Source organism: Mangrovicoccus sp. HB161399, from assembly GCF_013184745.1.
In the GTDB taxonomy this organism is placed as follows: domain Bacteria; phylum Pseudomonadota; class Alphaproteobacteria; order Rhodobacterales; family Rhodobacteraceae; genus Mangrovicoccus.
Genome location: NZ_JAATVU010000024.1, coordinates 1 through 55,730, shown reverse-complemented (window position 1 = coordinate 55,730; position 55,730 = coordinate 1). Strand labels below are relative to the sequence as shown.

Genomic DNA, 55,730 nt, shown 5'->3' with positions numbered 1-55,730 from the left:
GCCGAAGGAGCTGCACTATTTCCACGCGACCGCCCGCCTGAGCGACGGCATGACCGCAGGCAACATGCTGCGTCTGCTGCAGCCGTTCCGCGGCTGGAAGGGCACCTATCTGGACCGGGAGTTCCGGCGCGGGCGCGCCGAGATGTTCCGCGCCGCGCCGCGCCGGAGCCGTCGCCCGACGGCCTGCCGGAATGGCGCCGGGCCAACATTGCGCAGCGGATGAAGGACCGGGCGGAATGGTACGCGCTCTACGAGAGCGGCACGCCCTCGGATGCCTGGTACCGGGCGCTGTTTCCCAAGGCGGGGCCGGATGTCTGGGCGCTGGACTTCTCCAACACCTACGGCATGCTGCACCGGCGCGACATGCTCCGCATCCGCGGCATGGCCCGCGAGGCGCGGGCGATCTGCATCCTGCGCGATCCCTATGACCGGCTGTGGTCGCACCTGCGCTTCCAGGCGCAGGTCGACGGCACGCTCGACCGGCTCCCGGAGCTGCCGGCGGAAAAGCTGGTGCGGAAGGTGCGGGCCTGGCGGTTCGACGCGCACAGCCTCTATGCGCCGCGGCTGGAACGCGCGCTGGACGTGTTCGGGCCGGAGCGGCTGCTGGTGCTGTCCTATGACGGGATCAAGGCCGATCCGAACGGCGCGCTGGCCCGGGTCACGGAGTTCCTCGGGATACCGGCGGTGCCCAGCCGGAAGCGCACGGAGCGCCCGCGCAACGTCACCGCGAAGATCGCCGCGCCGCCGGGGCTGTTCGCGCCGTTCGAAGCGAAGTTCCGCGCCGATCTGGAACGGGTCGAAGCGCTTGGCTTTGACATGCCGGCCGCCTGGCGGACCCCGCCGGGCTGAGCCGCCTCCGGGCGCAGGAAGGCCCGGCCCGGCTGCCGGCAGGGACATGTTCCGCAGGCCGGCCGGATCGGGCCGGCACCCTGTCCCCGGCGTGGGTCCTTCGGCCAGCCTGCCACGGCCTTGTCCGCCCGGCGCGCCCTCCGGAAAACTCGGACCCTTCGGAGGCGCGCCGCGCGTGGCCCGCGCCCGCCGGTCCCGGCATGGCGGGCAAGCAACCGGGAATGCATCCGCACGCTTCGGCCGCCGGCCGGAGCGGCGAAGCCGTTCCCGCGGGCAGGCGCCGCATTCCGGGCTGGCTTGTTGGCAGGGGCGTGCCTTGCGTGGCGGGTCTGCGGGTCTTCCGGAAGAGCGGGGCAAGGCCGCGGCTCGGTGCGGAGGCGGTCGCCGTTCGCAGGTGCCCTGCGGCTCGGCCGCAGGACGGAAAAGGCGTCCCGCGCGGGCGGGACGCCGGGTTGATTGCCGGGGCAGGGCGCAAGCGGCGCCGCGCCCCGGCCCGGGCGGGCTCAGCGGGGCCCGGCCTTCCGGTCATGTTCGTCGGCCACCCGCGCATCTTCGCGCAGTTCCAGCCACATGGCGTTCAGCACCGCGAAGAGCGCGGCCAGGGGAAGGCCCAGGAGCCAGGCGAAATACCACATGATCGTCTCCTCAGTAGCTGTTGGCGTTTTCGTGCAGGTCGCTCTCGGTCACCTTGCCCCAGAGCACCTTGTAGACCCAGGCCGTGTAGGCGAGGATGATCGGCATGAAGATCGCTGCTGCCACCAGCATGACGAAGAGCGTCCGCTGCGACGAGGAGGCGTCCCAGACCGTCAGCGACGAGGCCGGATCGATCGAGGAGGGCAGGATGAACGGGAACATGGTCAGGCCAACGCTCGCGATCATGCCGAAGATGCCCATCTTCGAGGCCAGGATGGTGAAGCCCCAGCCCTTGCGCAGCCCCAGCACCGACAGGCCCATGCCCGCGAAGCCCATCAGCGGCGCGACGATGATCCAGGGCCGTTCCACATAGGCCGACAGCCAGGTGCCGCCCTTGGTGACCTCGCTCAGGAGCGGATTCGACGGCCCGTCCGGCACGGCATTGGCCAGCTGGTAGCCGTCGGTCAGCACCAGGAGCCAGAGCCCCGCCAGAGCATAGCCGCCCATGGCCACGAGCCCGGCCATGGAGCCGATCTTGCGCGCCCGCTCGGTGATCGGGCCGGCCTCGGATTTCAGCACCAGCCAGCCCGCGCCATGGGCCAGCAGCATCGCCACCGAGACCGCGCCGCAGACCAGAGCGAAGGGGTTCAGCAGGAAGAGGAGCTTCAGGAAGCCCACGCCCTCGTAGATCGGCATCAGCCGGTCATTCAGGTGGAAAGGCACGCCGCGCAGCACGTTGCCGACCGCCACGCCGAAGATCAGCGCAGGCACCGCGCCGCCCGCGAACAACGCCCAGTCCCAGCGCTCGCGCCAGGTCTTGCCGTCGCGCTTGGAGCGGTACTTGAAGGCCACCGGCCGCAGGATCAGCGCGGCGAGGATCAGCCACATCGCCAGGTAGAAGCCCGAGAAGCTGACGGCATAGAGCGGCGGCCAGGCCGCGAAGATCGCCCCGCCGCCGAGGATGAACCACACCTGGTTGCCTTCCCAGACCGGGCCGACCGTGTTGATCACCAGCCGCCTTTCGGTGTCGGTCTTGGCCACGAAGGGCAGGAGCGCGCCCACCCCCATGTCGAAGCCGTCGGTGAGGGCGAAGCCGATCAGCAGAACGCCGAGCAGCACCCACCAGATGACACGCAGGGTGCCGTAGTCGATCAGTTCGTAGAGGATCATCGCTCGTTACTCCGCCGGGGCTGCCGAGGGGCCGGCCAGGCGCGCCTCGTGGCGCTTCATCCAGATTTCGGTTTCCTCGACATCCTGCACCGGACCCTTGCGGATGTACTTGATCATCAGCCCCATCTCGATGACGAAGAGCGTCGAGTAGAAGATCACGAAGCCCGCGATGGTGAACAGCACCTCGCCGACGCCCAGGTGGCTGACCGACAGCGCGGTCGGCAGGATGCCGTCCACCGTCCAGGGCTGGCGCCCGTATTCGGCGACGATCCAGCCCATCTCGGCCGCGATCCAGGGGGCGGGGATCACCGCCACCGCGCCGTAGAGCGCCCAGCGGGGATAGGTCATGCCCTTGAACGAGCTGCGGACGAAGAAGTAGAGCATCACGCCGATGAAGGCGAAACCGAGCCCGACCATGATCCGGAAGGCCCAGAAGATCGGGAAGACATGGGGCACCGTGTCGTTGGCGGCCTGCTGGATCTGCTCGGGCGTCGCGTTGCGCGGGTCGTCGGTGTAGCGCAGCAGCAGGAAGGCATAGCCCAGATCCTCGGAATGCGCCTCGAAGCGGTCGGTCATGTCCTGCGTGGCATTGCCCTTGGCCCCGCGGATTTCCATCAGCGCGTCATAGGCGAGGATGCCGTTTTCGATCCGGCCGTGGGCTTCCTCGACCAGCTGCTCGATGCCCGGGATCTCGCGCGTCAGCGACCGGGTGCCGATCAGCCCCATCACATAGGGGATGTGGACGGCGTAATGCGTCTCGCGCGCCTCGCTGTCGGGGATGCCGAAGAGGGTGAAGGAGGCGGGGGCGGGCTCGGTTTCCCACATCGCCTCGATGGCGGCCATCTTCATCTTCTGGTTCAGCCCGGCATCGTAGCCCGACTCGTCGCCCAGGACGACGACCGACAGCGCCGAAGCGAGGCCGAAGGAGGCCGCGACTGTGATCGACCGGCGCGCCAGCTCGACATGGCGCCCCTTCAGCAGGTACCAGGCCGAGACGCCCAGCACGAAGACCGAGGCCGTGACATAGCCCGCCGACACGGTATGGACGAATTTCGCCTGCGCCACCGGGTTGAACAGGACTTCGGCGAAGCTGTCCATCTCCATCCGCATGGTCATCGGGTTGAAGCTTGCCCCGACCGGGTTCTGCATCCAGCCGTTGGCGATCAGGATCCACAGCGCCGAGAAGTTGGAGCCTATCGCGACCAGCCAGGCCACGATCAGGTGCGGCACCTTGCCCAGCTTGTTCCATCCGAAGAAGAACAGCCCGACGAAGGTGGCCTCTAGGAAGAAGGCCATGAGCCCCTCGATCGCCAGCGGCGCGCCGAACACGTCGCCGACATAGTGGCTGTAGTAGCTCCAGTTCATGCCGAACTGGAATTCCATGGTGATGCCGGTCGCCACGCCGAGGACGAAGTTGATCCCGAACAGGGTCCCCCAGAACTTGGTCATCTGCCGCCAGATCGGCCGTCCGGTCATCACGTAAACCGTCTCCATGGTCGCCACGAGGATCGAAAGACCCAGCGTCAGCGGCACGAAGAGGAAGTGATAGAGCGCCGTCATTGCAAACTGCAATCGCGACAACTCCACGATATCGAGGTCCATTGCACTCTCCTGCTGCGCTAAACATGCGCCGAAAATATACGTTACCGGCTATGCAACGAAGACCGAATTTCCGTTTTGATCTGAGTCAAAGGTAAGCGGTTCGTGATCCGCTCAGAGCGGAAAAACCTTGTCCGCCCAAAGACGTTCCGCTTCGCGGTGCGCCGCGCAGAGGATCGCGGCCTCCGGCAGGGCGGTGCGGATGCCGTGCAGCACACGCTCCGCGGTCGCCCGGTCGAGTCCTTCGGTGGGCTCGTCGAGCAGCAGAACGGCAGGGCGGCGCAGAAGCGCGCGCGCCAGCGACAGCCGCCGCGCTTCGCCGCCCGAAAGACCCGCGCCGCCTTCGCCGAGCCGCGCATCCGCGCCGCCCCGTTCCGCCAGCGGACCGTCCAGCGCGACGGCGGCCAGCACCGCGTCCGCCTCCCCGCGGGAGAGCCCGTCGCGCGCCAGCGCGAGGTTCTCCATCACCGTGCCCGCAAGCAGCATGGAGCGCTGCGGCAGGAAGGCGAGCCGCCCGCGCAGGGCGGGCTCCGGCCAGTCGGCGAGCGGCAGGCCGCAGAGCAGCACCTCGCCGCGATCCGCGGACAGGAGCCCCGCGGCGATCTGCAGGAGCGTCGATTTCCCCCGGCCGGATGGCCCGGTCAGCGCCACGGTCTCGCCCGGGCGGACCTCCAGCGACACGGCCTCCAGAACCGGCGCGGCGGCCCCGGGCCGGGCATGGCCGATGCCGTGCAGGACCAGCCCGGTTCCGGGCGGATCGGGCGCGGACGGGCCGGTGCCGCCTGAGGGTTCGGCCGCGCCGAAGACCCGACGTGCGGCATCGGCCATCGCGCCCATGCCGCTCATCCCGGGCCGCATCATCGCCAGCGCCTCGTGCAGCCCGAGCGCGGCAAAGACCGGAATGGCCGCCTGCGCGGCAGTCAGAGTCCCCGCCTGCACCAGCCAGCCGCCGAGGGCGACCAGCAGCGCGACGGCCAGCGTGGTCACGGCCGAGAGCCCGGCATCGGCCCGTTCCGCCATGCGGTCGAGCCGCGCAGCCGCGAGGTCGAGCTTCTCTGCGCGGCCGAGCAGCAGTCGAAGACGCCCGGCCAGCCCGCCATGCACCGCCAGGTCGATCTGGCCCCGCAGCGTCGACACCGTCCCGCGCAGCAGCGCCTGGCCGCGCCGCTCCGCCCGGATCGAGGCCGGGACAGAACGGCGGCCGAGCCGCCTGAGCAGCACCGCGCTGCCGCCGCCCTGCACCGCCACGATGGTCAGCGCGAGGCTCCAATGCGTCAGCCACCAGAGCCCGGCCCCGGCCAGGAGCACCGTGGAGGTTCCGGCGGCCAGCGGCAGCGCCAGTCGCAGCACCGTGCCGTCGAGCGCGTCGACATCGGCGGTCAGCCGGGTCAGCGCGGGTCCGGGACGCAGCCGCCCCAGCGCCTCCCAGCTGTCCTGCATGCGCCGGCGCAGCAGCGTCACCCGCAGCGCGGACAGCGCGCGCAGGGTGGCGTCATGGGTCAGCAGCCGTTCGCCATAGCGCGAGGCGGCCCGGCCGAGCGCCAGCAGCCGCACCCCGGCCGAGGGACGGAACACGTCGAAGGCGATGCCGATCCCCATCAGCCCGGCGACGCCGGTGGCGGTGATGAACCAGCCCGACAGGCCGAGCAGCGCGACCCCGGCCAGCAGGGTGGCCAGCGACAGCAGCGCCCCCTTGGCCATCGTGCCCGGCGCCGCGGCCCAGATCATGCGGATGACATCGAGAAGCGGCTTCACAGCGGCACCTCCCGGTCGGCGGCGGCGATCAGCGCGGAATCGTGGCTGGCGGCGATCACGGTGCGGCCCTCGGCAGCCAGGCTCTCCAGCGTGGCGATCACGGCGGCGGCTGTCCCGGCATCGAGATCGGCGGTCGGCTCGTCGGCGATCACCAGGTCTGCCTTCATGGCGACGGCGCGCGCCAGCAGCAGCCGCCGCGCCTCGCCGCCCGACAGTCCGGCGCCGCTTTCGCCCAGCCGGGCCGCCAGCCCGCCGGGCAGCCGAGCCACGACCTCCGCCGAGGCCGAGCGCGCCAATGCCTTGTCCACGCCGCCCTTGCCCTTCGGGTCGAGGAAGGCGGCAAGGCTCTGGTCGGGCACATGGATGGCCTGCGGCAGCCACGCGATCCGCGCCCGCCAGCCCGCCGCCGTGTCTTCGCCGAGCGGTCTGCCTGCCGCCTCGATCTCGCCGGAAGCGACAGGAATCAGACCCATCGCCGCCATCAGCGCCGAGGACTTGCCGCGTCCCGAGGGACCGCTGAGCACGACCAGCTCGCCGGGGGCCGCGGCGAAGTCGGGCACTGCCACCTCGTGCCCGCCGCGCATCAGCCGGACATCGCGGAACGCCAGGCTGGCCGGGCCGGGCAGCGGCGCGGCGCGGGCGATCCCGCCGGGGATCGGGGCGGCGGCGCCATCCATCAGCGCGTCGATCTCCTCCGCAACGGCCCTGGCCTCGGCCTGGTCGTGCCAGGCAGCGGCGAGATCGCGCAGCGGCTGGAAGAAGGACGGCGCGAGGAGCAGCACGAAGATGCCCTCCTGCAGGGTCAGCGGCGTCGCCCAGGCGCCGAAGCGCAGCTCGCCCAGCAGCGAGAAGCCGACATAGACCGCCACCATCGCCACGCCGATCGCCGAGAACAGCTCCAGCACTGTGGAGGAGAGGAAGGCGATGCGCAGCACCTCCATCGTCCGCTGCCGCAGCGCGTCCGCGCGGGTGCCGAAATCCCGCTCCGTGCGGCCGCCGGCATCGAGCAGCCGGATGTCCTGCAGCATCGCCAGCCGGTCGGTCAGCAGCGTGTTGAGGCTGCCGATCTCGGCCATCTGCTTCTGGCTGGCCTCCTTAGCGGCCATGCCCACAAGCGCCATGAAGACCGGGATCAGCGGCCCGGCGACGGCGAGGATCAGCGCCACCGCCCAGGAACACCACAGCGACAGCAGGAGCAGCACCGGTGCGACCGCCGCGACCCGCATCCGCGCGGGCCTGTAGCGCGCGAGATAGCGCTTGAGCGACGGCAGCTTCTGCACGGCCAGCGCGGCGAAGGCGCCGGAGGACAGCGCGCGGTCGAGCCGCGCGGTCTCGGCCGCCAGCAGGTCGCGGCGCAGACCGGCGACGGCCGCCTCGGCGGTCTCGCCGGCCAGCCGCGCGGCACGGGCCTCGAGGACGCTGCGCAGCAGCCCGGCCGCGAGGAAGCCCGCCGCAAGCGCCGCCGAGTGCAGCGGACCGGCGCCCGAGACCCAGCCGCCGATCGCCATGGCAAGGCAGGCGGCCTGCACCGGCCAGAGCAGCTCTCCGCCCAGCCGCCACAGCCCCGCGCGCCGCAATCCGCCCGCGGTGGCGCGGGTCAGGCGGGGCAGCAGGGGGTCGGCATTGCTCAAGGCAAGGCTCCGGTCGGTGGCGGCGGCTTGCCTGCAGATGGGCCGGAAGCCCGGGCAAATGCAACCCCGGCAGTCCGTTCGGGTTGCTGCATCCCTTGCGGCGGGGCGGCTTGCAAAGCGCAACCATCTTGCCCAAGATGCATGCCGGACAGAGGATCAGGAGCCGAAATGCGCCCAGCCGACCGCAAGCTCGACGATGCCGCCCGCGCGGCCTGGCTGGCCTATATCGGCGGGATGAAGCAGGACGAGATCGCGGCGGTCATGGGCATCTCGCGCCAGTCCGCGCAGCGGCTGGTGAGCCAGGCGATGAGCGCGGGGCTGGTGAAGGTGCGCATCGACCATCCGGTGGCGCGCTGCCTGGAACTGGGCGAGCGGCTGCGCGAGCGCTACGGGCTGGGACTGTGCGAGGTCGTGCCGTCGCTGGGACCGGGCGAGGGGGCGGGGCGCGGAGTCGCCCATGCCACCGCCGACATCCTGGAAGGCTGGCTCACGCGCGGGGAGCCGGTGGTGATCGGCCTCGGCACCGGGCGCACCCTGCGCTCCGCGATCGAGCAGCTGCCGCATGTCGACTGCGCGCAGCACAAGATCGTGTCCCTGACCGGCAACATCTCGCCCTCGGGCTCGACGGCCTACTACAACGTGCTCTTCACCATTTCCGACAAGGTCAGCGCGCCGACCTATCCGCTGCCGCTGCCGGTCATCGCCGCCACGCGGGAAGAGCGCGACCTGCTGCTGGGCCAGGCCACGCTGCGCACCAACCGGGAGCTGGTGCGCAAGACCGACGTGCGCTTCGTCGGCATCGGCCAGATCCTGGAAAACCCGCCGCTGGTGCTCGACGGCTTCATCACCGAGGCCGACCAGGCGCGCCTGGCCGGGCGCGGCGCCATCGGCGAGATCACCGGCTGGGTCTACGACCGCGACGGCCGGCTGGTCGAGGACGAGACCAACGGGCGGGTCAGTTCCGCCCCCCTGGCGACCGGAAGCAGCTCGCCGATCATCGCCTGCGCCTACGGGCCGGGCAAGGTCGAGGCGATCCGCGGCGCGCTGACCGGACGCTTCGTCAACGGGCTCGTCACCGACGAGGACACGGCCGAGTCGCTGCTCTGAGCCCGCCTCAGGGCATCTTCCGAGCTCCGTTAGCGAGATCTTAACAAACTGTTATCAAAAGATTTCCTGCGCGTTCGCGCAGGAATTGCCGCGCTGCGGAGAGTTTTCCCTGTTGACCAATCGTCATCTCGAGTGAATAAATGCTCACAAGCAAGGCAAAAGCTCATTCTTGGGAGGAGAGTAATGACTGCTTCGATTCGCACCCTTTTGGGTGCAACGGCGCTGTGCGCCACCGGCCTCGCGGCCGCCGCCGAGACCACCCTGACCATCGCCACCGTCAACAACGGCGACATGATCCGGATGCAGGGCCTGACGGAGGACTTCACGGCCAAGCACCCCGACATCAAGCTCGACTGGGTGACGCTCGAAGAGAACGTGCTGCGCCAGCGGGTGACCCAGGACATCGCCACCAAGGGCGGGCAGTTCGACGTCATGACCATCGGCACCTACGAGGTTCCGATCTGGGCCAAGCAGGGCTGGCTGGAGCCGCTGACCGGGCTTTCCGACGACTATGACGCCGGCGACATCCTGCCGGCCATCGCGGGCGGCCTCAGCATGGACGGCACGCTCTATGCCGCGCCCTTCTACGGCGAAAGCTCCATGGTCATGTACCGCAAGGACCTGATGGAGAAGGCGGGCATGGAAATGCCCGAGGCGCCGACCTGGGACGACATCGCCAAGGCCGCCGAGGCCATGACCGACAAGGACGCGGAAATCTACGGCATCTGCCTGCGCGGCAAGGCCGGCTGGGGCGAGAACATGGCCTTCCTGACGGCGGCCTCGAACTCCTTCGGCGCGCGCTGGTTCGACATGGACTGGAAGCCCCAGTTCGACACCGAGGCCTGGAAGACCACGCTGACCACCTATCTGGACCTGATGAACAAATACGGTCCCCCCGGCGCGTCCTCGAACGGCTTCAACGAGAATCTCGCGCTGTTCCAGTCGGGCAAATGCGGCATGTGGATCGACGCCACCGTGGCGGCCTCCTTCGTGACCAACCCCAACGACTCCAGCGTCGCCGACAAGGTCGGCTTCGCGCTGGCGCCCGATGCGGGACTGGGCAAGCGCGGCAACTGGCTCTGGGCCTGGACGCTGGGCATCCCGGCGGGCACTGACGCGCCGGAGGCGGCCAAGACCTTCATCGAATGGGCGACCTCCAAGGACTATCTCGCCCTGGTCGCCTCCAAGGAAGGCTGGGCCAACGTGCCTCCGGGTACCCGGACCTCGCTCTACGAGAACCCGGAATACCTCGAGGCGGCGCCCTTCGCCGAGATGACGCTGAAGTCGATGGAAGCGGCCGACCCGACCCAGCCGACGGTCGATCCGGTGCCCTATACCGGCGTGCAGTTCGTCGCGATCCCGGAATTCCAGGGCATCGGCACCGCGGTCGGGCAGCAGTTCTCCGCGGCGCTGGCCGGGCAGATCACCGCCGACCAGGCGCTGCAGAACGCCCAGGCCCTGACCGAGCGCGAAATGAAGCGCGGCGGCTACATCAAGTGACCTGACGCGGGGGGCGCGCGCGCTCCCCGTTCCGGGATACCCCGGCGGAACGTGCCTCCAACCGTTCCGTCCCTCCCCCAGAACCGGCCCGATCCCCGCGGCCGGGCCGGTTCCCCGCGCCACCGAAAGAGGCCTGCCCATGTCGACGAAAGCGTCCCGCGCCGCAGCGCGGCTCATGATATCGCCCTCGGTCATCCTGCTGCTGGGATGGATGCTGATCCCGCTGGGGCTGACCCTCTACTTCTCCGTCCTGCGCTACAACCTGCTGATGCCCGGGGACAATCCCTTCGTCGGCTTCGAGAACTACAGCTACTTCCTGACCGACCCGGGCTTCACCGCGGCGATCTGGAACACGCTGGCCCTCGTCCTCGGCGTGCTGGTCATCACCATCATCGGCGGCATCCTTCTGGCGCTTCTGCTCGACCAGCCGATGTGGGGGCAGGGGATCGTGCGCATCCTGGTGATCGCGCCGTTCTTCGTCATGCCGACCGTCTCCGCGCTGGTGTGGAAGAACATGTTCCTCAACCCGGTGAACGGCCTCTTCGCGCATCTCTTCAAGGCGCTGGGGCTGGAACCCTTCGACTTCCTCGCCCAGGCGCCGCTGCTGTCGATCATCGGCATCGTGTCCTGGCAGTGGCTGCCCTTCGCCACGCTGATCCTGCTGACCGCGCTGCAGTCGCTGGACAGCGAGCAGCTGGAAGCGGCCGAGATGGACGGCGCCAAGCCGCTGTCGCGCTTCTGGTACATCATGCTGCCGCACCTGGCGCGCGCCATCACCGTGGTCGTGCTGATCCAGACGATCTTCCTGCTGTCGGTCTTCGCCGAGATCCTCGTCACCACCAATGGCGGCCCGGGCTATGCCTCGACCAACCTGACCTACCTGATCTACGTCCAGTCGCTGCTGCAATACGACGTGGGCATGGGGTCCGCCGGGGGCGTCGTCGCCATCATCCTCGCCAATATCGTCGCGATCTTCCTGATGCGGATGATCGGCAAGAACCTGGAGGCCTGAGCCATGGCGCGTGCCGTCAAGACGCAGCGCAAGGCGCTGAACACCGCGATCGCCTGGGGCGTGGGCCTGCTGATCTTCTTCCCGATCCTCTGGACCATCCTCACCAGCTTCAAGACCGAGGCCGAGGCGATCGCCGATCCGCCGGTCTGGTTCAACTTCCACTGGACGCTGGAAAACTACGTCACCGTGCAGGAGCGCTCGAACTACTTCCGGCATTTCTGGAACTCGGTGGTCATCTCGGTGGGCTCCACGCTGATCGGCCTGATCATTGCCGTCCCCGCCGCCTGGGCCATGGCCTTCGTGCCCGGCAAGCGGACCAAGGACGTGCTGATGTGGATGCTGTCGACCAAGATGCTGCCGCCGGTGGGCGTGCTGGTGCCGCTCTACCTGATCTTCCGCAATCTCGGGCTGCTCGACACCCGCACCGGCCTGGTCTTCGTGCTGACGATGATCAACCTGCCGATCATCATCTGGATGCTCTACACCTATTTCCGCGAGATCCCGTCGGAAATCCTGGAGGCCGCGCGCATGGACGGCGCCAGCCTGAAGGAGGAGGTGATCCACGTGCTGATGCCGATGGCGGTGCCGGGCATGGCCTCGACCGTGCTGCTGAACATCATCCTGGCCTGGAACGAGGCGTTCTGGACGCTGAACCTGACCGCCGCCAAGGCCGCGCCGCTGACCGCCTTCATCGCCAGCTATTCCTCGCCCGAGGGGCTGTTCTACGCGAAGCTCTCGGCCGCCTCGACCATGGCCATCGCGCCGATCCTGATCATGGGCTGGTTCAGCCAGAAGCAATTGGTCCGGGGGCTCACCTTCGGCGCCGTGAAATAAGGGGGGAACTACCCGTGGGAAAAATCACGCTGTCTCAGGTCACGAAAAGCTTCGGCGACGTGCAGGTCATTCCGCCGCTCGACCTGGAAATCAACGACGGGGAATTCGTGGTCTTCGTCGGCCCCTCGGGCTGCGGCAAGTCCACCTTGCTGCGTCTGATCGCCGGGCTGGAGGACGTCTCCTCCGGCCGGATCGACATCGACGGCGCCGAGGCGACAGAGCTGCCGCCCGCCAAGCGCCGGCTGGCCATGGTGTTCCAGAGCTACGCGCTCTATCCGCACATGTCGGTCAGGAAGAACATCGCCTTCCCGATGAAGATGGCGAACGTCCCAGAGGACGAGCAGAAGCGGCGCATCGACTCTGCCGCCAAGGCGCTCAACCTCTCCGACTATCTCGACCGCAAGCCCGGGCAGCTTTCCGGCGGCCAGCGCCAGCGCGTCGCCATCGGCCGCGCCATCGTGCGCGAACCGGCCGCCTTCCTCTTCGACGAGCCGCTGTCGAACCTCGACGCCGCCCTGCGCGTGGGCATGCGGCTGGAGATCAGCGAGCTGCACGAGCGGCTGGCCACCACGATGATCTACGTCACCCATGACCAGGTCGAGGCGATGACCATGGCCGACAAGATTGTCGTGCTGCGTGCGGGACATATCGAGCAGGTCGGATCGCCGCTGGAGCTCTACCGCGCGCCGCGCAACCTCTTCGTCGCGGGATTCATCGGCTCGCCCAAGATGAACTTCATCGAGGGCCAGACCGCGGAAGCCCATGGCGCCCACACGATCGGCATCCGGCCCGAGCATATCGAGGTCTCCGCCACCGAAGGCATGTGGCAGGGCCGCGTCGCGGTGTCCGAGCATCTGGGCAGCGACAGCTTCTTCCATGTCCATGACACCGGGCTGGCGGATGTGATCACGGTCCGCGCCAGCGGCGAGATCGGCTTCCGCCACGGCGACACGATCTTCCTGACGCCGCGCGAGGACCAGCTGCACCGCTTCGGCGCCGACGGGCTGCGCATGTGATCGCGGGCGGAGGCTGCCTCCGCCGGAAATTCCAGGCGGCGCCCGCGGGGGCCGCGCAAATCCATAGGTGGGACCATGTCGCTCCGTCTCTCGAATTCCGCCCTGTCCTCTCTGCCTGCCAAGGTGGCCGCACCCGGCTATGACCGCGCGCAGCTCAGCTCCGGCATCCTGCATTTCGGCCTGGGCAACTTCCACCGTGCGCACCAGGCCGAATATCTCAACCGGCTCTTCGCCATGGGCGAGGGCATGGACTGGGCGCTGGTCGGGGCCGGGGTCTTCGAGGGCGAGAAGCGCGGCCGCGACATCCTCGCCGCGCAGGACTGGATGACCACCCTGGTCGAGCAGGAAGCGGACCGCAGCGAGGCCAAGGTGCTTGGCTCGATGATCGATTTCATCGAGCCCGCCAACGGCCCGGCGATCGTCGCGCGCATGGCGGAGCCGGACATCCGCATCGTCTCCATGACCATCACGGAAGGCGGCTATTTCCTCGACTCGAACGACCGTTTCGATCCAGAGCATCCGGCCATGGCCGTGGACGCCGCCGATCCGGAAGACCCGAAGACGGTCTTCGGCATGATCATCGCCGGGCTGAAGGCGCGCCGCGCCAAGGGGCTCGCCCCCTTCACCGTGATGTGCTGCGACAACATCCCCCATAACGGCGTGGTCACGAAGAACACGCTGACCGGACTGGCGCGGCTCTCCGATCCGGCCTTCGCCGACTGGATCGCGGAGAATGTCGCCTTCCCGAATTCCATGGTGGACCGGATCACTCCCGCCACCACCGACCGCGAACGCGGCATCCTGCGCGACGAGTTCGGGATCGAGGACGGCTGGCCGGTCTTCTGCGAGGGCTTCACCCAGTGGGTGATGGAGGACAACTTCCCGCTCGGCCGCCCGCCGCTGGAAAAGGCCGGCGTGCAGTTCGTGCCGGATGTCGCGCCCTACGAGCTCATGAAGCTGCGCATCCTCAATGGCGGCCACGCGGTCATCGCCTATCCGGGCGGGCTGATGGACATCCATTTCGTTCACGAGGCGATGGAGCATCCGCTGATCCGTGCCTTCCTGCGCAAGCTCGAGGAAACAGAGATCATCCCGAATGTCCCGCCGGTCCCGGATACCAGCCTGGGCGACTATTTCGACCTGATCGAACGGCGCTTTTCCAACCCCAAGATCGGCGACACGGTGCGCAGGCTCTGCCTCGACGGCTCGAACCGGCAGCCGAAATTCGTCCTGCCCACCCTGCGCGATGCGCTGAAGGCGGGCGGTTCCATCGACGGGCTGGCGCTGGAATGCGCGCTCTGGTGCCGCTACTGCGCCGGGGTGACCGACAGCGGGGCGGAAATCGCGCCCAACGATCCCAACTGGGACGGCCTGACCGCCGTGGCACAGCAGGCCAAGGCCCGCCCGCAGGCCTGGCTGGAGCAGAAGGCCATCTATGGCGATCTTGCCTCGGATGCCCGCTTTGCCGCGGCCTTCGCAAGGGCGCTGGACGCGCTCTGGGCCGAGGGAACGGCGGCGGTGCTTTCCCGCTACCTGGACAGCTGAGAGATGCGGCCCGCGCTGGTCATCTTCGACTGCGACGGCGTTCTGGTCGACAGCGAGCCGATCTCGCTCGACGTGCTGGTCGGCTATCTGGGCGAGCAGGGCTGCGATCTCGACCACGATACCGGCTATCGCGCGCTTCTGGGCCGTTCCATGGCCTCCGTTGCGGAGTGGCTGCGCCGCGAGCGCGGCTTCGAGCTGACCGAGGCCATGCTGGCCGAAACGCGTGCGCGGCTCTTCGCCCGCTTCGATGCCGAGCTGCAGCCGATCCCCGGAATCGCCGGTGCGGTCCGCGCCATTGGCGGGCCGGTCTGCGTCGCATCCTCCAGCCAGCCCGAGCGCATCCGCCGCTCGCTGACCCTGACCGGGCTGCTGCCGCTCTTCGAGCCCAACGTCTACAGCGCCACGATGGTCGCGCGCGGCAAGCCCGCGCCCGATCTGTTCCTCTTCGCCGCCTCCGGCATGGGCGCCGATCCGGCCGATTGCGTGGTGATCGAGGACAGCCCGGCAGGGCTGACCGCGGCGAAGGCCGCGGGCATGCGCGCGGTTGCCTTCACCGGCGGCAGCCATGCCGGACCCGCCAGACTGCGCGAGACGGTTGCAAATTGCGCGCCGGACGCCATCATCGACCGGATGGAGGACCTGACCGCGATCCTGCGGCAGCTCGGCTGACAGTCGGTGGAGGACATGGCCGCTTTTTTCTGCGCGGTGGACGTGGGCACGGGCTCTGCCCGGGCCGCGCTGTTCGATGCCGACGGCCGCATGGCCGGACGCTGCGAGGCCGCGCTGGAGCTGCACGAAGCCCCAGGGGGCATTGCCGAATACGCCTCCGCCAGGATCTGGCAGGCGGTCGCGGCCGCGGTGTCCGGCCTGATGGCGGAGACCGGGACGCCGCCCGCCGCCGTCGGGGGACTCGCATTCGGCGCCACCTGCTCGCTTGTTCTCTCCGACCGCAGCGGCGCCCCCCTGCTGCTGGATCCCGGCGGCCGGGACATCATCGCCTGGTGCGACCGCCGGGCCACGGAAGAGGCGGAGATCTGCACGGCGACCCGCCACCGGCTGATCGGGCTGCAGGGCGGCCGCATGTCGCCGGAAATGCAGACCGCCAAGCTCCTCTGGCTGAAGCGGCAGCGCCCGGACCTCTGGGACCGGCTCGGACGCGCCGAGGACCTGTCCGACCACCTGACCCGCCGCGCCACCGGACAGGCCGCAGTCTCGACCTGCGCGCTGGCGGTGAAATGGCCCTGGATCGCCGGGCATGGCGGCTGGCAGGAGGATTTCCTTGCTGCCATCGGGCTCGGCGGCCTGCCGGCCCGGCTGGGCCTGCCTGCCGCGGGCCTGCCGGCCGGGTCGAGGGCCGGGGGCCTGTCGCCGGCGGCGGCATCGCAGCTGGGCCTTGCCGCGGGCACGCCGGTGGCGGCGGGAATGATCGACGCCTTCTCGGGCGCGCTCGGGCTGCGGTCGTTGCAGCCCGCAGGCGACCAGCTCGCGCTGATCGCCGGCACCTCCATCTGCGTCATGGGACTGACCCGGGCGCCGGTCGACGATCCGCGTCTCTGGGGGCCGTTCCGCGATGCCGTTCTCGCGGATCATTGGATCTGCGAGGGCGGGCTGTCCGCGGGCGGCGGGCTGCTCGACCGGGTGCTGGCGGATCACGGTGCCGGACAGGGCCACGCGGAGGTGATGGCCCGGGCCGCGGCGCTGCGGCGCCTCCACGGTCCCGGATTCGGCGCCGAGCTTCAGGTCCTGCCGGATTTCGCCGGCGGCAGGGCGCCCTTTCCGGCGGCGGGCCGCGGCGGGCTGCGCGGCGGGCCGGTCCCGGAGGGCGATCCCGACGCGCTCTGCCGCATCTACTGGCGCGCGATGGTGACCCTGGCATTCGCGGTGCGCCATGTCGCGGACCGGATGGCAGCGGCAGGCATCGGCAGCGGCCGCATCCACGCCACCGGCGGCCTCGCCGCGGCCGGCGCCTTTGCCCAGCTGGTTGCCGATGCCACCGCGCTGCCGGTGCTGCGGGCGCGGGACAGCGACGCGGTGCTGCTGGGCAGCGCGGCCTCCGCCGCGGCGGCTGCCTCCGGCGGGGCCGGAGCGCTGCCGGGCGTGCTCGTGCAGATGGCTCCGGAGGCGGAGACGCTGCAGCCCGATCCCGGGGCGGCGGCGGCTCTGGAACGGGACTACCTTGCCTTCCGCCGGGCTTTCGGACCGCAGCAGGCGCCTGCCTGACGCATCGGCATGGCCGCCATGCTGCAGTTGCAAAAAATTTTCTGCAAATGCGAAATGCCGCTGGCGAAAGCGGGGCCCATTCTGCTATCGCAACGTCGCATGCGCGTGCGGCCGGAGAGCTGCGGTGCAATCCGGGATGTTCCCGGTGCGACGTTTCCTGATTTTCGGACGAAGCAGGCCCGGCCGGTTTTTTGGGCTGGGGGGCATGAAATCTTCGGATTTGGACCCTATCTGCGTTGTCGTCCGCTTTGTGACTACGGGGTGACCAGATGAGTGCGATCAGCGACGAAGGCGGCGAGTCCGCGAAATACCGGGCTCCGGCCCTGTCCAAGGGACTCGACATCCTGGAGCTGCTCTCGACGGTCGCCGACGGCCTGACCCAGGCGGAGATCGCCAAGACGCTGGGCCGGACCTCGTCCGAGATCTTCCGCATGCTCATGGTGCTTCGCGAGCGCGGCTATGTCGAGATCGACAACGACCGCTATCACCTGACCACCAAGATGTTCGTCATGGCGCACCGCCATCCGCCGGTGAAGCGGCTGGCCGCCTTTGCCGGTGACCCGATGCAGCGCCTCGCGGACCGGCTGAACCAGTCGATGCATCTGGGCATCCTGCACCGCGGCGAGATGCTGGTGATCGCCCAGGTGGACTGTCCCGACAACAACCTGACCTCGGTGCGGCTCGGCGCGCATGTCCCGCTCTACGACACCGCGTCCGGGCGGGTGCTGGCGGCCTGGCTCGACCGCGAGGCGCTCGGCCGGCTGATCGCCGAAGCCGGGCCGGACTCCCCCAAGCGCGCGGATTTCGAGGCTGACCTGCCCGCGGTGCGCCGCCAGGGCTTCTGCGTCAGCCCGTCCCAGACCATCGCCGGGGTGCTGAACCTGTCGGTGCCGATCTTCGATTTCACCGGCCAGGCGGTCGCCTCCGTGACCATCCCCTTCATCCAGCGGCTGTCCGGCACGTCGATCTTCCCGCCCGAATACTGCCGCGATGCGCTGGTGGAGATGTGCGCCGGGATCTCGCGGCGGCTGGGGGCGGACATGGACGCGCTGCACCGCCGCGAACCGGAACTGCAATAGATACAATTCGAACTGCTTCGGCCGTGCATCTTCCCCATTTGTAAAGCAAGAGCCCCTACGATCCGAGGAAGGGGCGAGATTGGGGACTGGGGCCATGCCGGAGTGGAGAAACATCGAACGGCCGCATGCGGCAGCGGCATGCTGCATCAGCTGCCTGCTGGTCGATGACGATGCGTTTTCCCGGATGATGGTGCTGCGCGCGATCGAGAAGACCCGGCTGGACATGACGCTGGAAACGGCGACCAGCCTGTCGGAAGCGCGGGAAAAGCTGATGTCGGGCTACTACGATCTCGTGCTGCTCGACCACCACCTGCCCGACGGTTTCGGCGCGGGCTTCCTGGTCGAGATGTCGGAAGGCGGCGTGCCGCGCTGGACGCGGGCCGCCATCCTCACCGGGCTGCGCGAGCATGCCGAGCAGGAACTCGGCGGCGCGCGGCCGGACCTTCAGGTCGTCGACAAGTCGGAGTTCGGTCCCGAATTCCTCGAGGACGTGGCACAGAGCTGCTGCGCCGCCTGAGCCGCCCAGCGGCGGAGATCACTCCGCCGCGGTCGCTTCGGGCATCCGCGCGCCGGCGGCGATGTCGCGCAGTGCCAGGGCCAGGCGGGCCATGCCGCGGTCGAGCTTCTCCGCATCGTTCAGCGTGAAATTCAGCCGCAGCGCCGGTCCCGACAGGCCCAGCGGGTCGAAGACATTGCCCGGACCGACGAGCACCCCGCGCTCCACCCCGGCATCGACCAGCCGGTCGACATCCAGCGACGGATCCTTGGCGCGCGCCCAGATGAACATGCCGCCCACCGGGATCTCCCAGTCGAACCAGTCGGAGATGTGCCGCTCCATCGCTTCGGCCAGCGCGGTGCGCCGCTCGCGGTAGAGGGCGATCGCCTTCGGGTGCATCTCCTCGATCATGCCTTCCTCCAGCGCGGCCAGCGTCAGCAGCTGCGACAGCGCGTTGGAGCACAGGTCGGTCGCCTGCTTGGCCGAGACCAGCTTGGCGATCAGGTCCGGCGCGGCAATGACCCAGCCGACGCGCAGGCCGGGCACCAGCTGCTTCGACAGGCTGCCCATGTGAATGACCGGCCCGTCATAGGGCGCATCGCAGCCCTCGGCGGACAGTTCCAGCAGGCCCGGCAGGGCAGGGCCGTCATAGTAGAGCGCGCCGTAGGGGTCGTCCTCGATCAGCCAGGTGTCGGTCTCATGCGCAGCCTCCACCAGCGCGCGGCGCGTCGGCAGGTCGACGAGCTTGCCGGTCGGGTTGGAGAAGTTCGGGATCATGTAGACCAGATCCGCCCGGGCCATCGCCCCGGCCAGCCGGTCGGGACGGGACAGGTCCATGTCCTGGTAGCGCGGCTCGCGCGGGCGGAAGGCATCCATCGCCCCGGCATAGGTCGGGAAATCGCAGGCGATGCGGCGGCCCGGCTCTATCAGCACCTTGCCGACGAGATCCAGCGCCTGCGTGCCGCTGGCGGTAACCAGCACGTTGGAGGCGCCGACATTCACCCCGCGCGCCCGGTAGCGCGCGGCGATGGCCTCGCGCAGTTCCGGCAGCCCGCCGGTGGGCGCGTAGCCGAGCGCGACCTCGGGGCGGTCGCGGATCGCCTGCGCGGCGATCTCGGCCAGGCGCTCCGAGGGAAACAGCGAGGCATCGGGCAGCCCGCCCGCGACATTGACGAGATCCGCGATGCCCGCCGAACCGACGAAGCGGCTCGTCAGATCATTGGTACCCTCCAGCCAGGAGGCGAATTCGGCTCGTCCGGTCATGTCTCTATCCTTGGTATCCTGCGGCCCGGCAATCGTGCGGGGTCTTCCGCGTGGCAGGGGTTGTAGCGCAGGAAGATGAAGATTATGCGCCAAAATCCGTTCCCGCCGGGTCAAATTTCGGGTGCTTGCGCCACGGATTCTGATATCCTTGGCGCAATGCACTCATCACCTGGCGGAAAGGCGCAGCGATGCTCGAGCTGGACGAGATCGACCGGAAGATTCTCCGCGCGCTGCAGAAGAACAGCAAGCGCACCAGCAGCGAGATCGCCGAAGAGGTCGGGCTGTCGCAGACGCCCTACCTGCGGCGGGTGCGGCGGCTGGAAGACACCGGCGCGATCGACCGCTATGTGGCGATCCTGAACCCGGCGGCGCTGGGGCTGGGCATGACGATCTTCACCCGGATCTGGCTGACGGGCCAGGACGCGCGCAGCGTCGACGCCTTCGGCGAGGCGGTGCGCAAGATGCCCGAGGTCGTCGAATGCCACCTGATGGCGGGGGACTGCGATTTCCTGCTGCGCGTCGTGGTGCATGACATCCAGAGCTACCGCCAGTTCCAGGCGCATCACCTGACCCGGCTGCCCGGGGTGCAGAGCGTGAAGACCGAGATCCCGATGCAGCAGATCAAGGCCTCCACCGAAATCCCGGTCTGACGCCGGCCGGGATTGCGCCCTTGTCCGGCAATCCCATATGTAGTAACGTTGCTACGTTATCCGGAGGGCCTGCCCGTGACCATCACCACCCTGACCAGCCGCGAGTTGAACCAGGATGTCGGCCGCGCCAAGCGCGCGGCGCAGGAGGGGCCGGTCTTCATCACCGACCGCGGCCGCCCGGCGCACGTGCTCTTGACCATCGAGGAGTACCAGCGGCTCTCCGGGGCAGGGCGCAAGCTGGGCGAGGCTCTGGCCATGCCCGGCCTGTCGGAGATCGAGTTCGACCCGCCCAAGACCCGGATCGAGAGCCGCCCCGCCGATCTTTCCTGATGTACCTGCTCGACACGAATGTCATCTCCGAGCTGCGCAAGCTCGGCGACGGCCGCGCCGACCCGAATGTTGCGGCATGGGTCGGGGCGGTCGAAGCGGCGCAATGCCATGTTTCGGCGCTGACGCTGATGGAGCTGGAGATCGGCGTCCTCAGGATGGAACGGCGCGACCCGGCGCAGGGCGGGCGGCTGCGCCAGTGGATGCAGAGCCATATCCTGCCGGAATTCGCCGCGCGTTGCCTTGCCGTCGATGCCGCCGTGGCGTTGCGCTGCGCGGGCCTGCACATCCCGGATCCGAAAACCGAACGCGACGCGTTGATCGCGGCGACGGCGCTGGTCCATGGTCTGACGGTCGTGACGCGCAACACAGGGGATTTCGCCGCCACCGGTGTGGCACTGTTCGATCCCTGGCAGGCGTGAGACGCGAAAAGGCGCCCCGCGGGGCGCCTTTCCAGTTCGGCAGGGCCGAATTCAGCCGATGACGTCGCCATCCTCGCGCCAGACCTGGATCACGGCGGAACGCGGCTTGCCCGCGCCGTCCGGCCAGGCGCCGCCCGGGTGCTGGATGCCGACGAAAGCCGTCTTGCCGTCCGGCGACCAGGTCAGGCCAGTGACTTCGGCGCCGTTCGGCGCGGTCAGGAAGCGGGCGATCTCGCCGGTCTCCGGGTTGCCGACCAGCATCTGGTTGTTGCCCATGCCGGCGAACTCGCCCTCGTTGCTGTCGTCGCCGTCGGTCTGGATCCACAGCATCCCGTCGGAGGAGAAGGCCATGCCGTCGGGCGAGTTGAACATGTTGCCCGCGGTGACGTTCTCCGAGCCCTTGTAGGCGCCTTCGCCGGCCTCCGGGTTGCCGGCCATGACGAACAGATCCCAGGCGAAGGTGTCCGCGCCGTGGTCGCCTCCCGCCGGCTGCCAGCGCACGATCTGGCCGTAGTTGTTGGCCTCGCGCGGGTTCGGGCCGCCCACCGGGGTCTCGTCGCCGCCCGCATTCGGCTTCAGGCCGCGGTTCTTGTTGTTGGTCAGCGCGCAATAGGCTTCCGGCTTCAGCGGGTTCGCGGCGATCCACTCAGGGCGGTCCATGGTGGTCGCGCCGACCTTGGAGCCTGCCATGCGCGAGAAGACCAGGATCTCCTCGAGAGCCATGCCGGTGGTCTCGGGCGTCAGCGCCAGCCATTCGCCGGTCTGGTCGTCGTTGAACTTCGCGACATAGAGCGTGCCGTCGGACAGCAGCCCGTCCGTCGGCTGGCCCTCGGCCCAGGTCCCGTTGGAGACGTAGCGGTACATGAACTCGCCGCGCTCGTCGTCGCCCATGTAGACGACGATCCGGCCGTCGGCGGCCTGCACCATCTCCGCGTTCTCGTGCTTGAAGCGGCCGAGGGCGGTGTGCTTGACCGGGGTGCTGTCGGGATCGGCGGGGTCGATCTCGGTCACGAAGCCGTGGCGGTGCGGCTCGTTCGGTTCCTTCGACAGGTCGTAGCGCGCGTCGAACTTCTCGTAGGCATAGCGGCCTTCCGCGCCGATGCCGTAGCGCTTGATGCCCTCGTTCTGGGGCATCTCGCCTGTGGTGCCGAAATAGCCGTTGAAGTTCTCTTCGCAGGTCAGGTACGTGCCCCAGAGCGTCTTGCCCGAACCGCAGTTGTTCATCGTGCCCTTGGGGTTCATGCCCTCGGGATCGGCATTGGTCCTGACCAGGTCCGAACCGGCCGCCGGGCCGTCCATGACCATCTGGGTCTCATGGGTGATGCGGCGGTTGTAGGGGCTGTCGATGACAACTTCCCAGGACTCGCCCTGCGGTGCGATCTCCAGGACGGTGACGCCCTGCATGTTCTTCAGCATCGCGACTTCGCCGGCATTTTTCGGCATGCCTTCGGAGTCGGCGGGCAGGTTGATCTTCGGGTTCACGTATTCCGAGTTGATCGCCAGCAGCACATGGCCGTCGGCCTCGAAGGTTTCCATGCCGTCGGTATTCTCGCCGAAGACCTTGTCGGACATCTCGACCGGAACGCCGGTCTCGGCGCTGTAGGCGCCCTCGGCCTCGGAGAACAGCGCCTGGCCCCACTTGACCAGCGGCTTCCATCGGTAGCCTTCCGGCACGTGGATCTCGTGGTCGGTGGCGATGCCGATCGGGGCGAACTTGAAGCTGCCGGCCTGCGCGCGGGCAGCAGTGGTCGAGGACATCAGGCCCGAGCCGAAGACGGCAGCGCCGGAACCGAAGGCAAGCACGGCGCCGAGGAAGCCGCGGCGGGACATGGCACGTTCGACGACGCGGTCGAAATCGTTCTCGGCGGGGCGGGGATCGCGGAGTTCGTCGAACTCATCCCAGGACAGGTCAACGGTGTCGCGGATATCCATGGCGTCGTTTCCTCTGGCAGACAGCTGGCATTGCCCGGCACGGGGGCCGGGATCGGGCCCTCCTGTCACGGCGATCCATCAGATTCATGTCAGCCAGATGAAGCTTTTGTGTCGGCCGGGATGACCTTGCGGCATCCGTGCGGTCCCGGCCGGAAGGGAGCGCGCCGGTCCCCCTTCCGCCTTGGCGCGCGCGGCGGCTCAGCGGGCGAAGAGCCCCTCGAAATCGGCGAAGCCCTTGATCTCGATCGGGTTGCCCGAGGGATCGAAGAAGAACATGGTGCGCTGCTCGCCCGGCTCGCCCTCGAAGCGGACCACCGGCGGGATGTCGAATTCGATGCCCTTCTCCTGCAGCCTGCCGGCCAGCGCCAGCCAGTCGGGCAGCGCCAGCACGGCGCCCATATGGGGCATCATCACCATGTGCTCGCCGACCTTGCCGGTGCGGGTGACCGGGAAGGGTTCGCCCAGGTGGAAGCTCAGCTGGTGGCCGAAGAAGTCGAAATCGACCCAGGTGTCGGTGGAGCGGCCTTCCTCGCAGCCCAGCACGTCGCCGTAGAAACGGCGCGTCTCGTCCAGGTCGGTCACGTGGATGGCGAGGTGGAAGAGGGATTTCATCTGAGTCTCCTGTTTTCGTTGCGCCCCTGCTAGCGGAAGCATAGGAAAAGGAAAAACGGGTTATTCCTGCGCTGAGAGAAAGAAAAGCCGATGGACCTGCGCTTCGTCGAAAGCCTGCTGGCCGTCATCGACGGCGGCTCGATCGTGGCGGCAGCCCGCGCGCAGGGCCGCACGCCCGCCGCGGTCAGCCAGCGCATCCAGGTGCTGGAGCGCGATCTGGGCGTGCCGCTGCTCGTCCGCCGCGCCAATGCGGCGGAGCCGACCCGGATCTGCCTCGACCTGATGGAGGACATGCGGGCGCTGGTCGCGGGCGGCCATGCGCTGAAGCAGCGGGCCGCGCCGGAGGTGGCGGAGGGCGTGCTGCGGCTCGGGGCGATCTCCACGATGCTGACCGGGCTGGTGCCGCCGCTTCTGGCGCGGCTGCGCGAAAGCGCGCCGGGCGTGACGCTGCGGATCGAGCCGGGCAGCTCGGCGCAGCTCCATGCCGCGGTGGCGGAGGGGCGGCTCGACGCGGCGCTGATCGTGGCGCCGCCGGAAGAGGACGCGGCGGGGCTCCGCCTGGTGCCGCTGCGCCACGAGCCGCTTGTCCTGCTGGCGCCGCCCGGGATGGAGACGCTGCCGCCGGAGGAGATCTTCGCCCGGCTGCCGCTGGTCGCCTATGATCCGCAGAGCTGGGGCGGGCGCATCGCGGAGCGCTATCTGTCCGATCGCGGTTTGGCACCGCAGCGGCTCTGCGCGCTCGACGGGCTGGAGGCGATCTCGGCGCTGGTCAAGAGCGGGGCCGGGGCCTCGGTCGTGCCGGACTGGCCGGGCCTGGACGGCGCTCGGCCGCTGGCCGATGGCGCGCTCTATGCCCGGCGCATCGTCGCCGCGATGCCGCCTCTTTCCGGACGTCCCGCCTGCCTTGCCGCGCTCGCCGCGGCGCTTCAGCCCGCGGGCTGAGCGCGGAACGGCGCGATGGCGACGCCTTCGGCCTCCAGCGCGGTGCGCAGGGTGCTGGCGATCTCCACCGCGCCCCTGGTGTCGCCATGGACGCAGAGCGTGTCGGCAGCGACGGGCAGGAAGCTGCCGTCGGTGCAGGGAATGCGGCCGCCGACGACCATTTCCAGCACCTGCCGCGCCGAGACCTGCGGATCGTGGATCACCGCGCCGGGCTGGCTCCTCGGCGTCAGCCGCCCCTCGGGCGTGTAGCTGCGGTCGGCGAAGATCTCGCAGGCCTGCGGCAGCCCGGCCCGGTCCGCGGCCACGGCCAGTTCCGAATAGGGCATGGTGACGAAGGTCATCGACGGATCCACCGCCCTGATCGCGCGGGCGCAGAGCGCGGCCAGATCGGCATCTTCGGAAGCCATGTTCGACAGCGCGCCGTGGAACTTCACATGGGTCATCGGATGGCCCTCGACCGCGCACATGCCCTGCATGGCCACGATCTGGTAGATCAGCTGCGCCTCCAGATCCTCGGGCCGTTCGCCGGAAATGCGCCGCCGCCCGAAACCGTAGAGATCGGCGAAACCGGGATGCGCGCCGACCCGCACGTCGGCCGCCTTCGCCGCGCGGACGGTGCGGCGCATCACCGACGGATCGCCGGCATGGAAGCCGCAGGCGACATTGGCGCTGGTGACGAGGCCCAGCATCGCCTCGTCCTCGCCCATCGTCCAGGCGGCGAAGCTTTCGCCCATGTCGCAGTTCAGATCGAGGGTCTTGGCCATGTCGGTCTCTCCGGGCTCAGTCGGTTCGGTCAAGATCGTCGCCGGCAGTGACGCCGCTGACGAGCGTGTAGGACAGCAGGTCCGCGATGTCCGCCGGGTCGCGCACCAGGTTGCGGCAGCGCGCCGCCGCCTCGCGCAGCTGGTCCGCCTCGCTGCGGCAGATCCGGTCGGCCTCGGCGAAGCTGACCCGCTGGAAATGCAGCGCCGTGCCCGGCACCGCCTGGGCGACGGTCGGCAGATCCGCCGGGATCACCGTGCCGATCCGGGGATAGCCGCCCATGGTCTGGCATTCGGCCATCAGCACGTAGGGCAGCCCCTCGCCGGTCATCTGCAGGTCGCCCGGCTGGATCACGTCCGAGGCCAGCCCTGCTGCATGCTCCGACGTGAAGTGACGCTCGGCGGCGAGCGCGACGCCCTGGCGGTTGCCGCGCGGCGCGCGGGTGAAGGCGGTGGCGTAGAAGGCCTCCAGCACCTCCGGCTCGAACAGCCCGGTCTGCGGCCCGTCGACGGTGCGGACCCGCCCGCCGCCAAAGCGCTGCTCAGGGGCGAGCGTGCGCGCCGGACGCCCGGGATCGGGGTCGGCGCCGCAGGGCAGGCTGTCGCCGCTCTCCAGCAGCCGACCGATTCCGATGGCCAGATGCGCCGCGCGGGATCCCATCCAGGGCTCTGCCGCGATGCCGCCCGCAGGCGCAAGATAGCCGTAGAGCCCGGCCTCCATCCCGCCGAGCCGCAGGGTCTGGCCCGGCTCGACCAGATGCGTGCAGTTCCAGCGCAGCTTCGCCCCGTCGAGCGTCGCCGCCATCGGGGCGCCGGCCAGGGCGACGCGCATCGGTTCGGTCACGGAGAAGCTGCCGCCTGCGCCCGCCATCTCGATTGCCGCCGGCAGTTCGCGCAGCCCCAGCAGCGCCGCCGCCTCGACCAGCGCCCGCCGGTCCATCGCGCCGCCGCGCGACACGCCCTGCGCCAGATGGCCCGCCCGGCCGGCATCCTGCACCGTCATCAGCCCGTCGGCGCGCAGGATCTTCAGCGCGCTCACGCCAGTATCTCCAGCCGCGCGCCGCCCAGCCCGTCGGCGGCAGCGGCCAGCCCGTCATATTCTGACGCGGAGACCGGCACGTAGCGGATCGCGTCGCCCGCGCGAAGCGCGACCGGCTCGCTGCGGTCGGCGACGAAATTGCGGAACCCCGCGCGCCCGACCTGCCGCCAGCCGGTGGTGCCGTCTGCGGTGAACATCACGATCTGGCGCACGGCCACGGTGATCGCGCCCTGCGGCACGGCCGGGTTCAGTGCCGACATGCGCGGGAATCCCCAGTTCTCCGGCAGGAGGCCGATATAGGGCTGGCCCGGGGCGAAGCCGATCGCCAGCACGCCCAGGTCGGCCGCGCAGATCTGGCGCACCGCCTCTTCCTCGCTGGTTCCGGCAAGTTCCGCCACCTCGGCAAGCTGCGGGCCATGCGCGCCGCCGAAGGCCGCCGGGATGTGCCAGCGCCGCGACGGGACGGGGGCGGCGGGCGGATCGTGCAGGACATGCCCCGCCCGGGCCTCCAGATCGGCGGCCAGCGCCTCGCGGCTGGTCCGCCTGCCGTCAAAGCGCAGGAAGACCGAGACCAGCGCCGGGCTGATTTCGGTGACGCCGGGCGGCGGGTCGGCTTCGAGCCCGGCGGCCAGCCGCTGCATCGCGGCCATGGCATCGGGATGCGGCCGCAGCGCGAAGCGCAGCAGCACGCCGTCAACGCCGGCAGGAAGGGCCTCTGGGGTCAGTGCGGGTTCGGAACTCATGTCGCCCCGGCTTACCAGACCGGGAAGGGGGCTGGAAACCGGCAGCGCGGGCCGCGGACGGCCGGCGATGTCGCAGGGGCGCGCAGGGGGTCCCGGTCCGGGGAGAGGCCGGAACGCGGAAAGCGCGGGAGGCCGGGTCCCCCTGCATTCCCCCGCATGCCTGCGCAGGCCGGAGTCTGCTCCGGCCTGCGCAAGCGGCGGTGGCGAGCCGGGCTGTCGGCCCGGCCCAGGATCATTCGATTCCGAGGATCTTCTTGACTTCGGCGGTCGCGCTGACGTCGTCGGTCGAGCCGGAATCCAGGCCGGTCAGGTAGGCCATGACGGCGGCCAGCTGTTCCTCGGTGGCGTCTGCCGGGATCTCGACCATGATGTTGTGGGTTTCCATGGCCGACTTGACCTGGTCGACCTCGGTCTGCGCGAAGGCAGAAGTTGCCATGAGGCCAGCCACGAGCACGGGGGCAAGGAGTTTCTTCATTTCCAGTCTCCATCATCGACGCGGGACGGCCTTGGCGGCCCGCGGGTTACGAAAGTGCACGGACGAAGCGGGCTTCGCCGGGTGCGGGCATGCCGGGGGAGGCGTCTCCGCCGGGCATCTCGGTCTGCGGCGGGCCTAGGCCCCCCGCGGAAGTCTGCGCTCCGATCGCCGCTGCGGGCGCCGGAGCCGGGGATCACGGCCCCGGGGGCCAGATGGCCTTCCAGTCGTTCTTCATGTCGGCCAGCGTCCAGCCGTACTGCGCGGCGGCATCCAGCCCCTTGTCGAGCGTCCCGACCGCCGACTGGCGGTCATAGGCCCATTCGCGCGCGGCATCGGTGTGGTGCACGAAGAGGCAGAAATTCGGCCCCGGCGGCAGGCAGGTGTATTCCAGCATCTCCAGGTCGCCGTCGGAATTGCCGAAGGCGGCGACGGGGCGGCGGCCGACATGCATCTGGATGCCCACCGGCTTGCCCGGCCCGTCATCGACGAAATCGAGCTCGGGCGTCTTCAGCAGGACTGGCTGGCCGTCGACGATGTCGAATTTCAGCTTGCCCGAGCTGCCGACCACCTGCTCGGGCGGGACGCCGTAGAGCTTCTCGGCGAAGACCCGCATGAAATCGATGCCGCCGCCGGAGACGATGAAGGTGCGGAACCCGTTGGCGCGCAGATGGGCGAGCAGCTCCAGCATCGGCTGGTAGGCCATCTCGGTATAGAGCTTCCCGGTCTCCGGGTGCCGCGCCGTCGCGATCCACTCCTCGACCACCTTGGCGAAGTCGCCGGTCGACAGGCCGGAATGGGTCGCGGCGACGATCTTGGCGATGCCGTTCTTGCCGCCTGCCATGGCCTTTTCCATGTCGCCCGCCAGGATCGAGGCGAAGGGCTCGGCCGTCTTCCACTCGGGATGCTCCGGCGCCAGCGCCTTGACCCGGTCGATGGCGAAGGCGAGCTGCACATAGGCGGGCTTCTCCGCCCAGAGCGTGCCGTCATTGTCGAAGACCGCGATCCGGTCCTGCGGGGCGATGTGGCCCGGGCCGCCGTCCTCTGCCGCTGCGGCGACGAAATCGAGGATCGCCTTGCGGGTGGCGCCCTCCGCCCAGGAGGGCAGGGGAGCGTCCTGTGCCATGGCCTGCGTGGCGATGGCCAGGGCCGCGGCGCAGGCGGCCAGCCGCAGCGCGCGGCGCGGGTCGAATGTCTTTGCCATCTGCTGGTCCCCCGGTCGTTCCTGTCCCGGCACGGCCCGTCCTGCGGCCCGTGCCTCTCCTTGCGGCCGCCTCAGTTACCGGTGGGCAGCCCGATGCTGACGCCGTCCTTCGCGAGAGAGTCGCGGATGTATTCGAAGCGCTGGTACTGGCTCAGGGTGATCGGGCCGGTATAGGTCTCGCTCTGCAGCTTGCGCGGCGGGTACTTCACGTAGGACTTCACCAGCTCGGTGACCTGGTCGTTGATGACGGGCAGGTACCAGGTGCGCTCGGTGAAGTTGTTCATGAAGAGGTCGTAGCGCTCCTGCGGATCGTCGAGCAGGTTGAAGACCTGCGGGACGGTCGCGACGTAGCTGGACGGACCCTTCCAGCCGAGGTTGCTGTCCACCGCCAGCCCGCCGGTCTGGGCGCCGTCGTCGCCGCGCAGGTTGAACACAGCCTTGTAGTTGCCGACCCGTGCCGCGCCGGGGCTCAGCTCGTCCTCGGTGAAGTAGAACCAGGCCTTGCGCGCGCTGTCGCCGGTGCCTTCCCAGACAGGGGTCATGTCGTAGCTGTCGAAGATGATCGGCTGGCCCTCGCGGTCCTTCTCGGGCAGGTCGACGCCCGCGACGGAGGCGAAGGTGGCCATCAGGTCGAGCCCGCCGACCACGGCCGCGCTCTTGCTGTCGGGCTTCACGTGGCCGGGCCAGCGCACCATCGCCGGCACCCGGTTGCCGCCTTCGCGCACGGTGCCCTTGGTGCCGCGGAACGGGGTGTAGCCGGCATCGGGATAGACGTCCTGCCAGGCGCCGTTGTCCGTCGTCCAGAACACGATCGTGTCGTCCTTAAGCCCCAGCTCGTCCAGCTTGGCGATCAGGCGGCCGATGCGGGTGTCCAGTTCGACGATCGAGTCGGCATATTTGGACTTCGAGATCGACTTGTGCTCGAATTCCGGCGCCGGCAGGTTCGGCTGGTGGACCTTCATGAAGTTCACGTTGATGAAGAAGGGCGTGTCCGGCGTCTCGGCCGCCTTCTCCAGGAACTCGATCCCCGCCTTCTCGACGTAGCTGTCGAAGAACGGGATGCCGACGACGCCCTTGTCGGGGGTGTCGACATACTGGCCGTTGATCTTGAAGTCCTCGGTCGGCTTCTCGCCCGCCTTGCCGGACAGCGCCCCCTTGGTCACCTTCTGGAACATGGCGCGCAAGTCGTCCGGCATGTCGGGGAACCAGGTCGGGTCGGCATAGGTATAGGCGTTCAGGTGGTAGAGCCCGACATATTTCATCTCGTCGTAGCCCTGGGCATTGGGCAGCGCGTAGTCGTCCTCGCCCAGGTGCCACTTGCCGGTGAAATAGGTCTCGTAGCCCGCTTGCTTGAGCACCGAGGCCAGCGTCCATTCCGCCGCCGGAAGGCCGCCGCCCTGGCCCTGGAAGGCCACGGTGGTCATGCCCGAACGGTTCGGGATGCGCCCGGTTTGCATCGCGGCGCGGCCGGGCGTGCAGGAGGGCTGGGCGTAGAAATGGGTGAACATCATGCCTTCGTCGGCCAGCTCGTCGAGACTGGGCGTCGGCATGCCGCGCGCCTCGCCGCCGAGATAGGCGCCGATGTCACCGTAGCCGGTATCGTCCGACACGATGAACAGGATGTTGGGCTTCGATCCGGCCGCCGGGGCGGTGCTGTCCTGCGCCGAGGCGGCGGTCCAGGGCAGCGCCCCGAAGCCGAGCACCGCCAGCATCGCAACTCTGGATGCCTGGCGCATCCGCAGGCTCCGTCCCCTGGTGTCCTGGGTCTGCATTCGCTCTCTCCGTTCGGGGGCGCCGCTCACTGCCGCAGCACCCGGTCCGCCATGCCCCGCGCCGGTCACCGGCTGCCCGGGCGGGCATCGAGAAGCGCGAGGATCTCGCGCTCCAGTTCTTCCAGCAGGGCGGCATAGTCCGCCGCCTGGCGGCATCCCGCCCCCGCAATGTCCTGCCACCGGCGCAGCGCCTGGGTGGCTTCCTCGTAGTCGCTGCAGATTCCGCGGAACCCCTGGTCGGTCGCGCAGCGCCGGCGGATGTCCAGCTCCCGGTCCGGAAAGCGCGCAAGGATCGAAACGATTCTGTCCACGGCTCCCGTCCAATGCCCTTTTCCGCTATCCCAGCCCCGGCCTGACCACGGCATGCGAACTGCAACTTCGGGCAAGTTGGCCGGCAAAACTGTCTTCCGGGAGGTACGAACAGGTTCGCACACTCCCGAAAACATGTGCAAAAACACGTTTCGCGGGGGCTTCGCGAAAGAATCGTGCCAAGGCGTCGCAGTCCTCTCATTGTCTATTTTCTGGAAACGACTCAGCTGCTCGCCTAAACGTGAGAAGGCGAATTTATCTCGGTGCGGAACAATGACCGGGCATGTGCATTTGTTAGAGCTGGAATCCGGCGCCGACCCGGCGCCGTCCCACGTGCGTGCCGCGCTCCGCAGGATCCTCGACAGCTCCGACTTCCTGGCCAGCGAACACCGCCGCGACTTCCTGAGCTTCATCGTCGAAGAGTCCCTGTCGGGCCGGGCGGAGAGGCTTAAGGGCTATACCATCGCCACCGAAGTCTACGGCCGCGACGAAAGCTTCGACGCCCAGGCGGATCCGGTGGTGCGGCTGGAAGCCCGCCGCCTGCGCCGCGATCTCGACGGCTACTATGCCGGCAGCGGCCAGGCCGATCCGCTGCGAATATCGATGCCGAAGGGCGGCTACCAGCCGCAATTCGGCTGGAGCGAGTCGGCCATGGCCGCGGCCGTGCCCGCGGCTCCGGATCCCGCGCCCGTGCCGGATCCCGCGCCGGAGGACGCGGCCGCGCCCGCCGGGCGCCGCCTGCCGGACTGGCGGCGCTACGCCATGCCCGCCGCCGCCGGGCTGGCCTGCCTCGCCCTGGCGCTGCTGGCAGGCGGGCTGCTGCTGCGGAGCTCTCCCGCCCCGGCACCGCGTGCCGCGCTCGAAGGTCCCGCCGTCGCCGTCCTGCCCTTCGATGTCATCGGCTCCGGCGAAGAGGTGCGCAGCCTTGCCGACGGGCTCCGCCAGGAACTCACCGTCGACCTGATGCGCTTTCCGGGTTTCCGGCTCTTCACCGTGCCGGGCAACGGCATGGACGGCCTGGGAGCCGATCCGCTGGACAGCGTCCGCGCCGCGGAAATCGGCTATGTGGTCAGCGGCAGCGCGCGGCTGGCGCCGGACCGGGCGACGGTGATCGTGCAGCTGCTGGATGCCCGCAGCGGGCTGCTGCGCTGGAGCCAGATCTACCACCGCGACCTCGCCTCCGGCGGGATCGCCGACTTGCAGCAGGACCTGGCCGCCGAGATCGCCGGGGCGCTCGGCCAGCCCTACGGCGCCGTGCCGGAAGACCTGCGCCGCCGCAGCACGGAGCCGGGCATGGCCGACCTCGCCGGCTATCTCTGCGTGCTGCGCGCCTATGACTACCGGCGGAACTTCTCCAAGGCCAAATTTGCGCCTGCCTTTGGCTGCCTGGAGGAAACGGTGGGCCGCCAGCCGGGCTATGCCGATGCCTGGGCGATGCTGGGCTGGCTCAGGCTCGATGCCGTGCGGTTCGGCTATGGCAGCGGCACTCCGGAGGAAGACCGGGTGGCCGGCGCCTACGAAGCGGGTGCCGAGGCGGTGCGGCTCGATCCGGACAGCCTCCTGGCGCTGAAATCGCTCTCGGCCATCCAGTACTACCGGGGCAATTACGCGGCCTCGGAACGGCTGGGATGGCAGGCGCTGCGGCTCAATCCCAACGACCCGGACACGCAGGCGCAGCTGGGCTGGCGGCTGGCCGCGCGGGGCAATTTCGCCGACGGAATCCCGCTGCTGGAGTCCGCCGTGGCGCTCAGCAGCGGCGCGCCGCCCTGGTATTTCTATTTCCTCGCCATCGACCGATACCTGAAGGGCAGCAACGCCGAGATGCTGGACTTCGCGGAGCGTTCGACAAGCGACGGGCTCGGTGCCGGCTACATGCTGGTCGCCATCGCCCAGGGCGCGATCGGCCAGGCACCGGAGACCAGAACCGCGCTGGCCCGGATGGAGGACCATGCGCTGATCGGCGCGGATCCCGAGCCCTTCCTGCGCGACATGGGCTTGACCGAGGAACTCGTCGCCGCGCTAGTCGGCGGCATCGGCACCGCCCGCAACTTGGTTGCCGGTCCCTGAAGGCCAGGGCCAGCGCCCCGTCACCATGCCATTTTTCACTGCCGGACCCCGCGGGCGCGCTGCGGCCGACAGGTGTGCAGCCAAGCAGGACCGACCGGCCTGCACCGGCGGGAGACGGTTGGCAGAGTATTTGGAATACGAATTATCATCCCATTTTTAGCATAGAAACTGATATTCACGTGGCGACGTCCTAGGCCTAGGGTCCCGGCAACAGACAGCGGGGTACGGCCTATGGGCGCGTTAGACGGCATCAGGGTTCTCAGTTTCAACCATTTCCTCTCGGGGCCGGCAGCGGCACAGCATCTGGGGGATCTCGGGGCGGATGTCGTCGCGGTCGAACCGCTGACCGGGGCGTTCCAGCGCAACTGGGCGGTCGGCAACCGCTTCGTCGACGGCATCTCGGTCAACCACATGACCACCGGGCGCAACAAGCGTTCGATTGCGGTGGACCTGAAATCGCCCGAGGGCGTCGCCGCGGTCAAGCGGCTGGTCGCCGGCGCCGATGTGGTGATGGAGAATTTCCGCCCCGGCACGCTGGAAAAGCTCGGCCTCGGCGAAGACGTGCTGCGCGCGATCAATCCCGGGCTCGTCTATGCCGCCACCACCGGCTTCGGCCCGGACGGTCCCTATGCCAAGCGCCCGGGCCAGGACATCCTGCTGCAGGCGATGACCGGGCTGGCCGCCCATACCGGCAGCATGGAGCACGGCCCCGTGGCCGTCGGCTCGGTGCCGATCGACCACCATGCGGCGGCGCTGACCGTGGCGGGAATCCTCGCGGCCCTGCTGGAACGCGGCCGCACCGGCAAGGGCCGCCGCGTCGAGGTCAACATGCTGCAGGCGGCCATCGACCTGCAGGGCGAGTCGGTCACCGCCTGGCTGAACGGCGCCGAGCATGCCGGGCCGCGCGGGCAGCAGGGCATGGCCAACTGGTTCAGCCCCGGCCCCTACGGCATCTATGCCTGCACCGACGGCCATGTGATGATCTCGATGTCGACGCCCTCGCAGATCGGCAAGGCGCTGGACCTGGACGCGATCGTCGGCTTCTCCGACAAGGACGGGTTCGACCGCCGCGGCGAGGTCAGCTCGGCCGTGGCCGGGGCGATGGCCAGGATGGCGATGGACGAAGCCCTGCCCAAGCTCGAGGCGGCCGGCGTCTGGCACGAGGTGGTGCGCGACTATGACAGCCTGCGCGGCAACCCGCAGCTCGTGCATCTGGGCGGGCTGGTCGACACCGAGACCCGCGACGGCAGCCCGATGACGCTGATCTCCAGCCCGATCCGCATGGATGGCGCGGCCGCCGATCTCCGGCTGCCGCCGCAGGCGCTCGGCGCGCAGACCCGCGAGGTGCTGGCCGAGGCGGGCTATTCCGCAACCGAAATCGACGCGCTGCTGGAGAGCGGCGCCGTGGCCCAGACCGACCGCATGAGCGTCTGAGGCAGGACAGGAAGAAGACGATGGATTTCACGATTTCCGACGAGATGAAGATGGTCACCGAGACGGTCGGCCAGTTCATCCGCGACAAGGTGCAGCCGCTCGAGGCCGAGACCGAGGCCAATGCCGAGATCCCGCCTGCCAAGCTCGCCGAGGTCAAGGCCGAGGCGCAGGCGCTGGGGCTCTATGCGATGAACATGTCCGAGGACGTCGGCGGCGCTGGCCTGGGCGTTCTGGACATGTGCCTCGTCGAGGAGCAGCTCGGCCAGACCTCGGATGCGCTGATCCGGCGGATCTTCGGCCAGTGCTATCCGATGATGGAGCAGCTGGCCGACGAGGCGCTTCGCCAGAAGTACCTCTATCCGCTGGTCAAGGGCGACAAGATCTGCGCCATGGCGATCACCGAGCCGGGCGCCGGGTCCGACGCGGCGGCGATCCGCACAAAGGCGCATCTCGACGGCGACGAGTGGGTGCTGAACGGGACGAAGCATTTCATCTCGGATGGCGACATTGCCGATTACGTCATTGTCATGGCGGTGACCGATGCCGAGAAGGGCGCGCGCGGCGGCATCTCGCTGCTGCTGGTCGACAAGGGCACGCCGGGCTTCACCGTGGTCGGCAAGCAGCCGATGATGGGGCATCGCGGCTATGGCCATGCGGAGCTCGCCTTCGACAACTGCCGCGTGCCCGCGGGCAATGTGCTGGGCGAGGTCGGCAACGGGTTCAAGGTGATGATGGCCAACGTGTCGGGCATCCGGCTGGGCCATATCGGCGCGCGCGCCGTGGGCATGGCCAGCCGCGTCCTCGAGATGATGCGCACCCATGCCGCCGAGCGGAAGCAGTTCGGCCAGCCGATCGGCGAGTTCCAGATGGTCCAGCAGATGATCGCCGACAGCGCCATCGAGATCTTTGCCACCCGCATGGCCGTCATGAACACCGCCTGGGAGGTCGATCAGGGCATCGACGCCCGCGACAAGGTTTCCATGGTCAAGGTCATGGCCTCGGAGATGCTGGGCCGGGTCGCCGACCGCGGCATCCAGGTCTTCGGCGGCTCGGGCTTCGCCAAGGACCTGCCGCTGGAGCGGATCTACCGCGATGCCCGGGTGACGCGGATCTATGACGGCACCTCCGAAATCCACCGCATGCTGATCGCGCGTTCCGTGATCAAGCGCGGCCTGAGCCTGTGAGCAGACCCATGACCAAGATCGAGACGGGCGCCTCCGTCACCTTCCGCAAGACGATGACCGTGGCCGAGCAGGGCTTCTACACCGGGATTTCCGGAGACATGGACCCGCTGCATGTCGACCGGGTGAAGGCACAGGCGGCCGGGCTGGCCGACATGGCGGTGTTCGAGCTGGCGGCAGGCAGCCTGTTCTCCACCGCGATGGCGCGGCTCTCCGGTCCCGGCTGGCGGATCGAGTCGGTCTCGCTGCGCTTCGTCCGCCCGCTTTCCGTCGGCGAGACCCTGGCCGCCACCGCCACGGTCGCATCGACCAACGGCGTGATCACCTTCGACCTCGCGGGCACTTGCGGCGGGGAAAAGGTGATCGAGGGCGAGGCGCGGCTCGGCCGCGTGGCCGCCGATGTATGAGCTGAGGCCCATCGACGACATCCAGGTCGGCGACCGGGTGTCGATCACCAAGACCGTCACCGAAGCCGATGGCGCGATGTATGTCGCGGCGACCGGCGATTTCGGTCCGGTCCATGTCGATGACGACTATGCCACCACCACCCGCTTCGGCGAGCGGCTGGCGCCGGGCATCCTGATCGGCGGCATCTGCACCTCGATCCTCTCGGCGGAACTGGTCGGCACGCTCGGCGTGTCGATCCGCGACTGCTTCTGGTTCACCGGCGCGGTGCGCTACGGCGACACGCTGACCTTCGAGCTGTGGGTCTCGGCCAAGGACGAGGAGGCCCGCACCGTCGACTGGCAGGCCTCGGCCCGCAACCAGGAGGGCACCGAGGTGCTGAAGGTCGACGCCACCCTGAAATTCCCCCGCAAGAAAGCGAGCACGACATGAACGTTACCGGCAAAGATCTGCGCGGGATCACCGTGGCGACGGTGCTGCCCTTCGACGAGGCCGGCGCCATCGACTGGGACGGCTATGCCGCCGTTCTGGATCACTGCGCGCAGCCCGCGACCACCGACTGCGTCTTCGTCAACGGCCATGCCGGCGAGGCGACCGCGCTGACCGCGGCGGAGAAAGCCGAGGTGATCAAGCGCACCCGCGACCAGATCGGTCCGGACCGGGTGCTGCTGGCCGGCGTCGTGCCGACCGGCTATCCGGAGGCGCGCGAGCAGTCCGAAGCCGCACGCGAGGCCGGGGCCGATGTCGCGGTGATCTTCCCGGCCGAGGCTCTGGGCGGCGGCAACGCCAGTACCGCCGCGCCGGTGAAGTTCATGGAGAAGCTGGCGGGCGAGCTTGCCATGCCGCTCTCGGTCTTCCAGTTCCCGATCGCCTCGGGCTTCGGCTTCTCGACGCCGGTCCTCGCGGAGATGGCGCAGATCCCCGAGGTCATCGCCGTCAAGGAGGGCTCGGCGACGCTGCTGGCCTATGACGAGAACCGCCGCGCGATCAAGGCGGCGGCGCCGGACGTCGCGATCCTGCCGTCGAATTTCCACTGGTTCTTCGCGCAGGTGGCACTTGGCGGCGACGGCATCCTGTCGGGGCTCGCCTCGCTGGCGCCGGGGCTCCTGAAGGACCTCTGGGACGCCTCCGAGGCGGGCGATCTGGCGGCGATGCGCGCGGCGAATGACCGGCTCTATCCGGTGGTGCGCGCGATCTACGGGCCGGCCCCGGTCATTGACATGCATACCCGCATGAAGGACGGGCTCAGGCTGATGGGCGTGATCGGGAATTCCGCGCCGCGCCTGCCGCTCCTGCCGCAGTCGGACGAGGTCGTCGAGGGCGTGCGCAAGGCGCTGGCCGGGGCCGGGCTGCTGTGACCGCGGGCGGGATCTACGCCGCCACCATCGCGCCGATGCAGGCCGACGGCGCGCTCGACCTGGCCAGCATGGAGCGCCATTTCGCCGAAATGGGCCGCGTTCCGGGGCTGGCGGGGCTCTTGCTTAACGGCCATGCGGGGGAGGGGGTCTTCTTCTCCCGCGAGGAGGCGGCCGAGGTTGTGCGGCTCGCCCGTGCCACGCTGCCCGAGGCGCGGCTGCTGGCTGCGGTCGGGGCCGAGTCCACGGCGCAGGCGGTGGCGGACGGGCAGGCGGCGATGGCCGCCGGGGCCGATGCGGTCATGGTCTTTGCGCCCTTCTCCTGGGCGCTCGGGCCCGATCCGCGCGCCGTCGTCGCCCATCACCGCGGCATTGCCGAGGGCACCGGCGCGCCGATCTACCTGTTCCAGGGCTCGACCGGTTCGGGCGGGCTGCACTATGGCGACGATCTTCTGGCGCGGCTGCTGGAGATCGGCGCCGTCGCGGGCATCAAGGAAGGCTCCTGGGAGACCCGCGCCTATGAGGGCACCCGCCGGGTCGCCCGCGCCCTGCGCCCGGACGTGGCGGTGATGGCCTCGGGCGACGAGCACCTGTTTCCCTGCTTCCTGATCGGCTCGGATGGCAGCGCAGTCAGCCTGGCCGCGGTGATCCCGGAGGCCATCGTCGCGCTCGATGCCCATGTCCGCGAGGGCCGCATCGACGCCGCGCGCGACCTGCACGAGCGCATCTACAGGCTTGCGCGGCTGGTCTACGCCGCTCCCGGCCATCTCGCCGCGGCGCGGCTCAAGGCGATGCTCGCCGCGCTCGGCCGCATCGGCAGCGCCCATTGCCGCGCGCCGACCCCCGCCATTTCCGCGGAAGAGGCCGCGGCGCTGATGGCGGCGCTTCAACCCTGCCTGGAGGTGTCCCGGTGACCCAGACCCATATCGTGTTCGTCGATGTCGACCCCGAGGACGAGGCCGCTTTCGACGACTGGTACGAGAACACCCATGTTCCCGATATCCTCGCCTGTCCCGGCTGGCTCGATGCGCGGCGCGAGAAATGCCTCGAGGGCGGGCCGCGCCATGTCGCGATCTACACCATCACCGGCCCCGAGGCCTATGAAACCCCGGAATTCGACGCTATCAAGGGGTTCGGCCCGTTCACCGGCAAGGTCAGGAACTTCCACCGCATCCGCCTGACCAGGAGCTGAGCGGACCCCACGGACCGCCGGAGACCATGCTCAACCTCAGACAGCTCGAAGTCCTGCGTGCCGTCGTCCAGTACCGCACCACCGTCGGCGCGGCCGAACGGCTGGGCATGTCCCAGCCCTCGGTCTCGAACACCATCCGCCATGTCGAGACGGTGCTGGGATTCCCGCTGTTCGAGCGGGTCTCGAACCGGCTGTCCCCGACCGCCGAGATGCTGATCCTGCTGGAGGAGGCGGAGCCGCTTTTCCTTCTGCGCGATGCGGTGAACCAGCGCGCTGCCGACCTGCAGGCCGGGCGGATCGGGCGGATCCGCATCGCCTCCACCGCGGAGCTCTCCGAGGCGATCATGCCGAAGGTGATCGCGGATTTCGCCAACCGCTCGCCCGGTATCCAGATTTCGCTGGAAACCCGTCCGCTCGACAGCGTGCTGCAGGTGGTCGAGAGCGGGCTGGCCGATGTCGCCTTCGTCATCGCGCCCTATGAACACCACGCGCTGGAATACCAGCGCATTGCCACCTTGCGTGCCGTCTGCCTCTGCCAGGAGGACGATCCGCTAGCGCAGCTTTCCGAAGTGACGCCGAAGGATCTGGACCCGCGGCCGCTGGCCGGGCCGCAGGTCGCCAACCGCATCGGGCTGATGATCGCCGAGAGCTTCGGCAAGAGCGGCGTCGACTACCATCCCTCGATCGAGACCCGCTTCATGAACGCCGCCTCTCGCATCGTCGCCCATGGCCGAGGCGTGGCACTGATCGACGAGCTGTCCGCCTATTCGGTGCTGCGCCCGGGACTGGCGATCCGGCCCTACCGCCCCGAGCTGAGCTTCGAGCTCTCGGCGGTGCTGTCGCGCACCAAGCAGCCCAGCCGCCAGACCAAGCGCTTCATCAAGGCCTTCGCCGACTGCACCGAAACGCTGCTGGCCGACATCGCCGCCGCCATCGCCGGCTCGGCCCGCTAGCCCCTCCGGACCGCCCCGGCGGCACAGGGACTGCCGGTTGGCCCGCAAATGCCGATGGCCATCCGGAGACGCCGGTTCCCGCCGGTTCTGCGGCCGGGTCCGGACCCTAAGGACAATTGCCGCGGCCATGGCTCCGCCTCTCCTCCGCGGAACTCTCTCCCGTTGCGTGTCCAAGACCATGCAGGCCCACCTGATGACCACCCCCATGAGCGAAGAGACGCGTTCAGTAGCCCGACCTTCCGTTCTCTTGGGCGGCAGAATGCGGGCCCCCTGCCGCACGCGGCGGCCCGCCGGACCCTGACCGCCGGAGATGACCCAAGACGCGGACGGCAGGCCGGACCGGCCATGCCCGCGGCGCGGCAAGCGGCCGGGCGGCTGGCGCGTCCGCAAGGCGGGGAACTGCGGAACTGCGCCTGCTTCCATCCTGCTGCCGCGCCCGGAATTGCCGTCCTTCGCCGTGCCGGTGCCGGCAGATGCAACGCACCCGGCGGAACGGCCCGGCGGGTGCGCGGAAACGGCGGACGGCAGCGGTCCGGTCCTTCGCTGCCGCGGGAGGCCCGGCCGCCCCGGGCCGCTACCGCGCGTCCGCCAGCGATGCCTCCAAGGTCCGCAGCAGCGCCGCGCCGCCTTCGGCCAGGAGGTTGGTGTCGTTCGTCGCCACGACGTGCCCCGCGCCGAGCGCAACCGCCAGTTCCGGCACCAGCGCGGGCGGCAGGCCCATCACGCCGAAGCCCTTGCCCGCCGCCTGAGCCGCCTGCGCGATCCGGGCGAAGGCCTGCGCCACCTCGGGATGGCCGAGCTGGCCGCGCAGGCCCAGCCCGTCCGCCAGGTCGTTCGAGCCGATCATCAGCATGTCGATCCCCGGCACCGCAGCGATCTCCGCGGCATTCTCCAGCCCCGCGGCGCTTTCGATCATGGCGATGACCTGCGTGCCGACCTCTGCCTCGCGGGCGAGATCGGCTGCAGGCAGCACCCGGTAGCCGAGCGCGGGCAGCGGGCCGGGCAGGGCGCGCGCTCCGATGGGCGCGAAGCGGCAGGCCCGCGCGACGGCAGCGGCCTGCCGGGGCGTGTCGACATGGGGCACGATCACCCCTGCCGCCCCGCAATCGAGCACGCGCGCCACATCCGGCGAGTCCGGCCCGGTCACCCGGCCGAAAACCGGAAGCCCCACCGCCAGCCCCGCCGCCGCGGCCTGGCCGAGCGCGTCGAGGCCCAGCGGGCCGTGTTCCATGTCGATCACGAGGAAGCCGAATCCCGCGGCGCGGGCGAGCAGGACCGACTCTGCCCGGCCGAGCAGGCAGCAGGCCAGTCCGAAGGCGGGTTGGAAGGTTTGCTTGTTTTCTGGGCCGTTCATTTCGTTGTGTTCACTTTCCAAGCATTTCGCGAAACTCCCTGCCGCCGAGACTAGCCGGAAAGCGGAATGAATATTCATGGAAAGTGGGCTTTAAATAGTAGCTATCAATTTCTTAATAGACGGCTTCCTTCATCCCGCGCGCTTTGACAGTAGGGTGGCCCTAGGCACGGACGACACGTTCAGGTTGTGCCAATCTACCTCCGGCAGACAGGAGCACCCCGATGGCCGAGCGGACCGCCTTTCTCCAACCTCTTCCCGCGCTCGCGGGACGGTCGCCGCTGCTCCGGCCGCTGATCTGCGGCCTCTGGGGCCTGCGGCGCCTGGTCGACATCCTCGCGCTGGCGCTGCTGTGCTACATGGCCTGCGCCATCCTGGTCCAGATCACCGGCCGCTACGTCTTCAACTATTCCATCGCCTGGAGCGAGGAGACCGCCACCTTCGCGCAGATCTGGCTGACCCTGCTCGGCGCCGGGATCGCGATGCGTTCGAACGCGCATGTCGGGGTCGACGTGCTGATCCGCAAGGCGCCGATGCCGGTGCAGAAGCTGTTCGCCGCGGGCGGGCTGGCGCTCGGCATCTGGTTCATGGCGGCCGTGATCGTGGGTTCGATGGCGCTGGTGGCGATCGGCCTGCGCATCCACAGCCCGGCCACCAACATGCCGATGGCGGTGCCCTACCTGTCTCTGCCCGTGGGCTTCGGCTATTTCCTGCTGGAATTCGTGCTGTCCGGCACCTCGCGGCTGTTCTCCGGGGAGGCCGCGGAATGATCTGGGCAGCCGGCGGTTTCATCCTCCTCCTGATCTCGGGCATTCCGATCGTCCTGGCGCTCGGCATCGCGGCGCTGCTGGCGATCGAGCTGACCACCACCGCGCCGGTTTCGATCGTGGCGCAGCGCATCTATGGCGGGCTCAACTCCTTCTCGCTGATGGCGATCCCGTTCTTCGTCGCCTCCGGCCTGCTGATGGAGGCCGGCGGCATCGCCCGCCGCTTCGTCGCTCTGGCCTCGGCGCTGGTCGGCTGGATCACCGGCAGCCTCTACCTGGTCTCCATCGTCACCGGCGCGGGGCTGGCGGCGATTTCCGGCTCGGGCTCGGCGGACACCGCGGCGATCAGCTCGGTGATGATCCCCGAGATGAAGAAGCGCCGCTATGACATCGACCTGGCTGCGGCGGTCATCGCCGCCTCGGGCTCGCTGGCCTCGGTCATCCCGCCCTCCATCGTGATGATCGTCATCGCCATCACCGCCAGCCAGTCGATCGGCGGCATGTTCCTCGGCGGCATCGTGCCGGGCGTGCTGATCATGGCCGGGCTGATGGCCGGCTGCTGGATGTTCGCCCGCAGCCAGGGCGAGGCGGGGCGCGACCGCGAGGCCTTCAGCCTCGGCAAGCTCGGCCGCGCCTTCCTCGACGCGCTGCCCGGCATGGCGATCCCCGTGGTGATCATCGGCGGCATCACCGGCGGCATCTTCACCGCGACCGAAGCCGCCTGCATCGCGCTCTTCGCCACGCTGGCGATCAGCCTGCTGGTCTATCGCGAACTCACGCTGTCCGACGTGCCCGCGATCCTGCTGCGCGCCGTCAGCCTCTCGGCGACCGTGCTCATCATCATCGCCACCGCCAGCGTCTTCACCTGGATCATCGCCTCGACCGGCTTCCCGGCGATCCTGAAGGAGTGGCTCACCGGGATCACCGGCAGCGCGGTCGTCTTCCTTCTGATCGTCAACCTGCTGCTGCTCGTCGTCGGCATGTTCATGGAAAGCATCTCGGCGATCCTGATCCTGCTGCCGATCCTGCTGCCGGTGGCGCAGAGCTTCGGCATCGACCCGATGCAGTTCGGCATCATCGTCGCGCTCAATCTCTCCATCGGCCTGATCACGCCGCCCTACGGCATCTGCCTCTATGTCGCCTCGGCCGTGGCCGGGCGCCGGATCGAGCAGGTGTCGCGGCGGGTCTGGCTGCCCTTCCTGTGCATGCTTGCCGTGCTCATGCTTGTGACCTTCGTCCCCGCCGTATCGCTCTGGCTGCCCTCGCTGATGATGCCCTGACGGGGCACGGCGAAGTTCCCTTCCTCCTCCACCAAGAAACCGAGACCCAAGGAAAGTCCCATGTCCAACAGAATGCTCAGTGCCCTGCTTGCCTCCGCCGCCCTGCTCCTGCCCGCGATGGGCGAGGCCCAGTCCCTGCGCGTGGCCCATACCAACGCAGCCGACGAGGTGCAGGACATGGGCCTGCAGAAGATGAATGAAATCCTCGCCGAGAAGACCGGCGGCGCGGTCTCGCTGGAAGATTTCCCGGGCGGCCAGCTGGGCGACGAGCAGCAGATCACCGAAAGCGTGATGCTGGGCTCGCTCGACATGGCGATGGTGTCGAACGCGATGCTGTCGAACTACGTGTCCGAGTACAAGGTCTTCGACATGCCCTTCCTGTTCCCGACGATCGACGGGCTGGGCGACAAGATCGACGCCAATTTCGACCTGATGCAGGAAGACGCGAATGCCGCGGGCTTCCAGCTGATCGCGGTCTTCTCCTCGGGCATCCGCAACCTGATGACCTCCGAGCCGGTCAACTCGATCGACGATCTCGAGGGCATGAAGATCCGCACCATGCAGAACCCGGTCCATGTCGCCGCCTTCCGCGACTACGGCGCCAATCCGACGCCGATGAGCTATTCCGAGCTCTACGGCGCGCTGCAGTCGGGCGTGGTCGACGGGGCCGAGGGCGCCTCGACCGGCTATGACGGCATGAAGTTCTACGAGGTCGCGCCGAACTATGCGCTGGTCGGCTGGCTGAACATGGCCGCGCCGATCGTGATGCAGAAATCCGCCTTCGACGCGCTGCCCGAGGACGTGCAGGCCGACCTGATGGAGGCCGGCCACGAAAGCGCCATCTGGCAGCGCCAGTACGTGATCGACCAGGAGGCGCCGCTGCTGGAGAAATTCGAGGAGCTGGGCGTCAACATCACCCGTCCCGATCTGGAGCCCTTCAAGGCCGCCTCCAAGCCGCTCTACGAAAGCGAGCTGACGACCGACGGCCAGAAGGCGCTGTATTCCGCGCTGACCGCGGAGTGATCCGGGCCCATTGACCGAGGGGGGCGGCCTGTCGCGGGCCGCCCCCTGCTTTCTTGACAGACACGACAGGACCGCCGCCATGCTCGACCTGGCCATCCGCAATGCCCGCATCGTCACCGCCGCCGACCGCTTCGACGCCCAGATCGGCGTGAAGGACGGGCGCATCACCAGCCTCGCCGAGGATGTCGGCCCCGCCGCCGAGGAGATCGACGCCGCGGGCCTCTGGGTTCTGCCCGGCGGCATCGACGCCCATGTCCACCTGGACCAGCCGCAGGGCGGCGGCGCGGTGCTGGCCGACGGGTTCGAGAGCGGCACGCGCTCGGCCGCGGCGGGCGGCAATACCACGATCCTGCCTTTCGCGCTGCAGGAGAAGGGGCAGAGCCTGCGTGCCGCCGTCGAGGCCTATCACGCCAAGGCAGACGGCAGGTGCCACACGGATGTCTCCTTCCATCTGATCATCACCGATCCGACGCCGCAGGTTCTGGGCCAGGAACTGCCGGCGCTGATCCGCGACGGCTATACCTCCTTCAAGGTCTTCATGACCTATGACGACCTGGTGCTGAACGATGCCGAGCTGATCGAGGTCTTCGATACGGCGCGGCGCGAGAAGGCGCTGGTCATGGTGCATGCAGAGGGCCATGACGCGATCAAGTACATGACGCGGAAGCTGGAGGAGGCCGGGCGCACCGCCCCCTACTATCACGCCGAGAGCCATGCCGTGGTCGCCGAGCGCGAGGCCACCCACCGCGCGATCAGCCATGCCGAGCTGACCGATGTGCCGATCGTCATCGTCCATGTCTCGGGGCGCGAGCCGATGGAGCAGATCCAGTGGGCGCGCCGCCGCGGCCGTCCGGTCTTTGCCGAGACCTGTCCCCAGTACATCGCCCTGACCCGCGACGACCTGAAGGGGCTGAACATGGATTTCGAGGGGGCGAAATACGTCTGCTCGCCGCCGCCGCGGGACACTGACAGCCAGGCGGCGATCTGGAAGGGGCTGCGCGACGGCACCTTCGACATCTTCTCCTCGGATCACTGCCCGTTCCGCTTCGAGGACAAGGCGGGCAAGGACGTGCCGGGGGCGCGGACTTCGTTCCGATGGGTGCCGAACGGCATTCCGGGCGTGGCGGCAAGGATGCCGATCCTGTTTTCCGAAGGCGTGTCGAAGGGGCGGATCACGCCGGAGCGCTTCGTCCAGCTGACCGCGGCCAATCCCGCGAAGCTCTACGGGCTCTATCCGAAGAAGGGCACGATCGCCGTGGGGGCCGATGCCGACCTGACCTTCTGGGATCCGGGCCGCGAAGTGACGATGACCCATGCGCTCTTGCAGGATGGCTGCGACTACACCCCCTATGAGGGGATGCAGATCAAGGGCTGGCCGGTGCGCACGCTGCTGCGCGGGCGGACGATCATGGCCGAGGGCGAGGTGACCGGCGGGCCGGAAGCGGGCCAGTATCTCGCCCGCGGCATCAGCGCGGCGGCCTTCCCGGGCTGATATCCCAGAGGCCGCGTCCCCGCGCGCCATCGAGGCGCCCGGGGCCGCGGCGGTCCCGGCGGCCAAGGCCGCCGCCGCCCGGCACCCGGTGCCCGAGGACCGGAAAGGGTCGGGATCCTGACATGAAATTGCCGCTCTGAGGTTCTTTCCGGAAGCGACAGAAGACCATGCGAGGACAAATCGCGCCCAGTCGGTGATCGCAGCGCGATCTAGGCTCAGGACTCATAGCCAAAAGATAACGGTGGCGGCCAAGGCTATCGCTGACAGGAAAACAATCGGGCACCGGTCGTATCTGGCGGCAACGCGCCGCCAGTCCTTGGGGCGACCGAACATGCATTCGACCCGGTGACGGCGCTTGTACCGCCTCTTGTCATGCGGGATCGCGACCTTGCGGCACCGTCTGGATGGAATGCAGCTTGGAGTTCATGCCGCCCCTGGTGAGGCCGATCAGCCTTCCGCCCCCCTTTTTTCACCCGCAGGCTGGACGCCGTGCGATGTGCCTTGAAGAAAGTCGCGCCTACCGTCACTGTCTTCGTGTCCCGGCCCTGGGAGGCCAGGCCGTCCATGATGCGGACGCCCCCATCTGGCTCCACCGAACCCAGCGGTTGCAGAGCACGGCGAGGAGACGACCGTGATGATCGATGCAACTCATCTGAAAGCCCATCGTACGGCGTCCAGCTTGGGCGTTAAAAAGGGGGCGTGGGCGCCTGATCGGTAGAACCAAGGGCGGCATGAATACGAAGTTGCACGCCATCTGCGACAGCCAAGGCCGACCCATCGACCTGTTCCTGACCGCCGGTCCCGTCAGCGACTACACCGGGGCGCGTGCGCTCGTCAGCGGGCTACCCGACGTGAAGTGGCTTCTCGGAGATCGCGGCCATGATGCCGACTGGTTCAGAGAAGCGGTGCAGGACAAGAAGATACGCCCTTGTATCCCAGGCCGGAAGCAGCGGAAGACCCCCGTCCGCTACGACAAGCACAGGTATAAGAGGCGTAACTGGATCGAGATCATGTTCGGCAGGCTCAAGGACTGGAGACGCGTAGCGACCCGTTATGACCGATGTCCACAAACCTTCTTCTCGGCAATCGCACTCGCAGCAACCGTCATTTTCTGGCTGTGAAACTCAATGGGTCCTGACCCTAGGGATCCACCCCTGTCCCGAATTCCAGCCGCCGACGGAAGGTTTCTCCTGCTATCTGCTGGCTGCTTTAATTGCGGGAGCGCGCAGGGCCAGCGGGCGTGCAGCAGGCTGGAGGGATCAACATCGACAGAACCGCCGTGCGCGTGGTGGCAAACGCGGGCGGGCACACATGTGGCGGTCCTCCAGGGAAAATCCATGTCCAGGCAGCCGGCTGTGGATGGAGGCCGGCATTCGCTCTGACCTGGGGACATGCCGCCGACATTTCGGCCGGGTCGGCCCTCCGCGCATGGATGCCGGCAGCCACCTGGCGATCGGTTGCCCGGCTTCGGCGCGCTTCCTTGGCCAGCAGCGCCGGGGACGCCGGGCTCTCGGTCCGCTCCCGCAGGCGGATGATCGGTGAACTGGCCTGCCGCGGGCGCAGCAGGACCGAACGCGCGGTCCGTTGCACCGGGCACCGGCGCAGGATCGCCGCGCCGGTGCCGCAGGGCGGCGGGCCTCGCCGCCACCGCCGCGCTCGCCTCGGCAATCCCCCCTTGGACAGGAGCGGGCGCGGCGCCTAGCCCTTCCGCGGCAGGCGGGCGACCAGGTCGTCCATCATCGCTGCGTTCTGCATCCGGAGGATCGCCTCGGCCGCCACCAGGTCCTGCCGCCGCATCGCGTCGAGCAGCAGCTGCAGCTCGTCGGCCATGATGCGCCGCCGTCCGCTGCCGTAGCCGAAGCTGCGGCGGAAGGAGAAGATGATGTCCCAGCCGCGCTCGAAGACCCGCAGCGCCTCGCGGTTGCCGCCGAATTCCACCAGCCGGACGTTGAAGCGGCGGTTGGCCACCAGCGCCGCCTCGTCCTCGCCCGCCTCGAGATGCCCGCGATAGGCGGCGGCCAGCGACTCCAGCTCGCGGATCCGCTCCAGCGTCAGATGCGGCATGCCGCGGCGCACGGAGAAGATCCGGATCTCGGTGTTCAGCTCGTAGAGGTCGCTGACGAAGCCCTGGTCGAGCTGGCGCACGGTGGCGCCGCGGTTGGGCTCGATTTCCACCAGCCCCTCGCCCTCCAGCTTCCGCAGCGCCTCGCGCAGGGGCATGGAGGAAAATCCGAGCTTTGCCGCCAGCTCGGCTGTCTTCAGCCGCGCCCCCGAAGTGAACTCCCCGGTGAGAATGCCCTCGCGGATGCGCTGGGTTGCCTGCTCGACCGAATTCTGGCCGCCATCCTGTGCCATCTCCGCCCCCTCAGCCGCGCGTCTTGACGAGGGAGACATGCTCGGCGGTAATCGCCCTGGTGCCGTCCGCGAAGCACAGGTCCACCGCCTCGGTCACCACCCCGGCCGGGCGGCTGGCGCTTGGCCGCTTCGAGGTGAAGCGCATCTCGACATGCACGCGGTCGCCGGCCACCACCGGCCGGACGAAGCGCACCTCGTTCCAGCCGAGCGAGGCGATGGAGCTTTCCTCGTAGAGCTTCAGCTCGGTCTTCAGCCCCTCCATCAGCGCCAGCCCGTAGAGCCCGTGGGCGATGATCCCCGGGAATCCCTGGGCGCGGGCATAGTCCGCATCCGTATGCAGCGGGTGATGGTCGCGGGTGAGATCGCAGAAGGCCGCGATATCGGCCTCCGTGACCAGATGCGAGGCGGTGACGTGGCTGTCCCCGATCCCGATGTCTTCGAACCAGAGGCTCATGCGTACTGCTTCTCCACTTGCCGCGCGATGATCATGCGCTGGATCTGGTTGGTGCCTTCGTAGATCTGGCTGAGCCGGACATCGCGGAACAGGCGCTCCACGCGGTATTCCCGGGAATAGCCGTTGCCGCCATGGATCTGCAAGGCGTTGGAAATATGGGTCTGGGCCATGTCGGTGGTGAAGAGCTTGGCCTGCGCCGCCTCCATCGCGATGGGCTGGCCCATGTCGTAGAGCCGGGCGGCGTGATGGATCAGCAGGCGCGCCGCCGCGATGTCCTTGGCCATGTCGGCGATCATGAACTGGATCGCCTGATGCTGGAAGATCGGCTTGCCGAACTGCCGGCGGTCGGTGGCATAGGCGATGGCATCCTCCATCCCCGCCTGCGCCATGCCGAGCGCCATCGAGGACATCATCAGCCGCGAGAAGTTGAAGTTCTCCATGGCCATCTTGAAGGCGCCATGCTCCGGCCCGATCAGGTTGGCCACCGGCACGCGCACCTCGTCGAAGGCGATCTGGCATTCGGCCAGCCCGTGCATGCCGAGCAGATCCTCGGACTTGCCGCGGATCACGCCGGGACGGTCGGTCTCGACGAGAATGCAGGAGATGCCCCTGTGTCCCGCCTCAGGGTCGGTCTTGGCGAAGACCATGACGATATCGGCGACCTGGCCGAAGGTGACCCAGGCTTTCGAGCCCTTGATCACGTAGTCATCGCCGTCGCGCCGCGCGGTGGTCTTCATCGCGGCGACATCGGAGCCGTGATCGGGCTCGGTCACGGCGGTGGCGGGAATCACGGAGCCCTCGAGGATGCCGGGAATCCACTGGCGGTGATGGTCGGTGCCGTGATGGTCGAGAAACAGCGCCGCCTCGACCGGGATGGCGAAGGCATTGCCGACGGCGCCGGAGCCGCGGGCGATTTCCTCCATGACGACGCAGGCGGTCAGCGCGTCCATGCCGACGCCGCCGGCCTCCTCGCGCAGCGCGACGCCGAACAGGCCCTGCCCGGCCAGGGCGGTGTAGACGTCGCGGGGAAACACGTCCTCGCGGTCGATGCGGGCCGCGGCGGGGGCCACGACCTCTTCGGAAAGGCGGCGGGCGGTATCGCGCACCATGCGGCACTCTTCACTCAGAAAGCGGTCCAAACGGGATCTCCTGTGGGATTCGGGATGTGATCAGATTTTTGCGAGCTCAGCCCTGCGCGGTCCCGGCGTGGAACGCATCGGAGGGCAGGGTGTCGAAGAAGTAGACGATGACCTCCTTCGGCGCGGCGCCATAAGCGGCAACGGCGGCATCGGTGATCGCGCGGGCGGCTTCGGCCTTCATCGCGGCGTCGCGCGGGAAGGCGTGCACTTTTATGAAGATGCGGAAGATTTCGGCATTTTCGCCAAAGATTCCGGCATGTGCGTAGGAATAGCAGGGGGCGGAATTATAATAGACCGTCACGATTTCCGGCTTGATTCCGAAGGCCTGGCACAGACCATCGGTCATGCCGGAGGCCGCAACCGCCCGCTTTTCCTGATCCGGGCCAGAGTCGGTGACTTCGATGAAAGGCATGGGGAACTCCTTGTCTGATGGCAGCAGTAGTTGCGATCCGAAAACTGCCAGTTGACACCATATCTGATCAAATCATGGATGATTGCAACATGTTTGGATCACAAAAATCAGGAAGGACCGGATGAGGTTCCAAGGCAGCTACACGGTATGCGTCACGCCCTTTGACGCGGCAGGCGCCGTCGATCACGCGGCGCTGCGCAGCTATGTCGACTGGCAGATCGCCGAGGGCGTGCACGGTCTGATCCCGCTGGGCTCGACCGGCGAGTTCCTGTCGCTGACCCGCGACGAGCGCACGGCGGTCGCCACCACGGTGATCGACCAGGCGGCGGGCCGGGTGCCGGTGCTGATCGGCACCGCCGCGGAATGGACCGACGAGGCGGTGGCGCTGTCGCGCGAGGCCGAGGCTCTTGGCGCGGATGGCGTCATGCTGGTGCCGCCCTACTATTCGAGCCCGACCGAGGACGAGCTTGTCGTGCATTTCCGCAAGGTGGCCGAGGCGCTGTCGATCCCGGTGATGCTCTACAACAATCCGTTCACGGCGAATGTCGACCTGACCGCCCCGCTGGTCGCGCGGCTCTCGGAAATCGACAATATCCGCTACATCAAGGACACCTCGAAGAACGTCCACCGCGTCACCGAGCTCCTCGACCTCTGCAAGGGCCGGATGACGGTCTTCGCCGGCTACTACCCCTGGGAAAGCTACCTGGCGGGCGCCGAGGGCTATTCCTCGGTGATGTCGAACATCGCGCCGCGGCTCTCGGCCGAGACCTTCGAGAGGACGAAGGCCGGGGAGTACGAGGCCGGGCGGGCGCTCTACCTGAAATCGCTGCCGCTGATCAACGCGCTGGCGGGCGATCTCTATGTCTCCGCGACCAAGGCGGCGATGGCGATGACCGGCCGTCCGATGGGCGATCCGCGGCCGCCGCGCCTGCCGCTGCCCGAGGCGCCGCGCGCGCGGCTCGAGGCGATCCTGAACGACCTGGGGATGATCCCGGGCAAAGACGACCAACAGTGAGTGACAAGGACAAGACCATGAAACTGAAGACCCTCGCCCTCTGCCTCGCCTCGGCGACCGCCCTCGTGGCCCCGGCCGCCTTCGCGCAGGAGATCGTGCTGAAGGCCAGCCACAATGCCAATGCCGACGAACCCTACGGGCTCGGCATGGAGAAGATGGCGGAGCTGCTGTCCGAGGCGACCGGCGGCAAGGCCACGATCGAGGTCTATGCCAATGCCCAGCTCGGCGACGAGATGGAGAGCATCCAGGGCACCCAGATGGGCACGGTCGACATCGCCGTGACCGCCAACGAGACCCTGGCCAATTTCGACCCCGACCTGTCGGTCTTCTCGCTGCCCTTCCTGTTCAAGGACAGCCTGCAGATGGACCGCGCCCTGGCCGATCCGGCCGTGGTCGCCGCCGTCTCCGAGAGCCTGAAGGCCAAGGGCTTCCACCTGATCACCTTCTTCTCGGCCGGCACGCGCCACATCATGTCGAAATCGCCGGTCGAGACCATGGCCGATCTCGACGGGCTGAAGATCCGCACCATGCAGAACCCGGCGCATGTCGAGGCCTTCAAGGCTTTCGGCGCCAACCCGACCCCGATGGCCTATACCGAGCTCTATGGCGGGCTCGAAACCGGCGTGGTCGACGGCGCCGAAGCCGCCAACACCAACTACTACGCCAAGAAGTTCTACGAGGTCGCGCCCGACTGGGCGATGGTCGGCTGGCTGGAACTGGTCGCGCCGGTGATCATGGGCGAGGCCGCCTACGAGGCGCTGCCCGACGACGTGAAGGCCGCGCTCGACGAGGCCGGGACCGAGGCCGGGAGCTTCCAGCGCAAGGCCTACCGCGACAGCGACGACGCCACCTTCGGCAAGCTCGAAGAGGCCGGCGTGACCGTCACCCATCCCGATCTGGCGCCGTTCCGCGAGGCCGCCGCGCCGATCCAGGCAGAGTTCGTCCAGTCCGACGCGCAGAAGCAGATCTTCGACCTGGTGCAGTCGGTCGAGTGATCCCCGCCTGAACCCATCCGCCCGGCCGGAGCACTCCCGGCCGGGCCTTCCATGCGAGACCATCCGATGATCCGACTGATCGAACGCCTCTGCCTCCCCCTGCGCCACGCCGTCTCGGCCGTTGTCATCGCGCTCTTCGCGGTGATGATGGCATCGGTCCTCGTGCAGGTCGGCGGCCGCTATCTCTTCGGCTACTCGATTGCCCCGGCCTCGGAGATCGCGACCTTCTGCCAGATCTGGCTGGTGCTGCTGGGGTCGGGCGTCGCTATCGCCCGCAGCCAGCACGTTGCCATCGACATGCTCCCGGCCGCGCTGCCGCTGCCCGCCCAGCGGGTGCTGCTGGTCATCATCGCCGCGGTGACGCTCGGCTTTCTCTGGGTGCTCGGCACCAATGCCGGCCCGCTGATCAAGATGGGCGCCTTCCAGACCTCGCCCGCGCTGCGCATCCCGATGAAATACATGTACTGGTGCCTGCCTGCCGGAGCCGCCTACATAGCGCTCGAGGCGCTGCTCGCGCTGGCGCGGCGCTGGTCCGATCCCTTCCCCGAACCCTCCATCGACGAGGAGGCCGCCTGATGGCCGTCATCGCGCTTGCCTTCTTCGGGCTGCTGGCCCTCGGCGTTCCGATCGTCTTCGTGCTGGGCGCCTCGGCGGTCATCACGCTCCTTGCCGCCACCGATGTGCCCCTGACCATCGTCAGCCAGCGGGTCTTTGCCGGGCTGAACAGCTTCACGCTGATGGCGATCCCGTTCTTCGTCTTCTGCGGCGTGATCATGGATGCCGGCGGCATCTCGCGGCGGATCGTCGATTTCGCCTCGGCGCTGATCGGCTGGATGGTCGGCAGCCTGCTGCAGGTCGCCTGCGTCGCCGCCGCGGGGCTGGCCGCGATCTCGGGCTCGGGCTCGGCGGACGTCGCCGCGATCTCGGCGATCATGCAGCCGCAGCTGCGCCGCCGCGGCTATGACACCGATTTCGGCGCGGCCGTCATCGCCTGCGCGGGCGCGCTCGCCCAGGTGATCCCGCCGAGCCTGACCATGGTGATCCTCGCGGTCGTCTCGAATGTCTCGATCGGCGCGCTCTTCCTGTCGGGCGTGGTGCCCGGCATCGCCTGCATCCTGATGCTGATGGCCATCTCGTGGCTCCATGCGCGCAAGGGCGGCCCCGCCTATCGCGAGACCGAGCCCTTCACGTTCCGCCGCCTGCTGCGCACCGGCTGGGCGGCGCTGCCCGCGGCCGGCATGCCGGTCTTCATCCTCGGCGGCATCCTCGGCGGCGTCTTCACCCCGACCGAGGCGGCAGCGATCGCCGGGTTCTACGGGCTCGTCATCGGCGGTTTCGTCTACCGCGATCTCGACTTCCGCCGCCTGCCGTCGCTGGTGCTGCGCACCGTGTCGCTGAGCGCGGCGGTCATGCTGATCATCGGCACGGCGAGCGTGTTCTCCTGGCTCATCGCCAATGCCAACGTGCCGCAGATGCTGGGCGACTGGATCACCTCGGTGGCGCCGAACCGCTTCGTCTTCCTGGTCATCGCCAATATCCTGTTCCTGGTCGTCGGCATGTTCATGGAGACCATCGCGGCGATCCTGATCCTCGTCCCGGTGCTGCTGCCCATCGCCACCCATTTCGGGGTCGATCCGCTGCATTTCTCGCTGCTGGTGGTGTTCAACTGCGCCATCGGCACGGTGACGCCGCCCTATGGCATCGCGCTCTTCGTCTCCTCCTCGGTGGCCGGGCGCTCGGTGCTGCAAGTATCGCGCAAGCTTGCGCTTCCCCTCCTGGGCATGTTCGTCATGCTCGTCCTGATCACGTTCGTGCCCGCGGTGTCGCTGCTTCTGCCGCGGCTCGCCGGTCTCGCCAACTAGCCAAGGAAAGACACAACAATGGCTCTCAAGGTCACCATCGCCGGGATCGAATTCGACGCCCGCTTCGAAGACGACGCGCCGCAGACCGTCGCCGCCTTCCGCGCGCAAATGCCCTACCGCTCCAAGGTCGTCCATGTCCGCTGGTCGGGCGAGGGCGTCTGGATTCCGCTCGGCGAGACCGATTTCGGCGTCGGCTACGAGAACCACACCAGCTATCCCGCCCCGGGCCAGTTCGTGCTCTATCCCGGCGGCATCAGCGAGACCGAGATCCTGCTGGCCTATGGCGGCGTGAACTTCGCCTCCAAGATGGGGCAGCTCGCGGGCAACCATTTCATCACGCTGACCTCCAACCTCGACAAGCTGAAGGAAATCGGCCCGAAAGTGCTGTGGGAAGGCGCGCAGGACATCCTGTTCGAGGAGGTCTGAGCATGTCCCGTCCCATGACCTATGGCGCCCGCCTGCGGGAGCTCGCCCGCGCGCGCGGCGCGGCCGAGGCGCTGCGCGTGCTCTGCGCGGACGGCTCCGAGGAGGCGCTTGGCTGGGACGGGCTCGATGCGCTTGTCGATGGCGTGGCCCGGGCGCTGGCCGCCCGCGGCACCCGCCAGGGCGACACGGTGGCCTACGGGCTGCCGAACGGGGTGGCGCATGTGGCGCTGACGCTGGCGATCTGGCGGCTCGGCGCGACGACGATGGTGCTCGACCCGCGCCTGCCCGAGTCGGCGGCGGCCACGATGAAGGACCGCGCGCAGGCGCGGCTGCGGATCGGCGCGGCGCCGGGGCAGGGCGATGCGGATATCGCCACGCTGATGGCAGAGGCGGCGGCCGGGGGCGATCCGGTTGCCGATGCGGTTTCCTGCCCGGGCAAGATCGTGCTCTCGGGCGGCTCGACCGGCCTGCCCAAGATGATGTGCGACGACCAGCCCTTCACCCGTGTCCCCGGCGCGAGCTGGGGCAATGTCGCCCCGGCGCTCGGCTTCCGCGCGGATCAGACCCAGCTGGTGCTCGGGGCGCTGTCGCATAACGCGCCGCTGACCTGGGCACAGAACGGGCTCTTCGAGGGCAACCGGGTGATCCTGATGGAGCGCTTCGAGCCGGTGCGCGCGCTCCAGGCGATCGACCGCTTCGGCGTCGGCTTCGTCATGGCGGTGCCGACCATGCTGGTCCGGATGCTCGACCACCTGGAGGAAAGCAGCACCAGCCTCGGCAGCCTGCATTCGCTCTATCACACCGCCGCCCCCTGTCCCGACTGGCTGAAGGCGGCCTGGATCGGCCGGCTGGGCGCGGCGCGGGTCTTCGAGATGTACGGCTCCGGCGAGAATACCGGGCAGACGGTGATTTCCGGGACCGAGTGGCTGACGCATCGCGGTTCGGTGGGCCGCGGCTTCGAGACCGACATCCGGATCAAGGATGCCGGCGGCCGCGACCTGCCGGCTGGGCAATCCGGAGAGATCTTCATGCGCCCCCACAGCGTGGCGGGACGCAGCAGCTATGTCGGCCCTGACGCGCCACCGCCGCGCCGCGATGCCGACGGCTTCCAGTCGATCGGCGACATGGGGCGGCTCGACGGCGAGGGCTATCTCTATCTCGACGGGCGCTGCGACGACGTGATCAATACCGGCGGCGTGAAGGTCCATCCCGAGCGGATCGAAGCCGCGCTCCTCGCCCATCCCGATGTCGCCGACGCAGTCGTGTTCGGCATCGAGGACCGCGATTGGGGACAGAAAGTCGTGGCCTGCATCGTTCCCAAGCCCGGCGCCGCCGCCGACCAGGCGTCGATCGCAGCCTTCCTGTCGGGCCGCGTTGCCCCGGCCGAGGTCCCGAAAACCATGCGGTTCTGCGACAGCCTTCCCCGTGACGGCTTCGGCAAGATCCGGCGCAAGGCCATGATCCGCGATTTCGCGGAAAGCTGAGCCGCCCCGCCCGAGGTGGCCGCCTCCCTGTCCGGAGCGGCAGGGCGCGCAGACCGGAGCCGCGCTTCAGGCCGCGGCCCGGAACTTTCAAGGAGTTGCCGATGAAGATCCTCGTGCCCGTCAAGCGGGTGATCGACTACAACGTGAAGGTCCGCGTGAAGGCGGATGGCAGCGGCGTCGATCTTGCCAATGTC

55 protein-coding genes and 3 pseudogenes (1 of these 58 running past the window's edge) are annotated in these 55,730 nt (G+C 68.7%); 37 read left to right on the top strand and 21 right to left on the bottom strand.

The window, feature by feature from the left end:
- Together HCC78_RS15165 and HCC78_RS15160 are read left to right on the top strand one after the other, a co-directional pair.
- Positions 1-223, top strand: the 3' portion of a protein-coding gene (locus tag HCC78_RS15165) for a hypothetical protein (RefSeq protein WP_172329631.1). Its footprint begins 110 nt before the window's first position; only the last 223 of its 333 coding nucleotides appear in the window; its start codon lies beyond the left edge, outside the window; it ends in the stop codon at positions 221-223.
- Complete coding sequence (locus HCC78_RS15160; protein ID WP_172329630.1) at positions 220-849, top strand: sulfotransferase domain-containing protein; 630 nt, start codon at positions 220-222, stop codon at positions 847-849. Before HCC78_RS15165 ends, HCC78_RS15160 begins: the two co-directional genes overlap by 4 nt.
- A 503-nt stretch (positions 850-1,352) precedes the next feature.
- Here HCC78_RS15160 and cydX read toward each other — a convergent pair.
- The 5 genes from cydX to HCC78_RS15135 all read right to left on the bottom strand — a co-directional run bounded on the left by cydX (position 1,353) and on the right by HCC78_RS15135 (position 7,637).
- On the bottom strand, positions 1,353-1,484 hold the full coding sequence (gene cydX / locus HCC78_RS15155; RefSeq protein ID WP_172329629.1) for a cytochrome bd-I oxidase subunit CydX: 132 nt from the start codon (positions 1,482-1,484) through the stop codon (positions 1,353-1,355).
- A gap of 10 nt (positions 1,485-1,494) precedes the next feature.
- Entirely contained in the window at positions 1,495-2,652 is a 1,158-nt protein-coding gene (cydB, locus tag HCC78_RS15150) for a cytochrome d ubiquinol oxidase subunit II (protein ID WP_172329628.1), read from the bottom strand.
- Between the two features lie 6 nt (positions 2,653-2,658).
- Positions 2,659-4,254 carry a cytochrome ubiquinol oxidase subunit I gene (locus HCC78_RS15145; RefSeq protein WP_172329627.1) on the bottom strand — a complete coding sequence of 532 codons (1,596 nt, stop codon included), beginning with the start codon at positions 4,252-4,254 and terminating at the stop codon, positions 2,659-2,661.
- 111 nt (positions 4,255-4,365) lie between these two features.
- Positions 4,366-6,006 (bottom strand): amino acid ABC transporter ATP-binding/permease protein, encoded by a 1,641-nt coding sequence (locus HCC78_RS15140; RefSeq protein WP_371743842.1) that lies wholly within the window; start codon positions 6,004-6,006, stop codon positions 4,366-4,368.
- The gene (locus HCC78_RS15135; protein WP_172329626.1) at positions 6,003-7,637 is read right to left on the bottom strand and encodes an ABC transporter ATP-binding protein/permease; all 1,635 of its coding nucleotides are present in this window, start codon (positions 7,635-7,637) and stop codon (positions 6,003-6,005) included. Before HCC78_RS15135 ends, HCC78_RS15140 begins: the two co-directional genes overlap by 4 nt.
- A 168-nt stretch (positions 7,638-7,805) precedes the next feature.
- Here HCC78_RS15135 and HCC78_RS15130 point away from each other — a divergent pair, with 168 nt between their 5' ends.
- The 10 genes from HCC78_RS15130 (at position 7,806) to HCC78_RS15085 (ending at position 18,467) form a co-directional block, all read left to right on the top strand.
- The gene (locus HCC78_RS15130; protein WP_172329625.1) at positions 7,806-8,744 is read left to right on the top strand and encodes a sugar-binding transcriptional regulator; all 939 of its coding nucleotides are present in this window, start codon (positions 7,806-7,808) and stop codon (positions 8,742-8,744) included.
- Positions 8,745-8,927: 183 nt separating this feature from the next.
- A complete protein-coding gene (locus HCC78_RS15125; RefSeq protein WP_172329624.1) occupies positions 8,928-10,244 on the top strand; it encodes a sugar ABC transporter substrate-binding protein in 1,317 nt (438 codons plus the stop codon).
- 139 nt (positions 10,245-10,383) lie between these two features.
- The gene (locus HCC78_RS15120; RefSeq protein ID WP_172329623.1) at positions 10,384-11,256 is read left to right on the top strand and encodes a carbohydrate ABC transporter permease; all 873 of its coding nucleotides are present in this window, start codon (positions 10,384-10,386) and stop codon (positions 11,254-11,256) included.
- Between the two features lie 3 nt (positions 11,257-11,259).
- Entirely contained in the window at positions 11,260-12,090 is an 831-nt protein-coding gene (locus HCC78_RS15115) for a carbohydrate ABC transporter permease (RefSeq protein WP_172329622.1), read from the top strand.
- A 14-nt stretch (positions 12,091-12,104) separates the two neighbouring features.
- On the top strand, positions 12,105-13,106 hold the full coding sequence (locus HCC78_RS15110) for an ATP-binding cassette domain-containing protein (protein WP_172329621.1): 1,002 nt from the start codon (positions 12,105-12,107) through the stop codon (positions 13,104-13,106).
- A gap of 75 nt (positions 13,107-13,181) precedes the next feature.
- Positions 13,182-14,651: a mannitol dehydrogenase family protein gene (locus HCC78_RS15105; RefSeq protein WP_172329620.1), complete on the top strand. Its 1,470-nt coding sequence runs from the start codon at positions 13,182-13,184 to the stop codon at positions 14,649-14,651.
- 3 nt (positions 14,652-14,654) lie between these two features.
- The gene (locus HCC78_RS15100; protein ID WP_172329619.1) at positions 14,655-15,320 is read left to right on the top strand and encodes an HAD family phosphatase; all 666 of its coding nucleotides are present in this window, start codon (positions 14,655-14,657) and stop codon (positions 15,318-15,320) included.
- A 15-nt stretch (positions 15,321-15,335) separates the two neighbouring features.
- Complete coding sequence (locus HCC78_RS15095; protein WP_172329618.1) at positions 15,336-16,871, top strand: FGGY-family carbohydrate kinase; 1,536 nt, start codon at positions 15,336-15,338, stop codon at positions 16,869-16,871.
- A 269-nt stretch (positions 16,872-17,140) separates the two neighbouring features.
- Positions 17,141-17,950 carry an IclR family transcriptional regulator gene (locus HCC78_RS15090; RefSeq protein WP_172329617.1) on the top strand — a complete coding sequence of 270 codons (810 nt, stop codon included), beginning with the start codon at positions 17,141-17,143 and terminating at the stop codon, positions 17,948-17,950.
- Positions 17,951-18,044: 94 nt separating this feature from the next.
- Positions 18,045-18,467: a response regulator gene (locus HCC78_RS15085; protein WP_172329616.1), complete on the top strand. Its 423-nt coding sequence runs from the start codon at positions 18,045-18,047 to the stop codon at positions 18,465-18,467.
- Between the two features lie 18 nt (positions 18,468-18,485).
- Here the strand turns inward: HCC78_RS15085 and HCC78_RS15080 are convergent, their stop codons facing one another.
- A complete protein-coding gene (locus HCC78_RS15080; protein WP_172329615.1) occupies positions 18,486-19,709 on the bottom strand; it encodes a PLP-dependent aminotransferase family protein in 1,224 nt (407 codons plus the stop codon).
- Between the two features lie 188 nt (positions 19,710-19,897).
- On the opposite strand from HCC78_RS15080, the gene HCC78_RS15075 reads away from it, so the two are divergent.
- The 3 genes from HCC78_RS15075 to HCC78_RS15065 all read left to right on the top strand — a co-directional run bounded on the left by HCC78_RS15075 (position 19,898) and on the right by HCC78_RS15065 (position 21,108).
- A complete protein-coding gene (locus HCC78_RS15075) occupies positions 19,898-20,359 on the top strand; it encodes an Lrp/AsnC family transcriptional regulator (RefSeq protein ID WP_172329614.1) in 462 nt (153 codons plus the stop codon).
- Between the two features lie 75 nt (positions 20,360-20,434).
- On the top strand, positions 20,435-20,689 hold the full coding sequence (locus tag HCC78_RS15070) for a type II toxin-antitoxin system prevent-host-death family antitoxin (protein WP_172329613.1): 255 nt from the start codon (positions 20,435-20,437) through the stop codon (positions 20,687-20,689).
- Positions 20,689-21,108, top strand: a complete 420-nt coding sequence (locus HCC78_RS15065) for a type II toxin-antitoxin system VapC family toxin (protein WP_172329612.1) — start codon at positions 20,689-20,691, stop codon at positions 21,106-21,108. Before HCC78_RS15070 ends, HCC78_RS15065 begins: the two co-directional genes overlap by 1 nt.
- Positions 21,109-21,159: 51 nt before the next feature.
- On the opposite strand, the gene HCC78_RS15060 is transcribed toward HCC78_RS15065, so the two are convergent.
- Complete coding sequence (locus tag HCC78_RS15060) at positions 21,160-23,040, bottom strand: PhoX family phosphatase (RefSeq protein ID WP_172329611.1); 1,881 nt, start codon at positions 23,038-23,040, stop codon at positions 21,160-21,162.
- Between the two features lie 198 nt (positions 23,041-23,238).
- Complete coding sequence (locus HCC78_RS15055) at positions 23,239-23,652, bottom strand: VOC family protein (protein ID WP_172329610.1); 414 nt, start codon at positions 23,650-23,652, stop codon at positions 23,239-23,241.
- A 90-nt stretch (positions 23,653-23,742) separates the two neighbouring features.
- Between HCC78_RS15055 and HCC78_RS15050 the strand changes: the two genes are divergently transcribed.
- Complete coding sequence (locus HCC78_RS15050) at positions 23,743-24,594, top strand: LysR family transcriptional regulator (protein WP_172329609.1); 852 nt, start codon at positions 23,743-23,745, stop codon at positions 24,592-24,594.
- Here the strand turns inward: HCC78_RS15050 and HCC78_RS15045 are convergent.
- From HCC78_RS15045 to HCC78_RS15015, 7 genes are all read right to left on the bottom strand, one after another.
- Positions 24,579-25,358 (bottom strand): LamB/YcsF family protein, encoded by a 780-nt coding sequence (locus tag HCC78_RS15045; RefSeq protein WP_172329608.1) that lies wholly within the window; start codon positions 25,356-25,358, stop codon positions 24,579-24,581. The genes HCC78_RS15050 and HCC78_RS15045 overlap by 16 nt on opposite strands.
- A gap of 16 nt (positions 25,359-25,374) precedes the next feature.
- Entirely contained in the window at positions 25,375-26,394 is a 1,020-nt protein-coding gene (locus tag HCC78_RS15040) for a biotin-dependent carboxyltransferase family protein (RefSeq protein WP_371743841.1), read from the bottom strand.
- Positions 26,391-27,137, bottom strand: a complete 747-nt coding sequence (locus tag HCC78_RS15035) for an allophanate hydrolase subunit 1 (RefSeq protein WP_172329607.1) — start codon at positions 27,135-27,137, stop codon at positions 26,391-26,393. The genes HCC78_RS15040 and HCC78_RS15035 overlap by 4 nt, the downstream gene beginning before the upstream one ends.
- Positions 27,138-27,369: 232 nt before the next feature.
- On the bottom strand, positions 27,370-27,612 hold the full coding sequence (locus HCC78_RS15030; RefSeq protein WP_172329606.1) for a hypothetical protein: 243 nt from the start codon (positions 27,610-27,612) through the stop codon (positions 27,370-27,372).
- Positions 27,613-27,805: 193 nt separating this feature from the next.
- A complete protein-coding gene (locus HCC78_RS15025; protein ID WP_172329605.1) occupies positions 27,806-28,813 on the bottom strand; it encodes an HAD family phosphatase in 1,008 nt (335 codons plus the stop codon).
- A 71-nt stretch (positions 28,814-28,884) separates the two neighbouring features.
- Positions 28,885-30,585, bottom strand: a complete 1,701-nt coding sequence (locus HCC78_RS15020) for an arylsulfatase (protein WP_216671169.1) — start codon at positions 30,583-30,585, stop codon at positions 28,885-28,887.
- 65 nt (positions 30,586-30,650) lie between these two features.
- The gene (locus tag HCC78_RS15015) at positions 30,651-30,896 is read right to left on the bottom strand and encodes a hypothetical protein (RefSeq protein WP_172329604.1); all 246 of its coding nucleotides are present in this window, start codon (positions 30,894-30,896) and stop codon (positions 30,651-30,653) included.
- Positions 30,897-31,167: 271 nt separating this feature from the next.
- Here HCC78_RS15015 and HCC78_RS15010 point away from each other — a divergent pair, with 271 nt between their 5' ends.
- From HCC78_RS15010 to HCC78_RS14970, 9 genes are all read left to right on the top strand, one after another.
- The gene (locus tag HCC78_RS15010; RefSeq protein ID WP_172329603.1) at positions 31,168-32,961 is read left to right on the top strand and encodes a hypothetical protein; all 1,794 of its coding nucleotides are present in this window, start codon (positions 31,168-31,170) and stop codon (positions 32,959-32,961) included.
- 231 nt (positions 32,962-33,192) lie between these two features.
- Complete coding sequence (locus HCC78_RS15005) at positions 33,193-34,395, top strand: CaiB/BaiF CoA-transferase family protein (protein WP_172329602.1); 1,203 nt, start codon at positions 33,193-33,195, stop codon at positions 34,393-34,395.
- A 20-nt stretch (positions 34,396-34,415) separates the two neighbouring features.
- Entirely contained in the window at positions 34,416-35,579 is a 1,164-nt protein-coding gene (locus tag HCC78_RS15000) for an acyl-CoA dehydrogenase family protein (RefSeq protein WP_172329601.1), read from the top strand.
- 8 nt (positions 35,580-35,587) lie between these two features.
- Positions 35,588-35,983: a MaoC/PaaZ C-terminal domain-containing protein gene (locus tag HCC78_RS14995; RefSeq protein WP_172329600.1), complete on the top strand. Its 396-nt coding sequence runs from the start codon at positions 35,588-35,590 to the stop codon at positions 35,981-35,983.
- On the top strand, positions 35,976-36,413 hold the full coding sequence (locus HCC78_RS14990; RefSeq protein WP_172329599.1) for a MaoC/PaaZ C-terminal domain-containing protein: 438 nt from the start codon (positions 35,976-35,978) through the stop codon (positions 36,411-36,413). The genes HCC78_RS14995 and HCC78_RS14990 overlap by 8 nt, the downstream gene beginning before the upstream one ends.
- The gene (locus HCC78_RS14985; protein ID WP_172329598.1) at positions 36,410-37,339 is read left to right on the top strand and encodes a dihydrodipicolinate synthase family protein; all 930 of its coding nucleotides are present in this window, start codon (positions 36,410-36,412) and stop codon (positions 37,337-37,339) included. The genes HCC78_RS14990 and HCC78_RS14985 overlap by 4 nt, the downstream gene beginning before the upstream one ends.
- Positions 37,336-38,250, top strand: coding sequence for a dihydrodipicolinate synthase family protein (locus HCC78_RS14980; protein WP_371743840.1), 915 nt, complete (start codon positions 37,336-37,338; stop codon positions 38,248-38,250). The genes HCC78_RS14985 and HCC78_RS14980 overlap by 4 nt, the downstream gene beginning before the upstream one ends.
- Complete coding sequence (locus HCC78_RS14975) at positions 38,247-38,528, top strand: DUF4286 family protein (RefSeq protein ID WP_172329597.1); 282 nt, start codon at positions 38,247-38,249, stop codon at positions 38,526-38,528. Before HCC78_RS14980 ends, HCC78_RS14975 begins: the two co-directional genes overlap by 4 nt.
- 26 nt (positions 38,529-38,554) lie before the next feature.
- Positions 38,555-39,481: a LysR family transcriptional regulator gene (locus HCC78_RS14970; RefSeq protein WP_172329596.1), complete on the top strand. Its 927-nt coding sequence runs from the start codon at positions 38,555-38,557 to the stop codon at positions 39,479-39,481.
- 574 nt (positions 39,482-40,055) lie between these two features.
- Here HCC78_RS14970 and HCC78_RS14965 read toward each other — a convergent pair.
- The gene (locus HCC78_RS14965) at positions 40,056-40,835 is read right to left on the bottom strand and encodes an HpcH/HpaI aldolase/citrate lyase family protein (RefSeq protein WP_253949182.1); all 780 of its coding nucleotides are present in this window, start codon (positions 40,833-40,835) and stop codon (positions 40,056-40,058) included.
- Between the two features lie 221 nt (positions 40,836-41,056).
- On the opposite strand from HCC78_RS14965, the gene HCC78_RS14960 reads away from it, so the two are divergent.
- The 4 genes from HCC78_RS14960 (at position 41,057) to hydA (ending at position 45,394) form a co-directional block, all read left to right on the top strand.
- Positions 41,057-41,602, top strand: coding sequence for a TRAP transporter small permease (locus HCC78_RS14960; RefSeq protein ID WP_172329595.1), 546 nt, complete (start codon positions 41,057-41,059; stop codon positions 41,600-41,602).
- A complete protein-coding gene (locus HCC78_RS14955) occupies positions 41,599-42,879 on the top strand; it encodes a TRAP transporter large permease (protein ID WP_172329594.1) in 1,281 nt (426 codons plus the stop codon). Before HCC78_RS14960 ends, HCC78_RS14955 begins: the two co-directional genes overlap by 4 nt.
- Before the next feature lie 60 nt (positions 42,880-42,939).
- Positions 42,940-43,902 (top strand): TRAP transporter substrate-binding protein, encoded by a 963-nt coding sequence (locus HCC78_RS14950; RefSeq protein WP_172329593.1) that lies wholly within the window; start codon positions 42,940-42,942, stop codon positions 43,900-43,902.
- Between the two features lie 79 nt (positions 43,903-43,981).
- Positions 43,982-45,394, top strand: coding sequence for a dihydropyrimidinase (gene hydA / locus HCC78_RS14945; protein WP_172329592.1), 1,413 nt, complete (start codon positions 43,982-43,984; stop codon positions 45,392-45,394).
- Positions 45,395-45,616: 222 nt separating this feature from the next.
- Here hydA and HCC78_RS34825 read toward each other — a convergent pair.
- Positions 45,617-45,812: pseudogene (locus HCC78_RS34825) on the bottom strand (IS5/IS1182 family transposase); the annotation flags it as partial.
- Between the two features lie 189 nt (positions 45,813-46,001).
- Here HCC78_RS34825 and HCC78_RS14935 point away from each other — a divergent pair.
- Positions 46,002-46,515, top strand: a pseudogene (locus tag HCC78_RS14935) (IS5 family transposase); the annotation flags it as partial.
- Between the two features lie 577 nt (positions 46,516-47,092).
- On the opposite strand, the gene HCC78_RS14930 reads toward HCC78_RS14935, so the two are convergent.
- Genes HCC78_RS14930 through HCC78_RS14915 form a run of 4 tightly spaced genes read right to left on the bottom strand, consistent with a single transcriptional unit; the run spans position 47,093 to position 49,754 of the window.
- Positions 47,093-47,749: a GntR family transcriptional regulator gene (locus HCC78_RS14930; RefSeq protein ID WP_172329591.1), complete on the bottom strand. Its 657-nt coding sequence runs from the start codon at positions 47,747-47,749 to the stop codon at positions 47,093-47,095.
- 10 nt (positions 47,750-47,759) lie between these two features.
- On the bottom strand, positions 47,760-48,203 hold the full coding sequence (locus HCC78_RS14925; protein WP_172329590.1) for a MaoC family dehydratase: 444 nt from the start codon (positions 48,201-48,203) through the stop codon (positions 47,760-47,762).
- Complete coding sequence (locus tag HCC78_RS14920; protein ID WP_172329589.1) at positions 48,200-49,342, bottom strand: acyl-CoA dehydrogenase family protein; 1,143 nt, start codon at positions 49,340-49,342, stop codon at positions 48,200-48,202. The genes HCC78_RS14925 and HCC78_RS14920 overlap by 4 nt, the downstream gene beginning before the upstream one ends.
- Positions 49,343-49,388: 46 nt before the next feature.
- Positions 49,389-49,754 carry a hypothetical protein gene (locus tag HCC78_RS14915; protein ID WP_172329588.1) on the bottom strand — a complete coding sequence of 122 codons (366 nt, stop codon included), beginning with the start codon at positions 49,752-49,754 and terminating at the stop codon, positions 49,389-49,391.
- Positions 49,755-49,875: 121 nt separating this feature from the next.
- Between HCC78_RS14915 and dapA the strand changes: the two genes are divergently transcribed.
- From dapA to HCC78_RS14880, 7 genes and pseudogenes are all read left to right on the top strand, one after another.
- A complete protein-coding gene (gene dapA / locus HCC78_RS14910) occupies positions 49,876-50,769 on the top strand; it encodes a 4-hydroxy-tetrahydrodipicolinate synthase (protein ID WP_172329587.1) in 894 nt (297 codons plus the stop codon).
- Between the two features lie 17 nt (positions 50,770-50,786).
- Positions 50,787-51,764 (top strand): TRAP transporter substrate-binding protein, encoded by a 978-nt coding sequence (locus HCC78_RS14905; RefSeq protein ID WP_172329586.1) that lies wholly within the window; start codon positions 50,787-50,789, stop codon positions 51,762-51,764.
- Between the two features lie 66 nt (positions 51,765-51,830).
- Entirely contained in the window at positions 51,831-52,340 is a 510-nt protein-coding gene (locus HCC78_RS14900) for a TRAP transporter small permease (protein ID WP_172329585.1), read from the top strand.
- Positions 52,340-53,626 carry a TRAP transporter large permease gene (locus HCC78_RS14895; RefSeq protein ID WP_172329584.1) on the top strand — a complete coding sequence of 429 codons (1,287 nt, stop codon included), beginning with the start codon at positions 52,340-52,342 and terminating at the stop codon, positions 53,624-53,626. Before HCC78_RS14900 ends, HCC78_RS14895 begins: the two co-directional genes overlap by 1 nt.
- A gap of 18 nt (positions 53,627-53,644) precedes the next feature.
- A complete protein-coding gene (locus tag HCC78_RS14890; RefSeq protein WP_172329583.1) occupies positions 53,645-54,052 on the top strand; it encodes a DUF3830 family protein in 408 nt (135 codons plus the stop codon).
- Between the two features lie 2 nt (positions 54,053-54,054).
- Positions 54,055-55,536 carry an AMP-binding protein gene (locus HCC78_RS14885; RefSeq protein ID WP_172329582.1) on the top strand — a complete coding sequence of 494 codons (1,482 nt, stop codon included), beginning with the start codon at positions 54,055-54,057 and terminating at the stop codon, positions 55,534-55,536.
- A gap of 101 nt (positions 55,537-55,637) precedes the next feature.
- Positions 55,638-55,730 (top strand): annotated as a pseudogene (locus HCC78_RS14880) (electron transfer flavoprotein subunit beta/FixA family protein); the annotation flags it as partial.

Bases quoted from the DNA above. Each gene is read 5' to 3' on its own strand.
- HCC78_RS15075 (WP_172329614.1), top strand. From the start codon at position 19,898: ATGCTCGAGCTGGACGAGATCGACCGGAAGATTCTCCGCGCGCTGCAG.
- HCC78_RS15020 (WP_216671169.1), bottom strand. From the start codon at position 30,585: ATGCAGACCCAGGACACCAGGGGACGGAGCCTGCGGATGCGCCAGGCA.
- HCC78_RS14925 (WP_172329590.1), bottom strand. From the start codon at position 48,203: ATGAGCCTCTGGTTCGAAGACATCGGGATCGGGGACAGCCACGTCACC.
- HCC78_RS14990 (WP_172329599.1), top strand. From the start codon at position 35,976: ATGTATGAGCTGAGGCCCATCGACGACATCCAGGTCGGCGACCGGGTG.
- HCC78_RS15010 (WP_172329603.1), top strand. From the start codon at position 31,168: ATGACCGGGCATGTGCATTTGTTAGAGCTGGAATCCGGCGCCGACCCG.
- HCC78_RS15045 (WP_172329608.1), bottom strand. From the start codon at position 25,358: ATGGCCAAGACCCTCGATCTGAACTGCGACATGGGCGAAAGCTTCGCC.
- HCC78_RS15050 (WP_172329609.1), top strand. From the start codon at position 23,743: ATGGACCTGCGCTTCGTCGAAAGCCTGCTGGCCGTCATCGACGGCGGC.
- HCC78_RS15085 (WP_172329616.1), top strand. From the start codon at position 18,045: ATGCCGGAGTGGAGAAACATCGAACGGCCGCATGCGGCAGCGGCATGC.
- hydA (WP_172329592.1), top strand. From the start codon at position 43,982: ATGCTCGACCTGGCCATCCGCAATGCCCGCATCGTCACCGCCGCCGAC.
- cydB (WP_172329628.1), bottom strand. From the start codon at position 2,652: ATGATCCTCTACGAACTGATCGACTACGGCACCCTGCGTGTCATCTGG.
- cydX (WP_172329629.1), bottom strand. From the start codon at position 1,484: ATGTGGTATTTCGCCTGGCTCCTGGGCCTTCCCCTGGCCGCGCTCTTC.
- HCC78_RS14900 (WP_172329585.1), top strand. From the start codon at position 51,831: ATGATCCGACTGATCGAACGCCTCTGCCTCCCCCTGCGCCACGCCGTC.
- dapA (WP_172329587.1), top strand. From the start codon at position 49,876: ATGAGGTTCCAAGGCAGCTACACGGTATGCGTCACGCCCTTTGACGCG.
- HCC78_RS15105 (WP_172329620.1), top strand. From the start codon at position 13,182: ATGTCGCTCCGTCTCTCGAATTCCGCCCTGTCCTCTCTGCCTGCCAAG.
- HCC78_RS14895 (WP_172329584.1), top strand. From the start codon at position 52,340: ATGGCCGTCATCGCGCTTGCCTTCTTCGGGCTGCTGGCCCTCGGCGTT.
- HCC78_RS14950 (WP_172329593.1), top strand. From the start codon at position 42,940: ATGTCCAACAGAATGCTCAGTGCCCTGCTTGCCTCCGCCGCCCTGCTC.
- HCC78_RS14995 (WP_172329600.1), top strand. From the start codon at position 35,588: ATGACCAAGATCGAGACGGGCGCCTCCGTCACCTTCCGCAAGACGATG.
- HCC78_RS15125 (WP_172329624.1), top strand. From the start codon at position 8,928: ATGACTGCTTCGATTCGCACCCTTTTGGGTGCAACGGCGCTGTGCGCC.
- HCC78_RS15130 (WP_172329625.1), top strand. From the start codon at position 7,806: ATGCGCCCAGCCGACCGCAAGCTCGACGATGCCGCCCGCGCGGCCTGG.
- HCC78_RS15060 (WP_172329611.1), bottom strand. From the start codon at position 23,040: ATGGATATCCGCGACACCGTTGACCTGTCCTGGGATGAGTTCGACGAA.
- HCC78_RS15005 (WP_172329602.1), top strand. From the start codon at position 33,193: ATGGGCGCGTTAGACGGCATCAGGGTTCTCAGTTTCAACCATTTCCTC.
- HCC78_RS15160 (WP_172329630.1), top strand. From the start codon at position 220: ATGAAGGACCGGGCGGAATGGTACGCGCTCTACGAGAGCGGCACGCCC.
- HCC78_RS14955 (WP_172329594.1), top strand. From the start codon at position 41,599: ATGATCTGGGCAGCCGGCGGTTTCATCCTCCTCCTGATCTCGGGCATT.
- HCC78_RS15035 (WP_172329607.1), bottom strand. From the start codon at position 27,137: ATGAGTTCCGAACCCGCACTGACCCCAGAGGCCCTTCCTGCCGGCGTT.
- HCC78_RS15095 (WP_172329618.1), top strand. From the start codon at position 15,336: ATGGCCGCTTTTTTCTGCGCGGTGGACGTGGGCACGGGCTCTGCCCGG.
- HCC78_RS14905 (WP_172329586.1), top strand. From the start codon at position 50,787: ATGAAACTGAAGACCCTCGCCCTCTGCCTCGCCTCGGCGACCGCCCTC.
- HCC78_RS14890 (WP_172329583.1), top strand. From the start codon at position 53,645: ATGGCTCTCAAGGTCACCATCGCCGGGATCGAATTCGACGCCCGCTTC.
- HCC78_RS15055 (WP_172329610.1), bottom strand. From the start codon at position 23,652: ATGAAATCCCTCTTCCACCTCGCCATCCACGTGACCGACCTGGACGAG.
- HCC78_RS15145 (WP_172329627.1), bottom strand. From the start codon at position 4,254: ATGGACCTCGATATCGTGGAGTTGTCGCGATTGCAGTTTGCAATGACG.
- HCC78_RS15080 (WP_172329615.1), bottom strand. From the start codon at position 19,709: ATGACCGGACGAGCCGAATTCGCCTCCTGGCTGGAGGGTACCAATGAT.
- HCC78_RS15090 (WP_172329617.1), top strand. From the start codon at position 17,141: ATGAGTGCGATCAGCGACGAAGGCGGCGAGTCCGCGAAATACCGGGCT.
- HCC78_RS14915 (WP_172329588.1), bottom strand. From the start codon at position 49,754: ATGCCTTTCATCGAAGTCACCGACTCTGGCCCGGATCAGGAAAAGCGG.
- HCC78_RS15025 (WP_172329605.1), bottom strand. From the start codon at position 28,813: ATGGCAAAGACATTCGACCCGCGCCGCGCGCTGCGGCTGGCCGCCTGC.
- HCC78_RS15120 (WP_172329623.1), top strand. From the start codon at position 10,384: ATGTCGACGAAAGCGTCCCGCGCCGCAGCGCGGCTCATGATATCGCCC.
- HCC78_RS15065 (WP_172329612.1), top strand. From the start codon at position 20,689: ATGTACCTGCTCGACACGAATGTCATCTCCGAGCTGCGCAAGCTCGGC.
- HCC78_RS15030 (WP_172329606.1), bottom strand. From the start codon at position 27,612: ATGAAGAAACTCCTTGCCCCCGTGCTCGTGGCTGGCCTCATGGCAACT.
- HCC78_RS15115 (WP_172329622.1), top strand. From the start codon at position 11,260: ATGGCGCGTGCCGTCAAGACGCAGCGCAAGGCGCTGAACACCGCGATC.
- HCC78_RS14960 (WP_172329595.1), top strand. From the start codon at position 41,057: ATGGCCGAGCGGACCGCCTTTCTCCAACCTCTTCCCGCGCTCGCGGGA.
- HCC78_RS14970 (WP_172329596.1), top strand. From the start codon at position 38,555: ATGCTCAACCTCAGACAGCTCGAAGTCCTGCGTGCCGTCGTCCAGTAC.
- HCC78_RS15000 (WP_172329601.1), top strand. From the start codon at position 34,416: ATGGATTTCACGATTTCCGACGAGATGAAGATGGTCACCGAGACGGTC.
- HCC78_RS14965 (WP_253949182.1), bottom strand. From the start codon at position 40,835: ATGAACGGCCCAGAAAACAAGCAAACCTTCCAACCCGCCTTCGGACTG.
- HCC78_RS14985 (WP_172329598.1), top strand. From the start codon at position 36,410: ATGAACGTTACCGGCAAAGATCTGCGCGGGATCACCGTGGCGACGGTG.
- HCC78_RS15100 (WP_172329619.1), top strand. From the start codon at position 14,655: ATGCGGCCCGCGCTGGTCATCTTCGACTGCGACGGCGTTCTGGTCGAC.
- HCC78_RS14930 (WP_172329591.1), bottom strand. From the start codon at position 47,749: ATGGCACAGGATGGCGGCCAGAATTCGGTCGAGCAGGCAACCCAGCGC.
- HCC78_RS14885 (WP_172329582.1), top strand. From the start codon at position 54,055: ATGTCCCGTCCCATGACCTATGGCGCCCGCCTGCGGGAGCTCGCCCGC.